We start from the raw sequence: 57,671 nt of genomic DNA, 5'->3' as shown, positions 1-57,671 counted from the left end.
CTCCGTCGATCACCTCAAATGTGCCGCGCTCGACATGATAGGGGTGGGCGGGCGCCTCAGCCATCGAGAGGACGGGTGCGAAACAGGCGTCGCCATGCTCCATCAGCGCGCACCATTCGGCGCGGGTACGGGTCTTGAACATCTGCCCCAGCTTTTGCTTGAGCGGCCCCCAGGCGGCCGGTTCCATCTGCGCGTCGAACGCAGGATCGCTGTCGAGGCCGGTCAAGCGGCGCAATTCGGCATAGAATTGCGGCTCGATCGATCCCAGCGCGATATATTCCCCGTCCGCGCATTCGTAGGTCTCGTAGAAATGTGCGCCCGAATCGAGGATGTTGGTGCCGCGCTCGTCGCGCCACCCCCCCTGAGCGCGCACGCCCCAGATCATCGACATCAGCAGCGCCGCGCCGTCGGTCATCGCGCAATCGATCACCTGGCCCCGGCCGCTCGATCGCGCCGCGAGGATTGCCGAGACCATTCCGAAGGCCAGCATCATGCCGCCACCGCCGAAATCGCCGACCAGGTTGATTGGAGGGGTCGGCTTCCCGCCGGCGCGGCCAAGCGGGTGGAGCGCTCCGGCGAGCGCGATATAGTTGATGTCGTGGCCCGCGGCCTGCGCATAGCGGCCGGCCTGGCCCCATCCGGTCATGCGGCCGTAGATCAGCGCGGGATTGTCGCCCAGCAGCACCTCCGGGCCGAGGCCCAGCCGCTCCATCACGCCGGGGCGGAAGCCCTCGATCAGACCATCGGCTGTCCGCACCAGATCGCGCACCGCCGCGATCCCTTCCGGCTGCTTCATGTCGACGACGATCGATTTGCGGGACCGCGCAAGCGGGTCCATCGCGGTATGCCGCCCCAGCTTGAGCCTGGAACCACCGGGCCGCTCGATCCGGATGACCTCGGCGCCATGGTCCGCGAGCATCATCCCGCAGAACGGCCCTGGCCCCAGACCCTCGATCTCGACGATGCGGACGCCCTCCAGCGGACCCGGCATCAGCGGGTGGCTCCCGGAACGGCCGCGCGCCGGCGCATTGCCACGATCGTCTGCAGGATTGCCTGGGCCACGCTCAACATCCTCACCTGTTTATGCTGTTGGCTATGTGGGCTTGGGGATGCCGGATCAACTCGGCGCTGGACGGCGCCAGCGGACCCGGACAGCAGTCCTGGCATCCGCGACCGCGATATAAGCAACTGATAAAAAGAAAGAATATCGCTCGACCCCGGAGGATGAGCGTGCCCGCTATTCATAGAGGGAATGGCGGCGCTGACGAATGCATTCGACCTTCCGGGGCGGACGGCCCTTTTTTGGGGCGGAAGCGGCGCCGGTGAGCGCCGTGCGTACCGTGGAGGGGAGTGTGATGGCGGCCGCAGCGCCAACCGTCGAAAGGCCGCCGGCAGGTTCGCGCCATCTCGTCGAGCCGGACCTGCTCGCCTTCATCGACCAGGCGCCGCCGCTCAGCCTGACAACGGAAACGCTGCCGATGCTCCGGCAGGGCTTCGGCACCCGCCTCGGGCTGGAGGAGGATCCCCTCGCGGTCGAGGCCGTCGAGGTTATCCGCCGCACCGTTCCGGGGCGCGGAGGCGATCCCGGCGTCGGCGTGGTGCTGCATCTCCCGCGTGCGCCGGGCGCGCCCCGTGGTGCCATCCTGCACATGCACGGCGGGGGCTATGTCACCGGAAATCCCGACGCCCTGATCCCGGCGCACCGCCGGCTGGCGGCTACGCTTGGTTGCGTGATCGCCTCGGTCGACTATCGGCTCGCGCCCGAGACGCGCTTTCCCGGCGCCGTCGAGGATTGCTACGCAGTGCTGGCCTGGCTGTACGCCAGCGCCGATGCGCTCTGCATCGATCGATCGCTGATCGGCGTGATGGGCGAGAGCGCGGGGGGCGGGCTTGCGGCCGCATTGGCGCTGCTCGCGCGGGATCGCGGCGAGTTCGGGCTTGCCTTCCAGCACCTGGTTTATCCGATGATCGACGATCGCACCGGCACGTCGGGCGAATCCAATCGCTTCGCGGGGGAGTTCGTCTGGACGGCGCGGAGCAACCGTTTCGGCTGGAAATGCCTGCTGGGCGCGGAGCCGGGCGGTCCGGGCGTCTCGCCCTATGCGGCGGCGGCGCGCGCGGAGGATTTGAGCGGCTTGCCCCCCGCCTTCATCAACACCGGCGCGCTCGATCTCTTCGTCGATGAGGACATCGCCTACGCGCATCGCCTGGTCCGTTCCGGCGTGCCCACCGAGCTGCATGTCTACCCGGGAGCCTATCACGGCTTCCATTTCGTGGCGGAAGCCGGGGCGACACGGCGCGCTTACGCCGACAGCCACGATGCGTTGCGCCGCGCCCTCAGCGGAAATCGGCCAGCATGAACTTCGACTATTCGCACGAGCAGAAGTTCCTCAAGGACGAGGCGCGCAAATTCCTAGAGGAGCGCTGCCCGGTCACGGCCGTCCGCGGCGTCCTCGATGACGGCGGCAAGCCGTTCGATCGCGGGCTTTGGCAGGCGGTGGCCGGCATGGGCTGGACCGGCGCCGTCATTCCGGAGAAGTGGGGCGGCACCGGCCTCGGCCATATCGAACTCTGCGCGATCGCGGAGGAACTGGGCCGGGCGCTGGCGCCGATCCCGTTCGCGTCCACCGTCTATGTGTTCGCCGAGGCGATCCTCGCGTTCGGCAGCGACGCGCAGCGCGAAGCCCTGCTGCCGGGGATCGCTAGCGGCGCGGTGATCGGGTGCCTTGCCACGAGCGAGCGCGAGGGCGCGCTCTCCATCGAAGGAATGGCCGCGAACGTGGTTGGCGGGCGGCTGAGCGGCGCCAAGGTGCCGGTCACGGACGGCGATGTCGCGACCCACGCCATCGTCGCCGCGTGCGACGAGGCGGGTCCCGGACTGTTCATCGTCGACCTGGCGGGTGAGGGGATCGCGCGCGAGGCGATCGCGACGCTCGATCCCACCCGAAGCGTGGCGCGCATCACCTTCGCTGGCTCGCCCTGCGAGCGGCTGGGCGCGGCCGGGGAAGGGGCGGCGCTGCTCTCCGCGATCCTCGATCGGGCGGCGGTGCTGTTCGCGTTCGAGCAGGTCGGCGGGGCCGGCCGATGCCTCGAATACGCCAAGGCCTATGCCATGGAGCGTTACGCTTTCGGACGTGTGATCGGCAGCTATCAGGCGATCAAGCACAAGCTGGCCGATATCTACGTCAGGAACGAGCTCGCCCGATCGAGCGCCTATTACGGAGCCTGGGCGCTGAATTCGGGCGCGGCGGAACTGCCCGAAGCAGCGGCCGCCGCGCGCATCGCAGGCACCCAGGCCTATGACTTCGCCGCCCGGGAGAATCTGCAGACCCATGGCGGCATGGGCTTCACCTGGGAAGCGGATTGCCACCTCCATCTGCGCCGTGCCCGGCAACTCGGCCTCGCGCTGGGCGGGCTGCCCCTGTGGCGCGAACGGCTGATCCGCACGCTCGAAAGCCGCAACGCGCTCTGAACCGGGAAGAAGCGATGGATTTCAACGATACTCCTGAGGAAGCGGAATACCGGGCGCGCGTGCGGGCATGGCTCAATGCCAACGCGCCCGCGGCCCGGGGTGTCGCGCATGGCCATGAGGACAGCGAATCGATCGCTGCCGACAAGGCCTGGCAGGCCCGCAAGGCCGAGGCTGGCTATGCCTGCATCACCTGGCCCAGAGAGTGGGGCGGGGCGGGCGGCACGACGGCGCAAAGCGTCATCTTCAACGAAGAGGAGAGCAGGCTGGGCCTTGGCTCCGCCGTGTTCGGGATCGGGCTGGGCATGTGCCTGCCGACGATCCTGGCGGTGGGCAGCGAAGCCGACAAGGCGCGCTTCGTCGCGCCGGCGATGCGCGGCGAGCAAGTGTGGTGCCAGCTCTTTTCCGAGCCGTCGGCCGGGTCCGACGTAGCAGCCAGCCGCACCCGCGCAGTGCCCGCCGACGATGGTTCGGGCGACTGGATCATCAACGGCCAGAAGGTCTGGACCTCCGGCGCCCACTTCTCGGACTTCGGCCTGTTGCTGGTGCGTACGGATCCGGACGTGCCCAAGCACAAGGGCCTGACGATGTTCTGGATCGACATGAAGGCGCCGGGCATCGAGGTCCGGCAGATTCACCAGGCGGATGGCGGCAGCGGCTTCAACGAAGTCTGGTTTACCGACGTCCGGGTCGCGGACAGCCAGCGGATCGGCGAAATCGGCAAGGGCTGGAACGTCGCGCTGGTCACGCTGATGAACGAGCGCCTCTCGGTCGGCGGCGAGGCCGGGCCGGGCTGGCGGGCGCTGATGGAGCTGGCTGCCAGCCTTCCGGGCGTGGAGGGCCATGGATCGGCGCTGCAGGACGGCGGGTTCCGGGAAAAGCTCGCCGACTGGTACGTCGCGTCCGAGGGGCTCCGGCTCACCCGGCTCCGCAGCCTGACCGCGCTCAGCAGGGGCGAGACGCCGGGATCGGAGGCATCGATCGGCAAGATCATATCCGCGCGCCACAGTCAGGAACTGGCCTATGAGGCGCTCGACCGGCTCGACCAGTATGGCATCGTCGCGAACGGCGATGTGGCGTCGCTGGCCGGCGGGTTCCAGCGCAACTTCTTCTGGGGCGCGGCGATGCGGATCGCCGGGGGCACCGATGAGATCCTCAAGAACATCATCGCCGAGCGTGTGCTTGGCCTGCCGCTCGACATCCGCGTCGATCGCGACGTGGCGTTCCGCGACATTCCGAGGGGCGCATGACAAGGAAACTCGCATCATGACCGATCCCGTGCTGTTCGATCGCCGGGGCGCGGTCGGCTATATCACGCTGAACCGGCCGGACGCGGGCAACGCCATCGACGTGGCTCTCGCCCGGGGGCTGCTGGACGCGGTGATCGCGGCGGAGGCGGATCCGGCGGTCCGCTGCGTCGTCCTTCGCGGCGGCGGGCGGATGTTCTGCGCGGGAGGTGATGTCAAGAGCCTGCACGCGGCCGGCGACGCCATCCCGGGATTGCTGCGTGAGATCCTCGCCGCGCTGCATCCGGCGATCGCCCGCCTCGCGACGATGGCGAAGCCGGTCGTCACCGCGATCCACGGGCCTGCGGCGGGCGCGGGGGTGGGGCTGGCTGCGGTCGGCGACATCGCGCTCGCCGAGCCCGGCGCGCACTTCACCATGGCCTATTCGCGGATCGGCCTGACGCCGGACGGCGGCACGACCTGGCTGCTGCCTCGCCTCATCGGCCTGCGGCGAGCGCAGGAACTCGCGATCGCCAACCGGCGGGTCTCCGCCAGTGAGGCGGCGGACATCGGGCTCATTACGCGGGTGACGGAGAGCGGAATGCTCGCAAGCGAGGTCGAGGCCGTGGCCGAAGGCCTTGCCCGGGCGGCAATCGGCGCCCTCGGCATGACGAAGCGCCTCTTGCTCGCGGGCGCGGGCGCGTCGCTGGAAGCGCAACTCGATGCGGAATGCGATCACATCGCGCGCCAGGCGGAGAGCGCCGAGCGGCGCGAGGGACTTGCCGCATTCGCTGATCGCCGCGAACCGGATTTCGAGGCGATAGGGGAGTGAGCGCCGGACAACGTCCCGCCGCCGCCGGCGCGGCCAACGCGCCGGCTTATGTCCTCGCGCTCCTCACGATGGTGAGTTTCTTCAATTATCTCGATCGTATGGTGATTGCGATCCTGCTGGAGCCGATCAAGCTGGAGCTCGGCCTGTCGGACTCCCAGTTGGGCCTGATCGTCGGCTTCGCCTTCGCGATGCTCTACGCGACGATGGGCCTGCCGCTCGCGCGCCTTGCCGACCGCCACTCGCGCATCACGCTGCTGACGGTCTGCCTCGCGGCGTGGAGCGCCATGACCGCGCTGACCGGGCTCGCCCGAAACTTCACCGAACTGTTCATGGCCCGGATGGCGGTGGGTATCGGCGAAGCGGGTTGCGGCCCCGCAGCCCATTCGATCCTGGGCGATCTGTATTCGCGCGAGCGCCGCCCGCTGGCGATCAGCATCTTTCAGGCAGGTGGCGTGCTCGGGCAGAGCGCCGGGCTGGCGCTCGCGGGTATCGTCGCGCACCTCTGGGGCTGGCGCGCCGCACTGGTGACGGTGGGCGTGCTGGGCATTCCGCTCGCGCTGCTGATCGCCTTCACCGTGCGCGAACCGGCTCGCGGTGCCGGTCATGCCCAGGCGTCGCCCGAATCAATGCTGGCGACGCTCCGGGCGCTGTTCGCCCGGCCGCCGTTGCGGCATCTCATCCTTGGCGTCTCGATCGCGGCGTTTGGCAGCTATGGCATGCTCCAATGGATGCCCGCATTCTACATCCGGCTCCACGGCCTGAGCCTTGCCGAAGTGGGCGGGTATGTCGGCGCGATGAAGGGAGGCGCGAGTGTGCTGGGCACCGTTTTCGGCGGGCTCGTGCTGACGCGCCTGGGGCCGCGCGACGTGCGTTGGGAATTATGGTGGCCGATGGCGATGTTTTCCATCAGCCCGCTATTCTATCTGGTGTCGTTCATCGCCGCCGACTGGCATGTGGCGCTCGGGCTCCAGATGATCGGCGCCTTCATCGCCGCGACCGCCGGCGGCGTCGCGCTCTCCGCGCTCCAGACCTATGCCGAGCCGCACCGGCGCGCGACGGCGCTGGCCATCCTGATGCTGATCTCGTCGCTGCTGGGCCTTGGCCTGGGTCCGGTGGTGGTTGGCGGGCTCAGCGATCTGCTTGCGCCGAGCTTTGGCCCGCAAAGCCTGCGGTACGCGCTGATGGGGGCGGCATGCATGCCGCTGTGGGGCGCGTTCCATTTCTGGCGCGCCTCGCGATCGGCGAAGCGCTGGAGCCTGGCTTGACGGGCAAGAAGCGGCTCAGCCATGCCTGCCCGGCATCTCTCTCCTCGCTTAGGAATTTCCGCTGCGGATTTGCGGTCTCTACCTAGGCTCTAAGGCCGCGCCGAAAGCGCATGCGAGCGACGGCTGGATTGGGAGGGTGCGTCGGCGGCAACGCCGGCCCTGTTGAAAGGGAATTCCATGAAAAATCTACACGCCGGCGTCGCGTCCATCGCTTTGCTTTGGTCGGGCCAGGCCTTTGCGCAGACCACGCCGGCCGCACAGGTCGCTCCGGCCGCGGAGCCCGGGCAGGATGCGGGCGGGTCGAAGCAGGACGAGGTGGCGCCGACCGACGAGAACGACATCGTCGTGACCGCGCAGCGCCGCTCTGAGCGCCTGGTCGATGTGCCGATCTCGATCACCACGGTTTCGAGCGAGAATATCGAACTGGCGGGGCAGGACAGCCTGATGAGCCTCAACAAGCTCGTCCCCGGACTCTACATGTCCAAGCCCGTCTATTTCCTGTCGCCCACGGTGCGCGGCGTCGGTTCGACCCTCTCGGTCAGCAACGAGTCGGCCGTGGCGGTCTATATCGACGGCGTCTACCAGCCGGCCCAGTCGTCCAACGTCTTCGACCTGGCGAGCATCTCCGGCGTCGAGGTGGTCAAGGGGCCGCAGGGCACGCTGTTCGGGCGCAACGCCACCGGCGGCGCCATCCTCGTGAAGACGCTCGATCCGTCCTTCCATACCGAAGGCAAGCTGAACCTCTCCTATGGGCGGTTCAACGAGGTTCGCGCGAACGGCTATGTCAACCTTCCGATCAGCGATACCGTGGCGGTCAACGCCGCGGTCAGCTACAAATATTCCGAGGGCAGTATCCGCGACGTCCGCACCGGAGTAATCGTCAACGAGGCGAGCAGCTTCGCGGCCCGGGGCAAGCTGCTGTTCAAGCCCGTCGACAATCTGGAAGTGATCCTCACCGCGGCGCACACCGAATATAGCGATCCGACCGCGTCGAACTATCTCTCCAAGGACGGCAAGAATTCGCTGTCGGCGATTCCGGGGGCGGGGCCTCTGGCGACCCGGCGCTTCCAGCTCTCGCACGACACCCGCGACGTGCTGAAGATCAACGCGGACGAATATTCGTCGCACATCAATTTGGACACCGGTGGTGGCGTGCTTTCGTCGATCACTGCGCTCAAGCTTGATACGCTGGTGACGACCAACGATGCTGACAACACCTATCTGCCCGCCTTCCGTATCGACTTCACTTTCAAGCAGCGGACCTTCTCGCAGGAGGTGAACTTCACCTCCCCGGCCGGCGATAATTTCAGCTACGTGGTCGGCGCCTTCTATTACCACAACAAGCGTTTCTATCCCGAATTCAAGTATAACAACGTTCAATTCCTCCTTCAGGACAACCGGAACGAATCGCTGGCGGGCTATGCCGACGGCACCTACAAGATCGGCGATCTCGCGATCATCGCGGGCCTCCGCTACACGACCGAAAAGCGTACGATCTCCAACGCGCTGCTGCCGCATCCGCTAACGCCGGCGATTGCGCAGGGCTCGGTTCACCGCGAAGCACGCGAGGATTCCTGGTCGCCGCGCTTCGGTCTGCGCTACGCGCTCGGCGAGCGTTCGAACATCTATGCGACCTTCACCCGCGGCAACAAGAGCGGCTCCTTCAACGGCACCTCGCTGACGAGCCCGGGCGTGACCCCGGAATCGATCGACGCATTCGAGGTCGGATACAAGGCCTCCGGGCCGCGCTTCACATTCAACACCGCAGCCTATCTCTACAATTACACCGATATCCAGGCTTCCACGCTGACGATCACCAACGGCGTCGCGCTGAGCAACACGGTCAACGCGGCCAAGGCGCGGATCTACGGCCTCGAACTCGACGGCACCTACGAATTCAGCGATGCGTTCAACATCCACGCATCGTTCGGCTACACCCATGGCGAATATACGTCGTTCCCGAACGCGCCGGGCTATGTTCCGTCGGGCGCCGGATACGCGACGGTCCCGATGGATGCGAGCGGCAATGTCATGGTCCGCCAGCCGAAATTCCAGGCAAGCGCGCAGGCGAATTACACGGTGCCGATCGGGGACAGCAAGCTGACCTTCACCTTGTCGCCGTCATACAACAGCCGGGTCTATTTCGATTTCGCCAACCAGTTGAGCCAGGGACCCGTCTTCCTGCTCGATGGATCGATCGATCTCGACCTTTCGAGCGGGATGAAGGTCTCCGTCTACGGGCGGAACCTGACGGACCGGGTCTATTATCGCTCGCTGGGCTATTCGACCTCGACGATTTCCGCGAGCTACGACGATCCGATCACCTACGGGATCAAGCTCTCCTACGCATTCTGATGACGCGAAGGCGGCCGGCGCGATAGCCGGATGGCCAAAAGGCGGGGAACGAGGTTCGCGCTTGCTTGTCATGCGCGGACCTCGAACCGTTGGGGCGCTTTGCGCAATCGAATCTGCGGGGGGGGGCGGGATGGCGTTTCGGGGCAAGGTCGCATGGGTGACGGGGGCGTCGTCGGGAATAGGCGAAGCCCTGGCGTATGCGCTCTCGGCGCGCGGAGCCGCCGTCATTCTTTCCGGGCGGCACCGGGGCAGGCTCGAATCGGCCGCCGCCCGGCTTGGCGGACCCGCCTTCGTGCTGCCGTTCGAGGCGACCGGGTTCGACGCGCTGCCCGCGATTGCCGAGCGCGCGATCGGTTGGCGCGAAGGCGTCGACTTGCTGCTCAACAACGCGGGGATTACGCAACGGAGCCTTGCGCTCGATACCGGGTTCGACGTCTATCGGCGGCTGATGGAAGTCGACTATTTCGCGCCCGTGCGGCTGACCCAACTGGTGCTGCCGCACATGGTGGAGCGGCGATCCGGGCATCTATCCGTGGTGAGTTCGATGGCGGGCAAGGTCGGCGGTCCGCTGCGAACCGGATATGCAGCCGCAAAACATGCCTGTGTCGGCTATTTCGACGCGCTCCGCTCCGAGATCGAAGTGACCTATGGAATCGGCGTCAGCGTGATCCTGCCGGGGCATGTCGCGACGGCGGTCGCGCGAAACGCGCTGACCGGCGATGGCGGCCGCAACGAGCGGGCCGATGCCATGATCGATCAGGGCATGACGCCGGAGCGCGCGGCGCAGATCATTCTCGACGGCATCGCGGCGGGGAAGCGCGAGATCGCGGTAGGGAACGAGGCCGAGCTGGAAATGCTCAGGCTCCGCGCGACGGAGCCGGACCTGCTGTTCGCGAACATGGCGGCCTATGGCGCCAGCCTGTCCGCAGCGCGCAGCGGCGGCTAGGGTCTGTCCGCCTTCGGCGGAATCGGCAGCGGGCTGGGGCCGCCTGAACAGAACAGACTCTGGCCCCGCATCGCCCCGCGCAATTCCCGGATGGCATGGCTTGGCCGGCGATCGCTGTAGTTGACCGGAACGCGGCGTGTAGCATCGCCGCAGGAGGGCAGATGAAGCTCGAGCTGTTTTTCGATTGTTCGAGCCCCTGGGCATATCTCGGGTTCGAGGAGGCGCAGCCTCTGGCGGAGGAGCTGGGCCTCGACCTGGTGTTCCGGCCCGTGCTGGTGGGCGGCGTGTTCAACGCGGTGAACACCAGCGTCTATCATGTGCGCGAGAAAGTCCCGGCAAAAGCCGCCTGGGTGGGCAAGGACCTGCGCGACTGGGCGCGGCTGACCGGACATGAGATCCACTTCCCGCCGGCGGTCTTTCCGGTCAACAGCGCCAAGGCCATGCGCGCCTGCCTTCTGCTGGAGGAACGGGGCGCGCTGATCGCCTTCGCGCGCGCGGCGTTCGAAGCCTATTGGTCCAGGGGCGCGGATATCTCGCAGGAACGGGTGCTCGAAGGGATCTGCCGTTCGGTGGGGATCGATGCGGATTCCGTCGTGCCACGGCTTGGCGACACCGATCTCAAGGACAGGTTGCGCGCTAATACGGACGAACTCATCGCTCGGGGCGGCTTCGGCGTGCCCACCTTTTTCCTGAAGCGGAGCGACATGTATTTCGGCGTCGACCGCCTCCCGATGGTGCGCGAAGCCGTGCGGCGCGCTCGCGCGGGGTAAGCCGCCGGCTGGTGGTCCTATCTGCCGCCGGGGTTTTGCGGCGACTGGCTTAGGGAGGAGATCCAGTCGCGCGTACCCTGGGTCGCCGCGGCGAGATCCACCGGCTCATCGGAAGGGAGCCGCTCGCGGCATGCCTTGATGAACGCGCGAACCGCCGGCCGCGGACTCCAGCGCAGCCGCGTCGCGCAACACAGCGGCGACCGGGGAAGCGATTCGAGAAACGGCACACAGGCGAAGCGGCGCTTGAAGATGCTGGTCTGCGTGTAATGTACGGACACCACGCTGATCGCGTCCGTGTTGAGCACCAGCCGTTCGACAATCGGGAAATAGTCGACGGTATGCATGCGATCGTGCGCATCGACGCCGGATTCCTCATAGATCTGTCGCCAGAAGAAATCGTAGGGCGACGAGCCCGATGGCGCGATCAGGTCGTATTTCGAGATGTCCGCCTTGGTCACTTCGCGGCAGTCGAGCAGCGGATGTCCCTGGCGCACAAAGAAGGTGGTGCGCATCGGCGGCATCGGTTCGCGTCGAAAATCCGGCTGTTCGAGAAAAGCCGCTTCATAGCCCAGGGCAATATCGATCGCGCCCGCGCGGAGCTGCTGGACAATGCGGTCGAAACTTCCACCAGAGATATCCAGCCGGACGCTCGGGTGGCGGGCGACCAGCGTTGCCAGCGGTTCCACGAGCAGCCATTCCAGCGACGCGGGGCACACGCCGATCCGGAGCACGCCGGCATAGGGATCCGATCCGGCGGAAGTGCCGCGCATCAGATCCTGTGCTTCGTCGAGAAGGCGGGAAGCGCGTTCGACGAAGGTGCGCCCCTCTTCGGTCAGGAGAACGCCACGGGCGGTCCGGTTGAAAATCGAGTAGCCGAGTTCCCGTTCCAGGTCCGCGACGCTCTTGGTGATCGCCGACTGGGTGACGCCGACGCGATCGGCGGCTGCGGTGAACGAACCATAGCGGGCGGTGGAAACGACATAGACGAGGCGCCGATCGATCATCCGCCTATTCCTATTGCGACGGGCCGCCGCTGGCCAGCGGCGCCGTGCGGACCCGCGCGTTTCGGATGCCGGAACGATTGGAGCGAGCGATCATGACGCGGCGGAGATCCGCTCCTCCCGCAACTGCGATCGGCGGACCTTCCCGGCATCGTCGCGCAGATTCTGTTCGGTGAATTCGAAAGTCCGGGGAATCTTGTACCGCACCAGCTTCTCCGCGAGGAAGGCGCGCAGCGCATCCGCGTCGATTCGGCCGCGCGCGTCCGCGGCAAGCTGGACGATGGCGTGCGCCCGATTGACCAGATCCGGATCCGGCAGCCCGATCACGATCGAGGACTGGACCGCGGGATGTTCGTCCAGCGCCGCTTCGACCTCGGCGGGAAAGATGTTGGCGCCGCCGGACACGATCATGTCGGTCCGCCGGTCGGCGATGTAGAGATAGCCGTCCTCGTCGACATGGCCCAGGTCGCCATAGGTCTGCCAGCCGCCGAGCGCGCCCTTGGCTTCCGCGCCGATATATTCATAGGTCGAGTTCGGCCCGCCATCCGGCAGGAAATAAATCTCGCCTACGGTGCCGGCGGGGCATTCCTTGCCCTGTTCGTCCAGGATGCGCATCTGCGCGCCGGGCTGGACCCGGCCGACGGAGCCTTTGTGGGTGAGCCACTCGCGCCCGGTGATCAGGGTGCCGCCGAACAGTTCGCTGCCGCCATAGACTTCCATGATCTTGTCCGGCCCCAGCCAGTCGATCCAGGCCTGTTTGAGCCATTGCGGGCAGACCGACGCCATGTGGAACACGACGCGCAGGCTGGACATATCGAAGGATTCGCGCTGCTCCGCGGGAAGGCGCCAGATCCGGTTCATCATCGTCGGTACGAAGTTGACCCAGTTCACCTTGTACCGTTCGATCAGTTCCAGCGCCTGCAAGGGATCGAAGCGTCCCATCTCGACGACATGGTTTCCAGAGAACAGGCAGCGGAAGGACCCGACGAACGGCGCATTATGATATAGCGGCCCCGGGTTTAGCATGGTTTCCCCGGACAGCAGCCCCATCGAGGCATCGGGATCGAACGCGCCGGCCTGCTTGTCGACGATCAGCTTGGGCCGCCCGGTCGATCCGCCGCTGGTGTGCATCTTCCAGCGCGGCGCGATCTTGAGCGGCAGCGGATCTGCGGAGACATCCTCGCCGGGAGGGGTGCCGGTGACCAGGAAATTCCAGCCCTCGATCCGCACATGCGCGTCGCCGATGATCAGCCTTGGTCCCGCGATCTCCACGATCGCGCGCAATTCGGCGGCGGGCAGCTTCGGTGACACGATATTGGGCGTGGCGCCCAGCTTCCAGATCGCGAAGGCGGCCTCGTAGAATTCGAAGCCGTTCGGAATCGCCAGCGTGACCACATCGCCCTCGCCGACGCCGAGCGCCGCGAGCTGGCGCGCCTTGCGATTGGAGCGGGCATCGAGTTCGGCGAAGCTGAGGGTTACGCCGTTGAAGCTTACCGCCGGGCGGCTCGGACCGTTGCTGGCATGATAGGCGAGAAGCGCGCCGATCGGCATCGGCCCGGGCTTCGTGCGCGCAACGTCCAAACCTTCACTGTCCAACTCCACGCTCCTCTCCCGGAATGGGCATTCTACGAGGCGACTTCCGCCGCTCCGCCAGCCCGGATCGGCGAACCTTACAGGCGCCGGGAAGCCCCGTGACCGGATAAAGGCGCACCCCTTATTCCTGCAAGGAATGCCTCCGGCGTTTGTGCAGAAATAATCCGCATCTGGCCGGCAATCGAGCGGGCCGGGCAATTCCGGCATGGCGCATCCGGCATGGCGCAGCGGGCCACTCATGCCTCTCGGGCATTTCTAACGCCGCATAGGAATTTCCGCCCCCGCCACCCGGCCTCTACTAGCTGCTCCGGGCCGTCCGCTGCGATGTCGGCCATGAGAGGGGCGTGCGCTGATACATCGACCGGCAGGCATGGCGCCCGGTGCATCGCCCCGGAGCGGAGATTCGTCCGACGCGCGGCTGGGCCGCACTCCCGATCCACGCCGATGGGACTGGCCGGCCGCTACGGCCGCAGGCGGCGAACTTCCGAAATGACCGACGAAGAAGGTGAATGATGAAGGATTACTCCACGATCAGCGTCGAGCAGGAAGGCGCAGTCGATTGGCTGACGCTCAACCGGCCGGACCGGCTGAATGCGCTCGACGCGACGATGGTGTGCGAGTTGTGGGATTATTTTCAGGGCCTGCAATCCGATTATTCGCGCCGGATCGTCGTCCTGCGCGGCGCCGGCAAGGCCTTCTGCGCCGGGCTCGACCTGGTCTGGTTCAACACAGCGAAGGAAAAGATGCCGCGCGGCGCCACCGACAAGGGGCCAGGGCCGTCGCTGAGCGACATCGTCCTCAGCATGCGGTCCTGCCCACAGGTGATCATTTCGCTGGTCCACGGCGCGGCATGCGGGGGCGGGTTCAACTTCGCGCTGGCTTCCGACATCCGTATCGCCGGGCGCAGCGCGCGGATGAATGTGGCGTTCGTGAAGCTGGGCCTTTCCGGATGCGAACTGGGCACGAGCTATTTCCTGCCCCGCACGGTCGGCGCTTCGGTCGCGGCGGAGCTGATGATGACGGGCCGCTTCATCCACGCCGATCGTGCGCTGGCGACCGGGCTGGTGTCGGAGGTCGTTGATGACGATCAGCTCGAAGCAACCGCCCGAGCGCTGATCGGCGATCTGCTGGCGGCGTCACCGACCGGACTGCGCAAGACCAAGGAAACGATGGCGCGCGCGAGCGGGATGGACGACCTGGCAGCAGTGATCGCGCTCGAAGAGCACACGCAGACGATGTGCATGCAGGCGAGCGATTTCACGCAGACCGTCGCGGCCTTCGGCGAGGTCAAAGCCGAGCGGGTGTAGGGTTTCGCGCCGCGGTGAATTCACCTGGGCCTTCTAGAGCGTTTTTCGATCGATCTGCATCATAGCCACATGCGGCGAAGTAATTGGCGCACTCCTGCGGGGAGTAGAGGTCGAGGATGCGGCCGATGGCGTTCCACAGGCCATGGATGGTGCGCACGGCCGCCTTTCGCAGATGCGCCTCGAGCTTGGAGAAGGCCTGCTCGATCGGGTTGAAGCCGGGGCTGTAGGGCGGGAGGAAGAGGAGCATGGCGCCCGCTTTCGATGGCTGCGCGAACGGCTGGCGCCTTGTGGCTCGACAGATTGTCCATGACGACCACATCGCCGCGACCGAGTTCGGGCACCAGGACGCGGGTTACATAGGTGAGGAATGCGTCGGCGTTCATCGGGCCGTCGAGCACCCAGGGTGCGACCAAGCCGGTGCGGCGCAGGCCGGCGACGAAGGTGGTGGTCTTCCAGTGGCCGAAGGGGATGCCGGCACGCGGCCGCTCGCCGCGCGGACAGCGGCCATGGCCCCGCGCGCGGCTCAACCGCGCAACGTTGCGGAGGTCGCTTGCTATTTCCAAAGCGCGTCGCGCGCGCGCCGCTCGGCCGCGGGGTCGAGCGGATCGCCTGCCATCATGTCCTGCGCAGCCGCCATCAGCGCGGGGTCAGCCGATCCGGCCTGGCGATAGGCGGTGGCCTGGCCGGCGCTATCCGCGGCCCGGGTGTGGCGGAGCTCCCAGCGCTTGCCCTCGCGGCAGGCGATTCCGTCGACGGCGGGGGAGCTGAACACCCGGCAATAGGCCTTGTCGGTGCCCTGGAAGCTGACGAGCACCCGGGTGGCCCCTTCGTCGGAGGCGAGCTGGCGGTCGAGCGCGGTGGCGAGCGCACCCGACGCGACCAGGCGGTTATCGGCGATTGCGACAGGCCCGCCAGGGCGCCCGAACTGTCCGACCATGATACCGAGCACGAGGCTGGCCGCCATCGCTCCCGCGGTCCACCAGACGCGCCGGCGATTGCCCGGCCGGAGGGGCACCACCTTCGGCTTGAGCATCGCGGTGAGGCGATCGGGCACGGGCTCGGCGGCGACCGGCGCGAACATATTGCTCAGCTGTGCGCGCAGCGCACGGTGCGACGCGACCGCCAGTGCCAGAGCAGGCACTTCCGCCATGCGCTGCTCGAACCGCCTTGCCGCAATCTCGTCGAGTTCGCCATCGGCATAGGCCATCGCCAGTTCGTCGTCGGTCATGCCGCCTCTCCCAGCCGCGCCATCAGCGCCTGCCGCCCGCGCACCAGCCGCGAGGTGAGCGTACCGATGGGCACATCGAGAACCTCCGCCGCTTCCTTGTAGGCCAGCCCCTCCACCAGCACGAGCGCCACTGCCTCGCGCTGCTCATCGGGCAGGGCGTTCATCGCCGCGTGAATCTCGCGGGCACCGACCTGAACCTCGATCCGCGAGCTCTCGTCCGCGATGCCCGCGCCCGCGGCCTCGGGCAGGAAGGTCTCGGCGGCGCGGGTGCGCGACCGGACCGTATCGATCCACGTGTTGCGCATGATCCGGTACATCCAGCTATCCATCCTCGTGCCGGGCTGCCACTGGGCGCGGGCCTTGAGCGCCTTTTCCAGCGCCGCCTGCGCCAGATCCTCCGCATCGGCGGCGTCATGCGACAGCGACCGCGCGAATCGGCGCAGACGCGGCAGCATCGCCAGCAGTTGATCCTCGAAGGCGTCCAAGCCCAAAATCTTCCTCTTGCGGATGAAACGGATGGGATTGGCCGTTTCATCCGCATGGTGCCATATTATTCCGCGATGCGAACCCTGGCTCTGCTCTTCATGCTCGGCCTGATCGCCGCCCCGCCGACGGCAGGGCAGGTCGTGCCCCCGCTGCCCCCGCTGCCAGGGGTGGAGGCCCCGCTGGCGCCGGTGCGCCCGCTGGTCGATGGCGTGCTGGAGACGCCGTCCAGGGTCGCCCGCAAGCTCGCAGACTTGCGGATCGACCGGCTGAAGGCGCTGGTACGCGCCAATCGCGATGCGATCGTCCTCGATCCCGACGGCAATCCGGCGCGGGCAGGCGAGATCATCGTCGCCGATCCTAATCCGGCGCTGATCGACCGCGCGATTGCCGGCGGATTTCGGCTGATCGAGCAGGAGATCGCGCTGGGCGTCGGCTTCGCGCGCTTCGCGGTGCCGCATGGAGTGTCGCTACGCGCCGCGATCCGGACGCTGCGAAAGCTTGGCGCCCGCGACGTACTGGCGGATCAACTGTATTTCCAGGGCGGCCAGTCCGGCCTGGCCATGGTGCCGCTGCCGATGGCGTTCCCGGCTGCGGCAAGCGCGACAGTGGGCATGATCGATGGCGGCGTGCTGGGCAATGGGGTGGAGCAGCGGGGCTTCGCGGCCGGCGCCCCGCGCGCGAGCGATCACGGCACTGCGGTCGCCTCGCTGATTGCGGGCTCGGGTCCCATTCGCGGCGGCGCGCCGAGAGCGCGGGTGCTGGCGGCCGATGTATATGGCAGCGATCCCGCGGGCGGCAGTGCGACTGCGATCGCCAAGGCGCTCGCCTGGCTGGTGGGGCGGGGCGTGCCGGTCGTGACGATCAGCCTGGTCGGACCCGCCAACCCGTTGCTGGGCCGTGTGATCGCCGCGGCACAGGATCGCGGGGTGATCATCGTCGCGGCGGTAGGCAATGACGGACCGGCGGCGCCCTATGCCTATCCGGCCTCCTATCCGCTCGTGATCGCCGTCACTGGAGTGGATGCGAGCAATCGCATCCTGATCGAGGCCGGCCGCGCGCTGCACCTCGACTATGCCGCGCCTGGCGCCGACATGGCGGCCGCGAATGCGCGGGGCGGGACATCGTCGGTCCGTGGCACCTCGTTTGCCGCCCCGCTGGTCGCCGCGCGCATCGCCAGCTTCTATCCGCGGCCCGATCCCCGTCAGCGGGGCGTGGCGCTGGCGCGGGTCGATGGTGAGGCACAGCGGCTTGGCAGACGCTATGGCCGCGGGTTGGTATGCGGGGGGTGCCGCACCTCGGCACGATAAAATCCATCGCGCGATGGATTAAACCGGCGGACCCGCCCGTTATCTCCTTGAAGATGGCTTCAAAGGAGAAGGCTCATGACCCGATTCATGCTTGGTACCGCAGTAGCTGCGCTGATCGCTGCCAGCCCGGCATCAGCGCAGATCCTGAGCGGCGGCGGCGGTTCTCTCGGCGGAACAATCGGCGGATCGATCGATCGCGTGCCGATCGACACGGTCACCCGGACCCGCACCGGCATCCGCGCCGACCGCGAGATCCGGTCGCGCCGTCCCGATCGCCGCGTCACCGGCCGGGTTACCGCGAATGCGGCGACCGACAGCGCGGCGCGCATCGGCGAGCGCCGGATCGTCACGCGGAGCTCGGCGGATGCCGGGCTGACGCTGGAGCAGCGGATGCTGCGCACGCGCGGTGCCGTCGGCGCAATGCGGCGGGGCATGCGCCGGGCCGAATCGACCTCGGCCGGGGTCTCGGTCTTCGTGCCGCGGGTGGCGGTGGTTGCCCCCGCTACGCCCCGCGTCGTGGTGGCTTCCTATCCGTCCTACAGCAGCGCCTATTATTACGGGCCGGATGCGGTGTTCGTCAGCTCGGGCCATGTCGACCGCTATATGGACGGCCAGTATCAGGAAATCCTGGTCAGCCTCGAGGGTAGCGGCGCGACGGTGCATCGCCGCGGCGAGGATCTGGTGGTCACGGTTCCCGCCGACGTGACGTTCGCGTTCGATCGTTCGGATATCCGCGGGCAATTCCATGCCCGGCTGGCTGCCTTCGCGCGAGCGTTGAACGCCTATCCGGGCAGCGACATCCAGGTGATCGGCCACACCGATTCGATGGGTTCGGAGACGTACAACATCGCGCTGTCGGAGCGGCGCGGCCGCAGCGTCGCCGATTTCCTCGTCGCGCAAGGCGTGGACCCGGCGCGGCTGGTGGTCGAGGCGATGGGTGAATCACAGCCGATCGCGACCAACGCGACCGTGCAGGGCCGCGCGGCCAATCGCCGCGTCGAATTCGTCATCCATCCGCGCGCGGGCTGATGGGAGTGCAAGGCGCCGGGGCCAACGCTTTGGCGCCTTGCGAGGGAGGGGAGGATCGATGGACGCGATCTACTTTGCCGCGCGAGCCGCACGGCACGAAGCGATGGTCAGCCGGACTTCCCATCCGGCGGCGCGCCTGGCGCACATGAAGCTGGCCGCGGCGTATCGCGCGAAGGCTGAAGCCGAAAGGTGCGGGGATCGGCGCCATCCCCGGCGCGCTCGATCGCGTCCGCATGCGTCTCATTGCCATCGGCCAGGCCGATGATGAGGCACGGCGGCAACGCCCCGGCTTCGACCTTCCACATGATTTGCGACAGCCGTTGCGCCATGCGGTCCTGCGATGCTGGCGCTTCCATTACGATCGGGCCTGTATCGACGCCTTCGCATTGTGTGATCGGCACGAAGAAGGGCAACGTGATCCGCGACCTGATCGAACGCCGGGGGCCGTGCCGAACATTCCGTCCAGGGCAATCTACCGCATCGCCGCCATCACCCGGTGGTTATGAGGCCCAACCTACCGCGGCGGCTCCACGCCACCGCGATGGGTCCGCCGCCGCAGCCAGCCGTGCCCGAAGCGGCACAGCAGCGCGCTGAGCATCAGCGCGAGCAAGTCACCGCTCGCGCGCGCATTATGGCGCGGCCTGTTCCAGCGGCGGGACGCGCCACTTGCGCGCCTGCAACTCCGGCTTGGGCAGATAGGCGCGCAGCGCCAGCCGCATCGGGCCTTTCGGCGCGGGCAGCCAGTTCGGGGCCAGCCGCCCTTCGGGCCGCTCATGCTGGATCGGGACGATCAGGCTGCCGTCGGGCTCGTACACCAGCCCGGGCGTCCGGTCGCCGATCGAATAGCGGTTGAGCGGGTTCTCCACCAGGAAGTAGCGGCCGTCGGGCTGCGGATCGTACATCGTCAGCGACCAGAAGGCCCTGGCCGGCACGCCGCCGGGCGGCACGCGCCAGCGATAGGGGGTCGCGCCGGTAAGCTGCTGGCCGGCACCGTCGAAGTTGGCGTGGAAGTACATCGCCTCCTTCTCGCTCAGCGCGGCGATGCCGCCGAGCGCGACCAGCGCGCGCAGCCGGTCGTTGCTGCCGAAATCGCCTACGCCGCGCGCCTGATAGGTCCAGCCGCCGACAACGAGATCGCGGAACAGGAAGCCTTCGCGCAGCTCCTGATAGCCCTTGGGAAAGAACGCCGCCCAGCGCGCGAGCAGCTCCGGCGAGGGCTTGTCCGCGCCGATGCCCTGCGAGCGGAAGCGTGCGGCGCGCGCCGTCTGGCCGAGCCCGCCGGGGGAACGGCGCAGCACCTCGTTCACCACCGCCAGGAAATTCGCGGGATCGGGAATGCCGGTGGTCGCGCGCGCCGTATAGCCGCGCGGTTCGCGCGGGGCGCCGGGCACGCTGACCCGCACCTGTTCCAGCAGCGCCGCCGCCGCGGGCAGGTCGCCAGGCCCTTCGACCAGGATGCGGCCGAGCATCCACACGTCGTTGGTGGACGAGCGCAGGACGCGCACCCCGGACGGCGCCCGCCCGCGCCATTGCGGCCCGGCGATCCAGAAGCGGCCGCCCCGCCCCTTGGTCGCGCGGGTGCCGACATAGGCGAAATTGTCGGTGAAGGCGTCCATGAAGGCGATCGAGAAATAGCGATCGGGGATCGTCGGCACGGAAACCTCCACCGGCCCGCCCGACAGCTCCAGGAACGACGAGGCATAGACGGTGTCGTTGTTCGGCGCGGTCACGTTGCGCGATTCCGGGCCGGAAAGCTGCGCCCGGCGCGTCACCGTGTTCAGCCCGCTGGCGCGGCCCATCCCCTGTCCCAGCGTCTGTTCGACACGCGCGAATTCGTAGAGCGGGAAGCCGTAGAAGAAGGCCGCCCGGATCGCCGCCTCATCGGCGTCGAGGCCCGGCGAAGGCTCTGGCACGCGCGGGCTGGCGAACGCGCCGCGCGCGGCGAACGCCCCCGCCAGCGGCAGCGCGGCCGCCGCCATCAGCAGCTCGCGCCGCGCCATTTTGTCGATGCCTTCGATCATTGCGTCTCTCCCAAGCAACCGGTTCGCCTATCGGCGTGGCGCCGCGCCCAGCGCGCGCGGCAGCAGCGTGCGTTCGAGCACGTCGTAAATCGGCTTGTCGAAGCCCGTTCGCGGGGCGGTGACCGCCGCGAAATCGAGCAGCGTATCGCTGGCCGGGGCATAGGCCGGCCACGCCGGCGCCCCGGGACAGACCGGCACGCCGGTCTTGGCGAAGCTGACCCAGCAGCCGTGGATCGTCGCGGCCATCCGGCGGTCGTCCTCGGTCAGCGCCTGCGCGATCGCCGGCATCGCGGACCAGCTATCGAACACGAACGGAATCTCGCCGCCGTGGCGCGCGCCGCTGCGCTGGCCGCGAAGCAGCTCGGCAACGTAATCGAAGCGATAGAGCCAGCTCGGCGCGCCGCCCGCGCTCCTGCCCGCGATCCAGCGTGCGGGCGCGGAAAAGGCGCCGTCCGCGAACAGCCGGCGGGCGAGCGCCTCGTCGGTCGCCCCGCGCGCGCCATAGGCCGCCCGCAGCGCCGCCAGCCCGGCCCCGGGGACCGACCCGAGCATCGTCGAAGGCGCCATCTGAAAGGATTCCATCAGCGATCCCTCGTCGCTGTTGAAGCCGATGATGAGCGGCACATCGACGACGTCGCCCGCCGCGAACGCCTGCGCGGTGCTCTGCTTCAGCAAACGCCCGTCGATCACCGGGCCAAACCCGACACCGGCCTTGAACCCGGCAAAGGCCTCGGGCGGCAGCGCGCGCAGCTCCGCCAGGCTCGCGCCGGGCCTTACCCCGGCGGATTCGAGCGCGGCGGCCCCGTTGCGCTCGGCCTCGGCCAGATCGGGCGTCGCGTTCCATCCGCCGCCGGATTCGACGATCGCCTTGTGGAACAGCCCCCGCGCCTCCGGCAGCGTCAGCAGGCTGAGCGTCGCCACCCCGCCCGCGGATTCGCCGAACAGCGTGACATTGCCCGGATCGCCCCCGAAGGCGGCGATATTGGCCTGTACCCAGCGGAGCGCGGCGAGCTGGTCCATCGTGCCATAGTTGGCGAGCGGCGCATCGGCCGCCGCCTCCGCGGTGAGCGCGGGATGCGCGAGATAGCCGAGCAGGCCCAGGCGATAGTTGAAGGTGACCAGGATCACCCCGTCGCGGGCAAAGGCGCTGCCGTCATAGAAGGGGGCGGAGCCCGATCCGATGCGGTGCGCGCCGCCATGGATCCACACCATCACCGGCAGCGGCCCGGCATGGCGGGCGGGCGCCCAGATGTTGAGCGTCAGGCAATCCTCGCTCGTCGCGCCGCGCACCGCGTTCGCCTCACGCGCGCCCGCGCCGGGGATCACGCCCTGGGGGCAGGAGGGGCCGAAGGCGGTGGCATCGCGCACGCCCTGCCATGGCGCGGCGGGCTGTGGCGGCTTCCAGCGCAGCGCCCCGGACGGCGGCGCGGCATAGGGGATGCCGCGATAGACGCCGACATCGCCCTCGATCGTGCCGCGGACCTGGCCCTGCGCCGTCCTGGGCAGCTCCGGCCGCGCCTGATTGTGCGCGCAGGCGGGCAGCAGCAGCCCCGCCAGCGTCAGCAGCGAGATCGTCATCAGCCTGCGCATCTTCACGCTCTCCCGGTCCGGGCCTGGCTGGGGCGGTCAGCCGACAAGGCGGTCGACCCCTTCCCAGAACGGCTTGCGCAGCTCGCGCCGCAGGATCTTGCCCGCCGCGTTGCGCGGGATGGCGTCGACGAAGCGGATCTGGCGCGGGCATTTATAGCCCGCGATCCGCTCGCGGCAGTGCGCGAGGACCGCGTCGGCATCCTGTACCGAGCCCGCCGGCACGACCAGCGCCAGCACGGCTTCGCCCCAGCGCGCGTCGGGAATGCCGATCACCGCGACCTCGGCGACGCCGACGTGCGACTGGATCGCGTTCTCGACCTCGACGGGATAGATGTTCTCGCCGCCCGACACGATCATGTCCTTCACCCGATCGCGGATGAACAGGAAGCCCTCGTCGTCCAGATAGCCGGCATCGCCGGTATTGAGCCAGCCGTCGCGGATCGTCTCGGCCGTCGCGGCGGGATCGGAGGCATAGCCCATCATCACCAGCGGGCCGCCGACCTGGATCTCGCCGGTCACGCCCGCGGGCACCGGATTTCCGTCCGCATCGACCACCCTGAGCCCCACGCCCTCCACGGCGCGCCCGCACGAGGCCAGCTTGCCGCGGCCAGGCGCGTGATCCTCGGGCGTCATCAGCGTGATCGGGCCGGTTGTCTCGGTCAGGCCATAGCATTGGGCGAACTCGCAGCCGATCCGCTCCTGCGCCTCGCGCAGCACGGATTCGGCGATCGGCGATCCGCCATAGACGATCACCCGCAGCGGGCCGAGATCGGCGCCGTCCATCGCCGGGCTGGCCAGGCAGGCCTGGATCATCGCCGGGGCGAGCGTGGTGTAGGTGACGCGCTCGCGCGCCAGGGTCTCGACCGCCTGGCCCGGATCGAAGCCGCTGGCCAGAACGAGCCGCGCGCCGGACTGGATGCAGCGCAGGACCGGGCCGATGCCGGTGATGTGGAACATCGGCGCGGGCGCATAGAGCACGTCGCCGGTATCCAGATCGAGCGGCGCCAGGCTGAAGATCGCCAGCGACGCGAGCACGTTGGCGTTGGTGAGCTGAACGCCCTTGGGCAGCCCGGTGGTGCCGCTGGTGTACATCTGCAGCACCACGTCCCCGGGTGTGCCGGACGATGGGTGGGCGCGGTTGTCCTGGCGGTCGCGCCAGCGGCGGTAATCGGCCGGGCCGGTGCCGTCGATCGCCTGGACGGGCACGTCCCGGCCGCCGAGCGCCGCCTGGGCGGTGGCCAGGAACTCGGTATCGGCGAACACCCGGCTCGCGCCCGAATGCTCCAGGATATAGGCCATCTCAACCGGGGTCAGGCGCCAGTTGATCGTCAGCGGCGTCTGTCCTGCCCGGATCGCGCCCAGCAGCAGCTCGACCTGCTCGCCCGAATTGCGGCCGATCAGCGCGACGCGATCCCGGGGGCCTCCCTCCGCGGCCAGGCCGTTGGCGACCCGGGTGACGCGCCGGTCGAGCTCGGCGAAGTCGATCGCGCCGGCCAGCGGGCCGATCGCGGGCGCGTGCGGATGCGCCTTCGCCGTTCGCGTGAGCAAAGCGTCCACGGTCTGCGGGGCGGCCGGGTCACTCCCGAAGAGGCCGAGCAGCGAGCGTACCAGGGTCAAAGTCCATTCCTGTTCCGGCGGGCCGCCGCGCGCGGTACCCGCCAAAAAGATGCCGGGGCGACAGAGCCGCCCCGGCAGGGGGTGGGAGAGGGGAAGCTCCCCTCGGAACCTGCATGCGGCCGCGCCGGGGAGCGGCGGCGGCGCATCAGTTGCGGACGTGCTTGCTGAAGAAATCCCACAGCACGTCCGTCGCGCTGAGCTGATCGTAGCGGTAGCGCTCCAGCATGGGCGCGCCCCCGCCGCTGCCCGGCCAGGTGTGGTTGGCGGAGGCGAGGCTGTAGAAGGTCACGTCCGCGCCCTTGCATCCCGTGGAGCGCTCGATCGTCACGTCGCCGGAGGTGCTGGCGGCGGCGGGCGTTTCGCACCCGTTGGCCCGCCGCCAGAAATCGACCGCATAGCGCACCGGCTGGAACGGCTTGCTCTGCGATTTGGCGACGAAGCCCAGCGTGCTCTGCCCGCCCGGATAGGGGACGACCTCGTCCTTCATGCCGTGGATGATCAGCATCGGGACGGGGCCGGCGGGAGCGGGCTCGCCGCCGAACATCGCCCCCGCCACCACGCCGGCACCGGCAAGCCGCGGGCCGAGCGCGATGGCGATGCGGTGCGTCATCATCCCGCCGTTCGACATGCCGGCCACATAGACGCGGCGCGGATCGATCCCGTTGGACTGTTTCACCGCGTCGATCAGCGCGGCGACGAACTCCACGTCCTTGCTGCCGCTCTCCATCGCATGGCCGCAACAGCCGCCCGCGTTCCACGTGCCCATGTTGGCGGCACGCCCGACGCCGTTGGGGAAGGCGACGACGATCCCCGCCTGCGCCGCCTTGGCCGACCAGCGCTCCACCATGGCGGCCGCGTTGCCGCCGCCGCCGTGCAGCACGATCAGCAGCGGCGCGCCGGGGCGGCCCCTGGCGCCGTCCAGCAACAGATATTCGCGCGCCGTTCCCGCCACGTTGATCGTGTGGCTGGTGGTTCCGGCGGGCGTCCCCTGGTCCGCGCGCTGGGCACGCAGGGCGCGAAGCCGCTGGAACGCCTGGGCGTCGGCCTCGACCGTGCCGAGCAGGCAGAGGCCGATGACTCCGGAAATCGCGATACGGGAAAATGGATGTTTCATGCGAGACCTCACCAATCGAAGGAAATGCTTCCTCCCCAGGTCCGCGGCGTATTGTAGTAATTATTGCCGCCGACCGTGACCACGCGATAGATGTCGTTCGTCAGGTTCTTGACGTACCCCAGCAGGCGCCAGTTCTTGCCCTGGATGCCGGCCGAAAGATCGACGTTCGAATAGGAATCGCTGGCGCGGGCCAGCGATGCGTCGTCGAATCCGCCGCCCGCGGTCTGGAAACTGGCGGTGAACAGGCCGTCGATGCCGCCGCCCAGCGGATGAGTGAAGCCGCCGTTCAGCGTGATCATATAGTCGCGCGCGCGCGGCGTATCCTTGCCGGACAGATCGAGCACCGCGCCCTGGAACAGGATCGAGGCGCCGTCCTTCCACTTGCCGTGCGACGCGGACGCATTCATCGACGCGGTGAAGCGCCCCTGGCCGAGCGGGACCATCGCCGACAGCTCCAGCTCGGCGCCGTAGATGCGGTTGTCGCCCACATTCTCCAGCGTGAAGGCGGGATTGGTGGTGGACAGCGTGGTCGTCTGCTGCACGTCGCGCGTCTCGCCGTAATAGGCGGCGAGCTGGCCGCGGAACACCGCGCCGCCGCTGCGGAACATCGCCTTCACGCCCAGCTCGCCCTGGGCGATGTCCTCGGGGTTATAGGCCACGCGATCGAAGAAGCCGGGGACGGGGGTCTGGTTGAACCCGCCGGGCCGGTAGCCGGTGGCGACGCGGCCATAGAGGGTCACCGCATCGCTGACCTCATAGTTGATCGAGACCGTCGGCAGGAAGCGCGTCCAGTCCCGGTCGAACAGGGTCAGCGGGACAGCGTCGTTGGTCGTTGCGTCCAGATCGAAGCGCTGGAAGCGGAATTTCTTCGAATCCGCCTGGAAACGCGCCTCCGCCGTGATGTTGATCCGGCTGGTCAGGTCATAGCCGATCAGGCCGAACGCCGAATAGGAGAACAGGTCCTCGCGCGCATTGTCGAGCCGGAGCTGGCGGCGCACCGTGGTGGTGGCGGCGGGCGATCCGATGACCGTGCCATGCCGGTTCGAATAGATGTTGCTTTCATAGGTTTGGAAGTCGGCGCCGATCAGCCAGCTCAGCGCGCCGTTGCCGGTCGATCCCCAGTGAACCTCCGCGCCATAGCGCTCGAAATCCTCGCCCTGATCGTCGATCAACTGGATGTTGGCGTTGCGGATGCCCGAATAGTGATCGAAGTCGGCGCCGGCGCGATCGCCCTGGCGGCCCTTGTAGTTGGCCAGCACCACCAGCTCGGAATCGCCGAAATCATGGGTGAAGTCGAACAATAGCTGGGTCTGGGCGATATCCACCCGGTCGGTCGTGTCCAGGCCGGTGCGCACGAACGGATCGGGATCCAGCGCGACATTCTGCCCCAGCGAGCTGAAGCCGGGCGCCGAGGAATCGGAATATTCGACGGTCAGGTTGACGGTGTTGTCGGTGTCGATGCCGAAGCCCAGCGTGCCGCGCACGCCCCAGCTCTTCTCGGTATCCAGATATTTGCCGGTGACCTGGTCGATGTAGAAGCCCTGCTTCTGATCGTTGTAGAAGCCGCCGAAACGCAGCGCGACCGTGTTCGCGATCGGCAGGTTCAGCGTGGCCGATCCCTGGAGCTGCTCCACCGAATCATAGCCCGCCTTGGCGCGCACCTCGAGCTGGTTGACCGGCTTGCGGCTGATGACGTTGACCGCGCCGCCCACCGCGCTGCGCCCGTAAAGCGCGCCTTGCGGGCCGCGATACACCTCGACGCGCTCGACGTCGTAGAAGTCGATGTCGCCATAGCTGCGGCCGCCGAAGCCGCCGCCCGCGACATAGATGCCGTCGCGATAGATGCCGGTGGTCGATTCCGAAAAGCCCAGCCGCCCGCCGCCCTGGCCGCGCAGCGCGATATCGTTGAGATATTGCGGGCCGGAGCTGATCAGCAGCGCGCCGGGCGTCTGCCGCGTGTAATCGGCGACGTCGCGCACGCTCAGCCGCTCCAGGTCGTCGTCGGAGAGGACGCTCACCGAAGCGGGAACATCCTCGATCGATTCCGCGCGCCGCCGTGCCTGGACGACGATCTCGTCGCCGGGATCGGCCTGGGTGGAGGCTTCCGCGTCATAGGCGTCCGAACCATCGGCCTGGGCGTGCGCCGGTGCCGCGGCCGCGCAGGCGGCGGCCATCGCGGCGATCGCCACGCTGCCGCGCAGGGCCGGATTCATCCGGGAAATACAGCGATTTGCCATTCGTCTTTCCTCCCCTGTCCAGTACGGCCGGGGCCGCCTCGACTCTTGATGTCACTTGTGAGTAACATGATGTTACGAGCGAGTAAACAGGTGGGAGGTCCGGCGGTGCGCGAGGCGGCAAGTCCATGCCGGATTTGCCAAATCGTCCGGACTGGGCGAGCGTCGGAACATGGAAAAGACCTATTCGGAGATGATCGACGCACACCGCGTCCAGCGCCGGGAGCAGCTTCTGCGCGCGGCCGCTGAGGTGCTGGAACAGCGCGGGATACGCCAGGCGACGATGGATCATGTCGCGGCCCAGGCCGGCGTGTCGAAGGTGATCCTCTATCGCTACTTCAAGTCGAAGGACGCGCTGGTTCATGCGGTGCTCGACGAGGTGGTCCAGGCGATCCTGACCGCCGATCGCGAGGAGGCCGCGTGGTGGACCGATCGCGTCCGGCGCACGTTGCCGGTCGCGCGGGCGCATGCCGCCGCGATGAAGCTGCTCGTCCGCCACGCGGCGCACGATCCCATCTTCGGATCGCATCTTGAGCGGCTGACGGCCGAGCTGGTCCAGGCGGTGATCGACCGCGAGACCGATATCCTTGGCCCGGAAGAGAATGCCCCGGGGCCGACGATCCTGATGGCGCAGGCGGTGACCACCTTCATGCTCGACAGCTATGTGCGCTGGATCGATCAGGGTGATTGCGGCCGCGACGGCCAGTTCCTCGACTGGATCACCGCGTCGGTGCGCTCGATCGTCTACCACTGGCGCGGGCTGAAGCCCTGATATTTCGCTCCGGGGCGGCCCGCGCGGCCGCCCGTCGCGTCAGTAGCCGATCATCACCGCCTTGGTCTCGGTGAAGGCGCGCACGCCCTCCTGGCCGTTTTCGCGGCCGATGCCCGATTGCTTGAAACCGCCGAAGGGCAGGGCGAACTCCATCCCCGCGCCGTTGACCTTCACCGATCCGGCGCGCAGCCGCTTCGCCATCCCGTGCGCGCGGCCCAGGTCGCGCGTCCAGACATAGGCGGACAGGCCATAGGCGCTGTCGTTGGCCATGGCCGCCGCGGTGTCCAGATCCTCCTCCGCCAGCCGCATCACGCTCAGCACCGGGCCGAAGATCTCCTCTCGCACGATCGCCATGCCGGGATCGGCGCCCGCGAAGATGGTCGGCTGGACGAAATAGCCCGCGCCATCGGGCGTGCCGCCGCCGGCCGCCAGCACGGCGCCCGCGCGCCGCCCGGCCTCGACATAGCCCAGCACGCGCTCGCGCTGCGCCGCGGAGATCAGCGGCCCCATCGCCACGCCCTCCTGCCAGCCGGGGCCGACGTTCAGCTTCGCCGCGAAATCGGCCAGCGCCTGGACGAAGCGATCGTGGATCGCATCGGCGACGAACAGCCGCGAGCCCGCCGCGCACACCTGGCCCGCGTTGCCGAAGATTCCCATCGCCACGCCGGGCACCGCGCGTTCCAGATCGGCGTCGGCATAGACCAGCACCGCGGACTTGCCGCCCAGCTCCAGCGAGACGCGCTTCAGGTCCGGGATGCTGGCGCCCAGGATCGCCTTGCCGGTGGCGGTCGATCCGGTGAAGGAGAGCTTGTCGATCCCGGGATGCGCGGCCAGCGCGGCACCCGCCGCCGTTCCCAGCCCGGTGACGATGTTGACGCTGCCCGCCGGGAAGCCCGCCTCCGCGATCAGCTCGCCGAGCCGCAGCCCGCTCATCGGCGCCAGCTCGGCGGGCTTGAGCACCACGGTGCATCCCGCCGCCAGCGCGGCCGAGACCTTGGCGCAGGTGATCGCGAAGGGCGCGTTCCACGGCACGATCAGCCCGGCCACGCCCAGCGGCTCATGGCTGGTATAGCCGTGCCAGTTGCCGGGCACCGACACCGGCACCGTCTCGCCGCACGGCCGCCGCACCCATCCGGCGTTGTAGCGGATCGCGCTCACCGCACCCATCACGGCGCCGCGCGCGTGGGGAAAGGGCATGCCGTTGTCGAGCGTCTCGATCGCGGCGATGGCGTCGGCATCGGCCTCGATCAGGTCGGCGAGGCGCAGCAGCAGTTGCTCGCGCCGCGCGGCGGGCATGGCGCGCCAGCCGGGATGATCGAAGGCCGCGCGCGCGGCCGCCACCGCCGCGTCGATCTCCCGCGCGGAGCCCGCGGCGATCACGCCGATCTGCTGCTCGTCCGCAGGGTTGATCACGGCGATGGGGTCGCCGTCCTGCGCCACCCATTCGCCGCCGATGAAGTGCCGGCCGAACCCGGCGATGCGCCGCCGCGCGGTTTCGAACGGCGATTGGGTTCCGCCTGCGTCAGCCATTGTGCGCTCCATGGGTCTTCAGGATCAGGTCCGATGCCTTTTCGCCGATCATCACGGCGGCGGCGTTGGTATTGGCGCCCACCAGCAGCGGCATCACCGATGCGTCGGCGACGCGCAGCCCTTCGATGCCATGGACGCGAAGCTGCGGATCGACCACCGCCTCCGGCCCCGTGCCCATCGCGCAGGTGCCCACCGGATGGTGGACGACGCCGGCCAGATCGGCCTTCATCGCGTCCAGCGCCGCGTCGTCCTGCTTGTCGGCGCCGGGCAGGATCTCGCGCGTGACATGATTGGCGACCGGCCCGCCCGCGAAGATGCGGCGCGATATCGCCAGACCCTTCTTCAGCGTCGCCCAGTCGTTCGGATGCTGGAGCAGGTTCAGCTCGATGCGCGGCGCGCTGTGCGGATCGGCGTCGCGCAGCGTCAGGGCGCCGCGGCTTTCGGGCCGCAGCAGGCAGATCGAGTTGTAGAAGCAATCCTGCTTCGGCTTGCTGAAGCCCGGGAACCAGATGTTGGCGTCCACGCGCACCGGGCTGACCATGATCTGAAGGTCGGGCCGGTCCAGCCCGTCCTGCGAGCGCGCCAGGATGCACGCGGCGGCGATCTGGTTGGCGAAGGTGCCCGAGCTGAACAGATACCAGCGCAGGAACGAAAGCGCCGCGCGATCGAAGCGCAGCTCGCGCGCGAAGCTGTGCGGCAGCACCGCGTCATATTGATGCGCGAGGCGGACATGCTCCTGCAGGTTGCGGCCGACCCCGGGCAGCGCATGGACCACGGGGATGCCGTGGCGGCTCAGCTCCGCCCCGTCGCCCACGCCCGACAGCAGCAGCAGGTGCGGCGAGCCATAGGCGCCGCCGCTCAGGATCACCTCGCGCCGCGCGTTCGCCTGGCGGCGCTGGCCGTAAACCTCATATTCCACCCCGGTCGCGCGGCGGCCGTCGAACAGGACGCGGCGGGCCTGGGCACGGGTGGCGATCGTCAGGTTGTGCCGCTTGCGCCGGATATCCTCCAGATAGGCGCGCGCCGATCCGCATCGCCGCCCGCCGCGGATCGCGATCTGCACATCGGCGCAGCCTTCGTTCGATTCGCCGTCGTAATCGGGGTTGTAGGGATAGCCGCACAGCGCGGCGGAGGCGCGCAGCTCCGCCGCCATCAGCCGGGCGGTGTCCACCGGCTTCACCGTGATCGGCCCGCCCTTGCCGCGCCATTTGTTGCCGCCGCTCCAGTGATCCTCGGACCGCTGGAAATAGGGCAGCACGTCGGCATAGCTCCAGCCTTCGCAGCCAAGCGCCGCCCAATCGTCGAAATCGGCGGGGTGGCCGCGGAAATGGACCATGCCGTTGATCGAAGAGGACCCGCCCAGCATCCGCCCGCGCGGCAGGGGAAACACCTTGCCGCCCGCCGCCGCCTCCGGCTCCGACGCGAAGTTCCAGGTGAAGTCCGGGTTGCGCAGCGCATGGAGGAAGCCCAGCGGCATCTGCACATAGGGGTGGTCCGCCTCGCCGCCCGCCTCGATCAGCAGCACGCGGATGGCGGGATCGGCCGATAGCCGGTTGGCGATCACCGAACCCGCCGATCCGGCGCCGACGATCACATAGTCATAATTGGCCGCGTTCACGCTGAACCTTTCCGTCGAAGAACCGCCCGCACGTCAGACGAGCCACAGGAATACGCTGGCGGTGCCGGCGGGGGGCGGGCGGCGGCGCACCATGGCGATCAGCGCCGCCTGGGCCTCCGCGCCGCGATCGGCCAGGGGCGCCGCGCCGCCGCCGTTCCACGCCGCGGCGAAGCGCATCGGCCGCCCCGCCTCGCGCGCCAGATCGCGCATCAGCATCATGTCGGTATAGCTGGTGAGCCCCATCACCGGCCCGCCGGAGCGCAGCCAGCCGGCGCCCTGCGCCAGCACATGGGCGACGATCTCGCCGCCCGGATCGCTCACCGCATGGCCGCCCCGCCGGGCCGCCGATGCCAGCGCGGCCACGCCGGGCAGGCGCCGGTCGGCGACGATGCGGATCGCGTCCTGCGCAGATGCGGCGCCCGGAACCCCGGCGCCGGCCAGCCCGGCCAGCGGCAGCGCGGACAGCGCCTTCAGCAGCGTGCGGCGATCGGCGCTCACCGGGCGCGGCCCTTGTCGGCCAGCCAGGCGGCGATCTTGTCGAGCTCCTCGTCGGTCACCTCCACGCGCGAGAAGGGCGGCATGTTGACCAGCCCCTTGCGCGCGACGGTCTTCACATAGTCGGCGTCCAGATCGGTGCGCTTGTGCAGCTCGGCCTTGTCGGGCTCCATGCGGCGGCCCAGCATGATCGTGCCGGTGTTGCGGCCGGCGTGACAGAAGGCGCATTCGCGGCCGTACAGCCGCTCGCCCTCGCTCGACGATCCCGCGCCGAAGCGCACGACCTGCGATTGCGGCATGCGGCCGTCCTTGGCGGCGGGCGCATCGCCGCCCTTGCCCGAACAGGCGGCGGCGAGCAGCCCGAGCGCGGCGGCGAAGACGATGCGGCCCGTCATGCGGGCGGTGGCGGCAGGGTTGCGGGACGCGGTCATCGGCTCGCTCCTCACGCGCGGACGCCGATGCCGTTGCGGCCCGGCGCGATGATGTTGTTGGGGTCCAGGCACGCCTTCACCTTGTCGTTCAGGCGGCGCAGCGCGTGATCGTTGAAATCGAAGGTGTCGGCGATCAGCCCCATGTACGAGATGTGGCCGCGATACTCGCCGAAGCCCTGCGCCGCGGCCTCGGCGACGAGGTGGCGGTAGAGCTTGTCCACCCGGTCCACCATCGCCGGATCGTCGCGGTTGTACAGGATCAGGCTGACGTTGTTCACATGGCGCCGGCCGATCGTGAAGCTGGCGTAGTAATCCTGCCCGACCTTTTCGTAATAGGCTTTGATCTTGCGGGCATAGTCCAGGATCAGCTTGCCGTCGGACGGCATCACCGGCGCGAAGCTCAGGTGCCCGCCGCGCCCGCCGTACCAGTTGACGCTCTGCAGCCCCAGGGTGGAGGGGATGCCGCGCGCTGACTTGTCGGGCGGATCGCCCTGCTCCCAGGTCTCGAACTTCAGCTCCTTGCCGATGCGCTTCTCGAATATGCCGCGGATCAGCTCGATCTGGGCCTTCACCGTGGCGGCGTGGCCGAACAGGTTGATCTTGGCGTTCCACCAGCCGATGCCCAGCTTCTGGATCATCTTCTCGCACGCCGAATCGGGAATGGCGCCGGGGCCGTCATACCAGTCGGCGCGCTGCGACTGGGTGGATGCGGCGCGCACCGGGCTGCCGAAGACGATGTTGTGCTGGATCACGTCGCGGCGGCGCAGGTCGGCCAGCGCGTCGATCGCCCATTCGGCGTCGTCGAATTTGGGGAAGGCCAGCTCGACCTTCGCCGTCATCTCCGGCTCGGGCTGGAGCCACAGGCCGGCCTGGGTGACCACGCCCAGGTTGGACTGGAAGAACATCTGGTCCCAGCCGGGGCCATAGCCGTATTTGTAATGCTGCCAGCCCGCGCCCTTGGCCATCGCGCCCATGCCGGTGCGGATCAGGTCGCCGTCGGGCAGCACCGCCTCGATCCCGCAAATCTGTTCGCAATGGTCGCCATAGGGGGTGTAGCCGATGCCGCGATCCAGCGCGTTGCCCAGCACGCTGCCCCAGCTATTGCCGGGCGTGGACATCCACAGCGGCAGCTTGTTGTCGGCCAGGTGGTTGTAGAGATCGAAGAAGCTGACGCCGGGCTCGATCACGCAATAGGCCTGCTTGGCGTCGACCTCGACCACCTTGTTCATGCGGCTGAGGTCCAGGATCACGTTGCCGCGCTCCATCGGCGATGCGCCGCCATAGCCCAGGTTCTTGCCGCGGCTTACCGGCCACAGCGGCACCTTGTGCTCGTTGGCCAGGCGCACGATCGCGCGCACCTCGTCGGTGGAGGCGGGCGCCGCGATCGCCGAGCAATCGTGGTTCAGCCCGTCGCCCAGCGCATAGGGGTCGATATAGGTCTGGCGGTCTTCTTCACCGTCGAGCACCCATTGCTTGCCGATCGCGCCGCGAAAGGCGTCCAGCGCCTTCGCGAAGCCGTCCGGGCTCAGCTTTCCGGGGAGCGGTGCGCTCATCTGTCTCTCCTGGTCGGATGATGTCGGGGGGCGGGCGCGCGCATCAGGCAAGGCCCTTCTGGACGAAGCGCAGGCCCAGCAGCGTGATGAACAGCCGCATCACGAAGCGGAAATGGTCTTCGGAGATCACCGGCACCATCCGCTTGCCCAGATAGGTGCCGGCCAGGCCGGTGACGGTCGCCACCAGTATCTCCGGCCACCATGCGGCATAGGAAAATCCGGTGGCGGCATAGCCCAGCGTCCGGATCGTCTCGAGCAGGATGATGCAGGTGGCGAAAGTGCCCACGATCGCGGTGCGCGCCAGGCTGGACCGCAGCAGCACCGGCTGGAGGATCGCGCCCAGCCCGAACAGCGTGCTTACCACCGCATGCGCGATGCCGACGCCGAAATAGGATGCGCCCGCGCGGCCGCGCCAGCGGATCGCGGGCGCCCAGGCCAGCACGAACAGCAGCAGCCCCAGCAGCACCGCCAGCACCCGTTCCGGCGTGCGCGCGAACAGCCACAGCCCCGCGCCGACGCCCACCAGCGTGCCCGCGGTGAAATTGCGCACGATCGTCCAGTCGATCTCCGCCCAGAAGGCGTGGGTACGCGAAACCAGCGATCCGAACGACAGCACCGATTGCATCGCGATGGCGGTGGGCAGCGGCATGATCCAGGTCAGCGCCCCGAACAGCACATAGCCCCCGCCCACCGAGAAGCAGGCGCTGATCGCCGACGCGGCCAGGCTGGCCGCGCCCAGGATCAGCAGGTTCTGCCCGTCATGCATCGGCGCGCTTTTCGGTGTAGCCGGCCCAGTAGCGCGGCTGGAAACGCAGCCCCAGCAGCGCGCAGACCACCGCCGTGATCGCCACCGCGATGAACGGGATGGTGAAGCCGCCGGTCACGTCCACGCCGACGCCGATCACCCAGATGCCGGCCGACGCGCCCAGATGGAAGGCGGCGTTGAGGAACGCGATCACCTGCGCGATCGGGCGGATGCCATAGATGTGCCGCGCCAGCACCGGCGCCTGCACCACCACGCCGCCGTGCGAAACGCCGCGCACCACCGTGAACATCAGGAAGGTGACGAAGCCCGATACCGGGAAGGCGAGCAGCACCGCGATGCCGCACAGCGCCCAGCATGCCGCCACGCCCTTGGTCGAGAAACGATCGAACACCCAGCCGAACAGGATCTTGCCCAGCCCGGAGATCACGATGACGATGGTGAAGCCCAGCGCCGCCATATAGGCGCCCAGGTTCGCCTGGCGCGCGACGAACATCGGCACATATTCGTTCACGCCGTTGCTGATCGCGCCCGAAAGCGCGGCTGCCAGCACCAGCATGATGAAGGGCCGCGTGCGCACGATCTGGGAGAATTCGGGGCTATCGCCGCCCGCGGCCGCCGCCTTCGCGTGCTTGCCGCCCTTGGGGCCGGGATCCAGCTCCTCGGCGGTATAGCCATAGGCCTCGGGCGTTTCGCGGAACAGGAAGATCGCGGCGGTGGTGACGAACAGCAGCACCACCACGCCCGCCGCCGCCGATGTCGCGTGCCAGCCGAAATGCTGCACGCCCCAGGTGGTGGCGAAAGGCACGATCGTGCCCGCCACCGCGCCGCCCAGCATCGCCACGCCGGTGATCCGGCCCAGGCTGGCCGAATGCCATTTGGCCAGCGTCACCTGGACGCAGATCAGCGCCAGGATCGAGGCAAAGCCCGAAAAGGCGGCGAGCAGATAATAGATCGGCAGGTTCGACACGAAGTAGAGCAGCATCGTCGCCACGCCGACCACCACGACCGACTGGACGAACACCCGCTTCAGCCCCAGCCGCACGATCAGGCTGCCCGCGAACAGCCCGCCGATCGCCGACACCGCCGATTTGATCGCCATGAAGCTGGTCGTCTGGGTGACCGACCATCCCATGTCCTTGGAGATGGTGTCGTACATCACCGGCATCATCATCGAGACGCCGGCCAGCGCCACGCCCCACACCAGGAATCCGGTGAAGATGTTCATCCACGTATAGGCGCGCATCGTCGCGATCGTGGGGCGATCGTGCTCAGTCATCTTCCAATCCTCTCCCGGTCCCTGGGGTGACCGCCGCTCGTCCGCGGCGCGCGCCTGTCGTCACCCGCAAGCGGGCGAGCTGGTATTCGTTCTCTTGAATAGAATGGTGTTCTTTTATTTGAGGCTCCAACCGCTGTCAATCGCGGCGCGACGGGCCGGGGCGCGGGCCTGAGGGCCGGCCGGGCGGCGGGCCGGGGGGCGGGAGGGCGCGCGCGCATTCAGGCGCGCCCCGCGCGGGCCACGCCCGGCCAGATGCCGTGGTTGCCGGGCGAAAGGATGCCGGCGGGATCCAGCGCGTCCTTGATCCGTCCCAGCGTGCGGCGCATCGCATGATCGTTGAAGCCGAAGGTGCCGGCCACGCCGTCCACCAGCGCGACATGCGCGCGATAGGGCGCGCAGCCCCATCCGGCCGCCTGCGCATACATCTCGCGCACCGCGTCGCGCGCCGCCTGCACCCGTTCCGCGTCGGCGGCGTCGAACACCACCATGCAGGCGCTCACCATGCTGCGCGCGTTGAGCAGCAGCCCCACCGGCGCGACCAGCCCGTATTTCGCCAGCGTGCCGCGCACCATCGCGTCCAGCCGCTGCGCCGCCTCTCCGGTGGCGGGCAGCACGGGCGAGAAGTCCATATGCCCCATCGTCTCGCCGAACGCGGCCTTCAGCCGTTCGAGCAGCACCTGGTTGGGGATGCCGGCGGCGATCAGATCGCGCGGCTCCACCGTCTCCGGCCCCGCGTCGCCCGGGTAGCTTCGCAGCTCCAGCTCGGCGCCGGGGATCGCCGCCACCGCGCGTTCGAGCAGCGACCGGCGGGCCGCCACCATCTCCGCATGGCCATACAGGCCGATGCGTGCGTTCCACCGGCCGGGGCGCAGCACCTTGCGCAGCCCGGCCATGGTGAAGCCGCCCGCGGCGGAGTCTTCGTCCGCCGCCGGATCGGGCGTGCCGACGATCATCGGGATGCCCTGAAGCACGCCCGACTGGACCAGCGATCGCAGCGTATCGACCAGCGGCACGATGTCGCCCTCGCCGCGGCACAGGATGGTGCCGGTCTCGATCCGCTCGGGCCGCGGCACCAGCCACAGCCCGGCCTGGGTCACGATGCCCATGTTCGATTGCTTGAACAGATCGTCGAGCGCCGGGCCGAAGCCGCGGCGGTGGCAGCTCCACAACGGGCTGTTCGCGATCGCGCCCTGGCCGGTGCGCAGCAGCGTGCCGTCGGCCAGCACCACCTCAAGCCCGCACAGCGCCGAGGCGTGGTCGCCGAGCAGGTTGTAGCCATAGCCGTGCTCCAGCGCGTTGCCGATGATGCTGCCCCAGCCCAGATCGGGCACCGACATCATCAGCGGCGCGTCCGCCTCGCGCAGCGCGGCATAGAGCTGGTGGAAGGTGACGCCCGGCTCGATCCGCGCGAAGCCCTGGCGTGCGTCGATCTCCAGGATGCGGTTCATGCGGCGCAGGTTGAGCACCACCGTGCCGTCCACCACCGGTGCCGATCCGCCATAGCCGAAGTTGCGGCCCATGGATGAGGTCCACAGCGGGATTCCCAGCACGCCCGCCAGCCGCACCGCGGCCTGCACCTGCTCCACTGATTCGGGCTGGATCACCAGCCCCGGCCGGTGCGCGCGTGCGTCGGGCCCTTCGAACGGATCGTGGAATTCGGCGAACAGCGCGCCTTCGCGCCGCACCGCGTCCGTGCCCAGCAGCGCTGCGAATCGGCGCTCGGCGCGATCCAGCGCCTCCGCCGATATCCCGTCCGCCCTTGCGCCTTCGCTCTCCACGATCCCGCTCCTCTCGTCCCCGCCGCGGGAGGGCAGCCCCTCCCTTTGTTCTCTCTAATAGAACATCGTTATATTTTGACTTGCATCAACCTGCAACCGTGAATACACGTGTTTTCAGTTAGGAGAAGATGTCATGGCTGTTCGCAACGGCAATCAGTACAAGGCCGGGCTCGATGACGAGCGCGCCGTGTGGCTGGGGGAAGGCAAGGTTCATGTGGCGAGCGATCCGCTGCTCGCCGGGTCGGTCGACGGGATGGCCGGCTATTTCGACTGGCAGATCGCGCACGCCGACGAATGCCTGATCGACGATCCCGAAAAGTCCGGCGAGAAGATGAACGTCAGCCTCATGCTCCCCAAGAGCAAGGAGGACCTGAAGATCCGCCACCGCGGGCTCGAGCGGCTGTCGCGCTATTCGAACGGCATGCTGGGCCGCACGCCCGATTATGTGAACGTCGTCCTTTCCGGCCACACCGCGCGCCGCGACATCTGGGAACGCGGCAAGCCCGAGGGCTATGAGCGGCTGGCGAAGTTCCACCGCGAGGTGATCGACGGCGATCTTTCGATGACGCACACGATCGTCCACGCCAATATCGACAAGGCCGCCCCGCCGCTGGCCGGCATGAACACCGATCTCACGCTGCGCGTCGTCGGCCGGAACGAGAACGGCGTGGTCGTGCGCGGCGGCAAGGTGCTTGCCACGCTGGGGCCGCTGGCGGACGAGATCTACGTCTATTCCTCCGCGCCGATCCCCTCGGGCGCGGAGGAATATGCGCTGATCTTCTCGATTCCCGTGAAGACCAAGGGCGTGATCCAGATCTGCCGCGATCATTACGGCGTCAACGCCAGCGTCGCCGACGCGCCCTTCTCCTCGCGCTTCGACGAGCAGGACAGCTTCGTGATCTTCGACGATGTCGAGGTGCCCTATGAGCGGCTGTTCTGCGACGGCGACCTGAACGTCTACAACATCCTCAACCAGGGCGTGTCGCCGGGCAACACGCTGCAGCAGACCGCGATCCGCGCGATGGTGAAGCTCGAATTCGCCTACGACCTGTGTTCGAGCATCGCGAAGGTGACCAACAGCCTGAACGCGCCCGACGTCGCGGTGCAGCTTGGCGAGATCCACTCCTATCTGTCGCTCACCCGCTCGGCGATCATCGCGGCGGAGGAACAGGCGCATGACTGGGGCGGCGGCGCCTTCTTCCCGCATCGCGATCTTTCGGTGCTGCGCTGCGTGATGCCGGGCTGGATGACGCGGGTGAACCAGATCGTCCGCGCGATCGGATCGCACAACCTGCTGTGCACCCCCTCGCTCGCGCTTTTCGAAAATCCGGAGATCGGCGATCTGCTGCGCAAATATCTGCCCGGATCGAACGGTATGGCGGCGGAGGATCGCGCGCGGATCATGCGCATGGCCTGGGATTTCGCCGGATCGGCGCTGGGCAGCCGCATCGAATTGTACGAGATGTTCTACCTCACCAGCCAGACGCGCGCGCGCATCGGCGATCACATGATCGCCCAGCGCGACTATGAATGGGGCCAGGTGCGCGAGTTCATGCAGAAGTCCGGCATCCTGCCGGGCTGAGGCAGGCGGAGGCGGCATTCATGGCGACATATCCGGCCGCGGCCGGCGAGGAACTGGTGCAGGATTTCCGCGGCGCGATGCGGCGGCTGGCGAGCGGCGTCGCGCTCGTCACCACCGCCGATGCCGCGGGCGGGCGCTATGGCATCGCGATGACGGCGGTGATGTCGCTCAGCATGGAGCCGCCGTCGCTACTGCTGGCGGTAAACGCGGGTGCGTCGCTGTGCGGCCCGCTGATGGCGCGCGGGCGCTTCGGCGTGTCGATCCTGGCGCGCGAGGACGCGGAGACCTGCCGCGCCTTCGTCGCCGCGCCGGCTGCCAGCCGGTTCGACGCGGGCACCTGGGTCACCCACGAAAGCGGCATCCCGCTGCTGGGCACGGCGCTCGCACGGATCGTCTGCACGCTCGACAAGGCGGAGCCGTTCGCAAGCCACATGGTCATTCGCGGCATCGTCGAGTACGCCGCCGTCCATCCGTCGAGCGACGCGCTCGTGTTCCTCGACGGCCGCTATGGAGGGATGTCCGCGGATGGATGAGGCGAAGCCGGCGCGGGGCGGGGACCAGTCGAGCCGCGAGCGTTTCCTGTCCGCCGCCGACGACCTGTTCATCGCGTATGGCTATGACGGCTGCACGATCCGCGCGATCGCGGCGCAGGCGGGCACCAGCCTCGCCTCGCTCAGCCGCAACTGGAGCAGCAAGCGCCACCTGTTCGAAGAGGTGTTCCAGCGCCACTTCGATCCGATCCACAGCGCCCAGCAGCGCAATTTCGACGCGCTGGAGGCTTCGGGCGATCTGACGGTGCAGCGCATCCTGACCGCCTTCTTCGATTCCGCGATCAGCCGCGGCGGCAGCGCGGGCGAGAACCGCAGGAGCTACCGCGTCTATTGCTGCGCGCTCGCCGATCCCTCGACGGAGGCGCGCGAGATCACCCGCCCGCTGGTCACCCCGGTTCGCGGCCGCCTGATCGGGCTGATGCGCCGCGCGCTGCCGGACATGGACGATCAGCGCTTCTTCCTGGCGATGAACGTGGTCCTCGGCGCCTATGTCTACCCCCAGACGCATGGCGAGCGGCTGGCCGGGATCATGGAGCTGGACATCAGCGGCGTCGATTGGCGCGCGGCGGTGGAGACGCTGGCCGGTTTCGTCAGCGACGGGCTGTCGTCGCACGCCCGCTGATCCCGGCGCTACTTTGCAGCACCATTCAGCTTTGCTATATAGCATAGCAAAATGAGGAGACGAGCCATGGCAACCCTGACCACCAATGCCCCCGGAGCCACCTTCGAACGGCTGAACCCGCTGACCGGCGAAGTAGCGTCCCGTGCGGAAGCGATGCAGGCGGGCGACATGGCCGCGATCGCGGCGCGCGCGGGCGCGGCATTCCCGGCATGGGCGGCGATGGGGCCGAACGCGCGCCGCGCGGTGCTGGCCAAGGCCGCGGCGGCGCTTGAGGCGCGGGCGGACGCCTTCGTCGACGCGATGAAGGGTGAGATCGGCGCGACCGAGGGCTGGGCGCGGTTCAACCTGATGCTGGCCGCCGGGATGGTGCGCGAGGCGGCGGCGCTGACCACCCAGATCAGCGGCGAAGTGATCCCCAGCGACAAGCCCGGCTGTATCGCGATGGCGGTGCGCGAGCCGGTGGGCGTGATCCTGGGCATCGCGCCGTGGAACGCGCCGATCATCCTGGGCGTGCGCGCGATCGCGGTGCCGCTGGCGTGCGGCAACAGCGTGATCCTGAAGGCGAGCGAGACCTGCCCGCGCACCCATGCGCTGATCATCGAGGCGTTCGCCGAGGCCGGCTTCCCCGAAGGCGTGGTGAATGTGGTGACCAACGCGCCGCAGGATGCCGGCGCGGTGGTGGGCGCGCTGATCGACGCGCCGGAGGTGCGCCGCATCAACTTCACCGGATCGACCGCGGTGGGCCGGATCATCGCCCAGCGCGCCGCCGGTCACCTCAAGCCCTGCCTGCTGGAGCTGGGCGGCAAGGCACCGCTGATCGTGCTGGAGGACGCCGATCTGGACGAAGCGGTGAAGGCCGCGGCGTTCGGCGCGTTCATGAACCAGGGCCAGATCTGCATGTCGACCGAACGGATCATCGTGGTCGATGCGGTGGCCGATGCCTTCGCCGCGAAGTTCCGCGACAAGGTGGCGACGATGGCGGTGGGCGATCCGCGCCAGGGCAACACCCCGCTGGGCGCGGTGGTGGACCTGAAGACGGTGGCGCATTGCCAGTCGCTGATCGCCGACGCGCTCGCCGCGGGCGCGGTGCAGCTCACGGGCGGCCCGGCGGACGGCGTGCTGATGCCCGCGCATGTGATCGACAAGGTGACGCCGGACATGAAGCTGTTCCGCGACGAAAGCTTCGGCCCCGTTGTCGGCGTGATCCGCGCGCGGGACGAGGCGCACGCGATCGAGCTGGCCAACGACACCGAATATGGCCTGTCGGCGTCGGTCTTCACCCGCGATACCGCGCGCGGGCTGGGCGTCGCGCGCCGGATCAAATCGGGTATCTGCCACGTCAACGGACCGACCGTGCATGACGAGGCGCAGATGCCGTTCGGCGGTGTGAAGGCGTCCGGCTATGGCCGTTTCGGCGGCAGGGCGGGGATCGACAGCTTCACCGAGCTGCGCTGGATCACGATCGAGACCCAGCCGGGCCATTATCCGATCTGAGGAATGGAAAAGGCCCCGGCGATCGCGCCGGGGCCTTTCGCTGCCCGCATCGCGCGGGAAGGGGGGGGCGCCACGGCGCTCCCCCTTTGCGTTTCAGGCGGCTTCGAGCGGGCGGATCGCGTCGGCGTCGGCCCAGTTGCCGTGCAGGCCGAAGCGCAGCCGCACCGGGATGTTGATCGTCGCGATCGGCCCCTTGGCGATCTCGGTCGCCTCGAAGATCAGCAGGTCGCTGCCGCGTTCCTCCAGCCGGTTGCACACCATCACGATCCAGCCGTCGCCTTCCGCCGCATCGGGCGCGCGCGGGACAAAGCAGGGCTCCTGGATGCTGGAAACGGGGCCGCACCACCATTTCTGCTCCGTGCCGGTCTCCAGATCGACCAGGCCCAGCGTGTTCATCACCCAGCCGCCGGCGCTGCCGCCCTTCATCTCCACCGGCTGCGAGGGATCGATCACGACCATCCAGCCATAGCGGTATTTCCTGCCCGCATAGCGATCGTCGAGCCGCGGGAACTCGCCGATCATGTCCGAAAGCCGGGTGGAGCGATATTCCTCCTCATTCTGGTTCAGGTCGACGGTCCAGCGCGTCAGGAAGGTCTGGCCCGCCACCGGATCGAACGGCTTGTCGTTGATGTCGGGGAAGAACGGCATCATGCTGTTGGCGGCCACGGGCAGGTCCAGGTGGATCGTCGATCCTTCCTGCCAGGCGTTCATCACATGCGCGGTGAAGCAGTTGCCGCCCTTGAACCAGCGGATGTCCTCGGCCGTGGTCCCCGGCTTGCGCGGCATGACGGCCAGATAGGTGGGCAGGCTGGTGTCGAAGCCGAAATGCGGCTTGCCCGCCGCCAGCCGCTCCCAACTGCTCGTCATCGGCATGACGGAGAACAGCGCATAATCCGCGGTGATCGCGAAGTCGTGCATCATGCAGTAATAGGGCGTTTCGAACCACACGTCGTAGAGCAGCTCGCCCTCGGGGCTGATCTCGTAATAGGTCATGTCGCGGGTCAGCACGCCCTTTGAGGCATAGCCGAAGCCGCAGAGGTTGCCGGTCACCGGATCGGTCTTGGGGTGGGCGGTGAAGGTCTCGCCCGTCATCCGGCCCTCGAAATCGGTGTAGCCGCGCGTTTCCAGCGTCACCGCGTCCATCACCAGTGGCGGCGAATCCTCCTTCAGCGCATAGAGCCGGCCGCCGTGGATATAGGCGTTGGTGTTGGCGGTGCCGCGGATCTTGCCCTTCACCTCCTCATCGTCGGTCAGCGGGTTGCGATAGGCGCCGAACACCGCGCGCCCGGCGGCATTCTCCAGCTTCCACTTGTCGGTCTTGGCCCAGCGCTGGACGAAATCGACCTTGCCGTCCTTGAAACGGAACATCGAGATCATGCCGTCGCCGTTGAAGGCGATGTCGTCGCCCAGCTTGGGCGGGAACTGATGCTCGGGCTGCACGCGATAGAAGGCGCCGTTCATCTCCGGCGGGATCGTGCCGTGTACGTTCAGGTCCCCGACCTGCGCCTCGACGCGCGAGGGCGTGTTGAAGCCGGTGAAGGCGGGGGTCTCGGGGAATGTCGTCATTTCGGACTCTCCTAATCGCGCGATTCGCAACCGCCGCCTACGGCCAGCTTATCTTACGCAGCCTTAAAAATAGAACGCTATTCTAAAATGAGTCGCATCCCCTGTCCAGTGCCGCCGTCCCAGGCCGGGCCGCAGGCCTCAAGATTGACACAAGGCAAAACATCCGATAAAAAGAACATCGTTCTGTTCAATAGAACATCAAAAAAAGGCGCCTGCCCGGGGGGTGGCGCCGAACCCGTTCAGGGAGTGGAGGGGATACGTATGACCAAGCATTTCCGTACCTTCGGCCTCCTCGCCGGAGCCGCGATCGGCGCGCTGATGCCGATCCAGGCCTATGCGCAGGATGCGGAAGACTCGAACAATTCCGACGGCGAAATCGTCGTCACCGCGCAGTTCCGCCAGGAAAGCGCCCAGAAGACCGCGATCTCGATCGACGTCCTCTCCGCCGACAAGCTGGACAAGGCCGGCGTGTCGCAGGCGACCGATATCGCGCGGCTCTCGCCCGGCGTTCAGATCAGCCAGGGCGGCACGGCGCTGCAGATCTACATCCGCGGCGCGGGCGATTTCTCGACCACCGGCTACAGCAACTCGGCGGTGGCGCAGAGCTATGACGGCGTCTTCGCCGCGCGCACCCAGTGGGTGGCGGGCACCTTCTACGACCTCGAGCGCATCGAGGTGCTGAAGGGTCCGCAGGGCACGCTCTATGGCCGCAACGCCACCGGCGGCGCGCTCAACATCATCCCGGTCCAGCCGCGCCTCGGCACGTTCGAAGGCTATGTCAGCGCCGGTTTCCAGAACTATGACGGGTTCAACGCCGAAGGCGCGATCAACATTCCGATCGGCGACAATTCGGCGGTGCGCGCATCGTTCCAGGGCGTTTCGCGCGATGGCTACATCAGCGACGGCACCGACGACGACAAGCACCACTCGTTCCGCCTGCAGTTCAAGACGCAGCCGGTTGACGCGGTGACGCTGCGCGTCGGCCTGAACTATCAGAAGGTCGGCGGCCGCGGCCCCGGCAAGGTGGTGTACGAGCCGACCGCGCCGAACGCGCCGGGCATCACCACGCCCGTTCCGATCATTCCCGACGATCGCTGGACCTCGATCAACGACTCGCTCAACGCGCTGATCGCCAAGACCACGGCTCCCCCGGGCATCTACACGCTCGACACGAGCAAGGTGTACCAGAACATGGAGAGCTGGGGCATCAACGCCCATCTCGACTGGGATCTCGGCCCGGCGACGCTGACCGTGATCCCGGCCTATCAGCGGGTGAGCATCGACTCGCTGGCGATGCCGGCGCTCTATTTCAACACGGTCAACGCCTTCACCGGCGAACCCTCGACCTCCGACGCGCAGACCGTCGAGGTGCGCCTGGGCAATGCCAACGACGCGCTGAAATGGGTCGTGGGCGGCTATTTCTTCAACGAGGACCAGGACAGCTTCAACGCCGTCCGCCTGGGCTTCGTGTCCGACACCGCGTTCGTGGCGAAGCTCAACACCCGCTCCTATGCGGCGTTCGGCGAGCTGACCTATTCGCTGACCGATGCGTTCCGCGTGACCGGCGGCCTGCGCTACACCAACGAGACCAAGACGGTCGACGCGCACCGCTATACGTTCAAGGGCAGCTCGGGCTGCACCGCGGGCGGCACCGGCCCGGGGCAGAGCTGTGAGCTGCTCACCTCCGGAGGCACCAATGTGAAGGGCCGTTACGAGGCGAACCGCGTCAACTTCAAGGCGGGCGTCGAGTTCGACGCGGGCGCGAGCAGCCTGATGTACGCAAGCGTCGTCACCGGCTTCAAGTCGGGCGGCCAGTCCAACGCCGATCTCGATCCCTATCGCCCGGAAGAGGTGACCGCCTATACGATCGGCACCAAGAACCGCCTGTTCGACCGGCTCGTCCAGTTCAACGCCGAGCTGTTCTACATGGACTATCGCGACCGGCAGGAGAATTTCTCCGCGCTCGATCGCGGCGGCGCGCAGGTCTCGTCGCTGTTCAACGCCGGCAAGGCCACGGCCAAGGGCGGCACCGTCGATCTGACGATCTTCCCGACCAGCAACGATCAGCTCCGCTTCGCCGTCGAATATACCGACAGCGAGTATAAGGAGTTCACCTACCGCAACTATCGCGCCGGCGATCCCTCGCCGCGCACGGCCTGCCCGGTTGCGGCGATCCCCGGCGGCACGGCGCAGACCGGCTTCTGGACGATCAACTGCAACGGCTTCCAGCTTCCGCGCACGCCCAAATGGTCGGGCAACGTCAGCTACAACCACAGCTTCGATCTGGCCGACGGCGGCACGATCGATTTCTCGCCGGAGATGTCGTTCGCCTCGTCGCGCTGGCTGAGCGCGGAGTTCGTGGAGAACGCGCGGGCGCCGGGCTATGCCATGTTCAACGCCAGCCTGACCTATCGCGCGCCCGAGGACCGTTATTCGGTGCAGCTCTTCATGCGCAATATCGGCAACGAGGCGGTGTACACCGGCACGCAGCAATATCCGTTCATCAACAACTACAACGGCCAGGATATCGCGCCGCCGCGTACCTATGGCGCGCGCTTCCGCGCCAAGTTCTAACCTCTCCCTCGAATGGGCAGCCGGCTTTGCGGCCGGCTGCCCTTTTTCTTTGCGCGGCGCCGTCCGGCGGCCTGCGGCGGGCTCCGGCGCGCCCTTTTCGACGCCCGGATTCCGCGGCCGTCCGCCCGGCAGAAAGCATTCGGATTGCGCGCATCGGCCATTGATTTCCGGCCGCAATCCATTAAATAGAACATTATTCTGTTCTACAGAACTTCAGGTGTGGCATGCGACTCGCTCGATTTGATGGCGGAAGGCTGGGGGTGGTGACGGACGGCGGCATCGCCGACATCACCGCGCTGTGCGGCTGCGATCCGCAGGAATGGCCCGCGATGGGCATGGTGCGGCTGATCCGCGACTTTCCGGATCTGCGTGGGCGGATAGAGGCGGCGCTGCCCGCCCTGCCGCTGACGCCGCTGGATCAGGTGCGGCTGGAAACGCCGGTGCCCTGGCCGAACAAGGTGATCGCCTATCCGGTCAATTATCACGCGCACGGCCGCGAGATGCAGGCCCAGTATCGCGCCACCAACCAGGGCTTCTTCCTGAAGCCGAATTCGTCGCTTTCCGGCCCCGCCGATCCGGTGGTGCTGCCCGCGGTGCCGGGCCGCGAGGTGCATCACGAAAGCGAGCTGGCGATCATCATCGGCAAGGAATGCCGCGGGGTTTCGCGCGACGACTGGCGCGACGTGGTGTTCGGCTATGCCTGCCTGCTCGACATGGTGGTGCGCGGGCGCGAGGAGCGCGTGTTCCGCAAGGCCTATGACAGCTTCTGCCCGGTCGGGCCCTGGATCGTCACCGCGGACGCGGTTCCCGATCCCGCCCAGCTCGACATGAAGCTGTGGGTCAACGGCGACCTGCGCCAATCGGCCAACACCCGCGATCTGGTGCTCGACATCCCCGGCATGGTCGCCACCGCTTCGGCGGTGATGACGCTCTATCCGGGCGACATCATCGCCACCGGCACGCCGGAGGGCGTGGGGCCGGTGGTGGACGGCGATCGCATCCGCATCGTGATCGATCACGTCGGCGAGATGAACGTCGATGTGGTGCAGGGCGAACTGGGCATGACGGAGGTGTTCGCCGAATCCTACGTGCCCCAGATCGTGAAGCAGCACTGAGATGGCGGGCGCCCGCGAATCCGGCCTTGAGGCGCTGTACCGCGATTTCGCGGGCCTCAACATGGAAGGGGGGTGGCACCGCCGCTTCCCCGCCCTGTGGCCGGCGCCGCGGCGCAACTTCCTGCCGCATCGCTGGCGCTATGCCGAGGTCAAGCCGATCCTCGATCGCGCGGGCGAGCTGATCGACACCACCCAGGCCGAACGCCGCAACCTGACGATGTTCAACCCGGTCGAGGGCAATATCTACTCGACCGTGCGGACGATCGTCGCCGCCTATCAGATGATCAAGCCGGGCGAGACCGCGCGCGCGCATCGCCACACGCCCAATGCGTTGCGGCTGATCCTGGAAGGGCGCGGCACCTCTACCGTGGTCGACGGGCAGGAGGTGGAGATGCGCCCCGGCGACGTGCTGCTGACGCCGAGCTGGGCCTGGCATTCGCACGCCAACCATGGCGACGCCGAATGCTATTGGATGGACTTCCTCGATGTGCCGCTGGTGCATCTGCTGGAGCCGATGTTCTACGAACCGCACCCGGACGGGGTGGAGCCCGATCCGCGCTGGTGCGACGCCGCGCCGATCGCCTTCCGCTGGGAGGATACGGCCGCGAAGCTGGATGCCGCCGCGGATGCGGGCGGTTCGGCCAGCGTCGCGCTCGGCCCGGCGGAGCTGGACACGATCGCGCTGCACATGATCCGGATCGGCGCCGGCCAGGCGACCGCGCCGGTGCGCACCACCGCCAACGCCGTGTTCGCGGTCGTGCGGGGCAGCGGCACGGCGGAGATCGACGGCGCCACGCTCGACTGGGCGTTCGGCGACACCATCGCCGTTCCCGCCTGGCGCCCGCACCGCTTCTTCAGCGGCGAGGGCGCGGTGCTGCTGCGCGTGTCCGACGAACCGGTGATGCGCAAGCTCGGCTGGCTGCGGAGCGAGCCCGCATGATCTTCCCGAAACTCCCCCTTCCTCATTCGAACTGGAGCCGAGCGTGAGCAAGTCGCCCAAGATCCTGATCGCCGGCGGCGGCATCGGCGGCATGGCGGCCGCCCTGTCGCTGCTGCGCCGTGGCTATGACGTCGAGGTATATGAACAGGCGCCCGAGCTGGGCGAGGTCGGCGCGGGGGTTCAGATCAGCCCCAACGGTTCGCGCGCGCTGGACGCGCTGGGCGTGTTCGACGCGCTGCGCCAGGCATCGTGCGAGCCGCGGCGCAAGGAATTCCGCCTGTGGAGCACCGGCCGTTCGTGGCAGATGTTCGATCTGGGCAAGATGGCCGTGGAGAAATACGGCTATCCCTATCTCACCGTCTATCGCCCGGACCTGCTGGGAACGCTCGCCGATGCGGTGCGCGCGCTGAAGCCGGACGCGGTGCATCTCGGCGCGCATGTCGAGGATGTCGAGCTGACGGACGATTCCGCCACGCTGGTGCTCGGCGGCGGGCGCCGCGTCACGGGCGACGTGCTGGTGGGTGCCGATGGCGTGAAGTCCACGGTGCGCAAGGCGCTGTTCGGCGATGACGAGGCGAACTTCACCGGCATGATCGCCTGGCGCGCGGTGATCCCGATGGAGCGGCTGCCCGAACATATGCGCCAGATGGTCGGCTGGACCTGGATCGGCCCGGGCGGGCACATGGTCAATTATCCGCTGCGCGGCGGCCAGCTCATGAACATGATCGGCACGATCGAGCGCGACGACTGGCAGGTCGAATCCTGGTACGCGCAGGGCTCGATCGAGGAATGCGCCAATGATTTCAAGGGCTGGCACGAGGACGTCCAGACCCTGATCCACGCCGCGCCCACCGTGATGAAATGGGCGTTCATGGAACGCACGCCGCGCCAGCAATGGACCACGGGCCGCGCGACGCTGCTCGGCGACGCCTGCCATGCCACGCTGCCGTTCCTGGCGCAGGGCGCGGTGATGTCGATCGAGGACGGCGTGGTGCTGGGCCGCTGCATCGACAAATACGACGACGTGCAGGAGGCGCTGCGCGCCTATGAGGGCGCGCGCGTCGAGCGGACCAGCAAGATGGTCCGCGGCGCCAAGGACAACACCGGCCGCTTCCATGAGGCCGCGCTCGCCACCGAGGAAGGCGCGATCCGCTATATGGAGAGCGAGTGGAGCCGCGATCCGATCACGGAGCGCTACGACTGGCTCTACCGCTACGATGTCGAGACCGCGGAAATCTGAGCATGGCCGGGGAAGCGAGCGCGGACGCGGCGGCTCCGGCCCCCGCCGGGGCCTATGCCGATCTGCTGGAGGGCGTCCGCGTCCTTGATCTGACGAACGTGCTGTCCGGCCCCTACGCCACCTATCAGATGGCGATGCTGGGGGCCGAGGTGATCAAGGTCGAAAACCCCAGGGGCGGCGATCTGGCGCGCAGCCTGGGCGCGGCGCCGGAGCTCAACGCCGCGCTGATGGGCACCTCGTTCCTCGCCCAGAACGCGGGCAAGAAATCGGTTACGCTCGATCTCAAGAGCGAACGCGGCAAGGCGCTGTTCGCCCGGCTGATCGAGAGCGCCGACGTGCTGGTGGAGAATTACCGGCCGCGCGTGATGGAGCGGCTGGGCTTCGGCTGGGATCGCGTGCGCGCGATCAACCCGGCGATGGTCTATTGCGCGATCTCGGGCTTCGGCCAGAACGGGCCGCTCAGCGCCAACCCGGCCTATGACCAGATCGTCCAGGGCTATTCGGGCGTGATGAGCGTCACCGGCGACGCGCGATCGGCGCCGCTGCGGGTGGGCTATCCCCTGTGCGATACGCTGGGCGGCATGGGCGCGGCCTTCGCGATCGCCAGCGCGCTGTTCCGCCGCGAACGGACCGGCAAGGGCGCGTGGATCGATCTGTCGATGCTCGATTCCACCGTCTCGGCGATGGGCTGGGCGGTGTCCAACTATCTGATCGCGGGCGTCGAGGCGCAGCCGATCGGCAATCAGAACGCCACCGCCGCGCCCTCCGGAGCCTTCCGCACCGCCGATGGCCCGCTCAACATCGCCGCCAACAAGCAGGAACAGTTCGAGGCGCTGTGCGATATCGCCGGCCGCCCCGATCTGAAGGCCGATCCGCGCTTCGCCCGCCGCGAGGCGCGCAAGGCGAACCGCGAGGCGCTGAACGCGATCCTGGAGGAAGCGCTCGCCGCGCGCCCGGCGGAGGAATGGGAAGCGCTGCTCAATGCCGCCGGCATCCCCGCGGGGCGCATCCTCAGCGTGCCGCAGGTACTCGCCCACCCCCAGCTCGCCGCGCGCGGGCTGGTGCAGGAACTGCCGCTGGGCGAGGCGGGGCTGGACAGCGTCCGCGTGGTGCGCGCGGGCTATCGCCTCGACGATGGCCAGCCCGGCGCGCGCTGCGCCCCGCCCGTGCTGGGGGCGGACAATGCCGCCATCTATGGCGCGCTGGGCGTCGACGCGGCGGAGCTGGCCGATCTGGAGGCGGGGGGCGTGATCTGATGCCCCGCGCGGCCGAAGCGCGGCGGCCGGGATCAGCCCGCCGTCAGCGCCGCGAAATGGCCGGGCCGGTCGCCCAGCCGGATCGACAGGCGCACGCTGGCGTCCATCAGCAGCGGACGGATCTTCGCGACATAGTCGGCCGTGAAGCGCACGATCGGGCCGGAAAGCGTGATCACGCCGATCAGCGCATGGTTGTTGCGGAAGATCGGCGCCGCCAGCGCGGCCATCTCCGGCTCCACGCTGCCGAAGCTCTCGGTCACGAAGGTGGCGGGTTCCAGCGGTGCGGCCGGATCGGCCTCGAACCGGCGGAAGATTGTGGAGGCGGCGCCGTTGTTCAGCGGCTGCCGGTCGCCCAGGCGGATGTTGTAGTCGCGGATCGTGTGCCGCCCGTCGATGCGGAACAGGCAGATCTGCTGATCGCCGTCGCGGATGAAGAAGGTCGCGCCCTCGTTGGTCGCGCTCACCAGTTCCTCCAGCGTCGGCTCCACGAACTCGCGCAGGTCGAAACTGTCCTGGAAGATGCTCGCCAGCCCCAGCAGCCCGGGGCCGAGCTGGTAGCTGCCGTCCGCGCGCTGCCAGATGAAGCCGTATTTCTCCAGCGATCCCATCAGCCGCAGGATCGTGCTCTTGTACAGCCCCGTGCTGCGCGAGATCTCGGCCAGCGTCAGCACCGGCTTGTCGCGATGGAATGCGTGCAGGATGTCGAACGCGCGATCGACCGCCGCGACACCGCCCTTGCTCGTCATGCTTCTCTTCCGCCCCTGTTCCGGTCCGTTTCGTTCCACGAAGTAGAACGATGTTTCATTCTGTCAACGGTGCTTTCGGCCGGATCGCGCCTGCATATCGCCCGAAAGGCCGCACCATGAGCATGTTGCCGAAGCGTGTCCATATCAAGGAAGAAGGCCCGCGCGAGGGCTTTCAGATCGAAAAGGCACCGATCCCTACCGCGCAGAAGATCCGGCTGGTCGATGCGCTGGCCGATACCGGGCTCGGCCATATCCAGGTGACCTCGTTCGTCCATCCGCAGAAGGTGCCGGGCATGGCCGATGCGGAGGCGGTGGTGGCGGGCATCACGCCGCGCGCAGGCGTCCATTATTCGGGCCTGTGGCTCAACCAGCGCGGGCTGGAGCGCGCGATCGCCACCGGGCGGCTGGACCTAGAGGGCAAGCTGACGCTCTATGCCTCCGACGCCTTCCTGAAGCGCAACCAGAACCGCACCCCCGATCAGCAGCTTGCCGCCCAGCCCGAACTGATCGCCATGTATCAGGCGCATGGCATCCCGGTGCGCACCGGCTTCGTCACCGCCGCCTTCGGCTGCAATTTCGAAGGCGACGTGCCGGTTGAGCGCGTCGTGCGGCTGGTGGGCGAGATGCGCGCGATCGCGCGGGCCGGGGGCGAGGAACTGAGCCTGATCGGGCTGGGCGACACCATGGCCTGGGCGACGCCCGATCGCATCCGCCGCGTGGTTGGCGCGGTTCAGGACGCCAACCCCGATGTCGCGCTCTCGCTCCACCTCCACGATACGCGGGGCATGGGCATCGCCAACGCCTTCGCCGGGCTGGAGATGGGCGTTGCGCATTTCGATGCGGCGGTGGCGGGGCTGGGCGGCTGCCCCTTCGCCGCGCATGCCGGCGCGGCGGGCAACATCTGCACCGAGGATTTCGTGCTGCTGTGCGCCGAGATGGGGATCGAGACGGGCGTGGACCTGGAGCGGCTGATCGAATGCGCGATCCTGGCCGAGGAGATCGTCGGCCATCCGCTGCCGGGCAAGGTGAAGTCGGGCGGCAGCCTGGCCGCGCTGCGCGCCCGGCGCGGCTGACGCGCGGTGGAGACGCCCTGGTCGCGGCTCGGCGATGCGGCGCGCGAGCGGCTGGCGCCGCTGCCGCGCGCGCTGGCGATCCTGCTGGAGAACATCCTGGCGCATGAGGGCGATCCCGCGCCCTTCGCCGCGCTGTTCGAGGATTGGCTGGCAAAGGGCGCGAGCAGCGCGGAAATCCCCTTCCGACCCTCGCGCATCCTGCTTCAGGATACCGCGGGTGTGGCCGTGCTCGCCGATCTCGCGGCGCTGCGCGATCATCATGCCGATGCCGGCGGCGCGCCGGAGGCGGTGGACGCGCTGCTCCCCGTCGATCTTGTCATCGATCATTCGGTGCGCGTCGATCACAGCGGCACGCCGGAGGCGCTGGAGGCCAATCTGGCGCTGGAATATGCCCGCAACGGCGAACGCTATGCCTTCTTCAAATGGGCGGAGCGCGCCTTCCCCCGGCTGCGCGTGGTGCCGCCCGGCAACGGCATCTGCCACCAGATCAACCTGGAGGAGCTGTCCGAAATCGCCGTGCCCGTGCCCGGCCATCCGGGCTGGACCGGCGCGGAAACGGTGATCGGCACGGACAGCCACACCACCATGGTCAACGCGCTCGGCATCCTGGGCTGGGGCGTCGGCGGGCTGGAGGCGGAGATGGCCGCGCTGGGCGAGCCGCTGTCCTGCCCGCTGCCGTGCGTCACCGGGGTGCGGCTGACCGGCGCGCGGCCGGCCGGGCTCACCGCCACCGATATCGCGCTGCACATCGCCGCCCGGCTGCGCGCGGCGGGGGTGGTGGATCATATCGTCGAGTTCGAAGGCGACGCGCTCGACGCGCTGACGCTGCCCGATCGTGCGGCGATCGCCAACATGTGCCCCGAATATGGCGCCACCGCCGCGCTGTTCCCGGTGGACGATGCGACGCTCGCCTATCTCGCCGCGATGGGGCGGGGGGCGGATGCGATCGCGCGCTACCGCGGCTATGCGCATGCGGCCGGGCTGTGGCGCGATGCCGGGCCGCCGCGCCGCTACAGCCGCGTGATCGCAATCGCGCTGGACGCGCTGGAACCCGTGATGGCCGGCCCCAGCCGCCCGCAGCAGGTCCGCCGCCTTTCCGAAGTGCCCGCCAGCGTCGAGGGCGCGGGGGAGGGGCAGCCGGCCCCGCTCGATCGCGCCCGTGCGTGCGACGGCGCGGTGGCGATCGCCGCGATCACCAGTTGCACCAACACCGCCAATCCCGGGCTGATGATCGCCGCCGGCCTGCTCGCGCGCAACGCGGTGGCGCGCGGGCTGGCGGTGCCGCCCTGGGTCAAGACCTCGCTCGCCCCCGGATCGCGGCGGATCGCCCGGCTGCTCGACGAGGCGGGGCTCCAGCCCGGGCTGGACCGGCTGGGCTTCCATCTGGTCGGCTTCGGCTGCACCACCTGCGTCGGCAATTCGGGCGAGTTGAAGCCGGGGCTGGAGGGCGTGGGGCTGCTCACCGCGATCCTCTCGGGCAACCGCAATTTCGAGAATCGCATCCATCCCGCGGTGCGCGCCAACTATCTCGCATCGCCGCCGATGGTGGTGGCGGGCGCGCTGGCGGGGAACCTGCGGATCGATCTGGGCCGCGATCCGGTCGGCTTCGATCGCGACGGGGCGGCGGTGATGCTCGCCGATATCTGGCCCGGGGATGCCGAGATCGCGGCGCTGCTGGAAAAGGCTGGCATGGGCGCCGCGGGCAAGGCTGCGGATGCCGCCTGGGACGCGCTGGAAAGCCCGCCGGGGCTGCGTTTCCCCTGGGATCCGGCCTCCAGCTTCATCCGCCGCCCGCCCTTCTTCGCGATGGCGCCCGCGCGTCCGGGGGAGGGGCTGCGCGATGCCCGCGTGCTGCTCGCGCTCGGCGATGCGGTGACCACCGATCATATCTCGCCGATCGGCCGCATCGCCGCGGACAGCCCCGCCGGGCGCCACCTGATCGCGCTGGGCGAGGCGCCCGCGCGGCTGGGCAGCTATGGCGATCGCCGCGCGAACCATGAGGTTATGTGGCGCGGCACCTTCGACAATGCCCGGCTGGACAATGCGCTGGCGGGTGGGCGCGGCAACCGGGCGGTGGCGCCCGGCGGCGCGATCCTCTCCGTATTCGATGCCGCCGCCGCCTGGGCGGAGCAGGGGGTTCCGCTCGTGATCTTCGCGGGCGATGCCTATGGCACCGGTTCCGCGCGCGACTGGGCGGCGAAGGGCACGGCGCTGCTCGGCGTGCGCGCGGTGATCGCGCGGAGCTTCGAGCGGATCCATCGCGACAATCTGATCGCGATGGGCGTGGTCCCGGTGGCGCTGGAGGAGGCGCTGCCCGCGGGCGCGCTCACGCCGGAGACGCGGGTGGACGTGCTGGGCCTCGAATCGCTCGGCCGGGGCGATGCGGCGCTCTCGGTGGTGCTGCGCGACCCCGGCGGCGGGGAGACCGTGCTGGCCGCGCGCGCCGCCATCGCCACCGCCAGCCAGCGCGATCGGCTGCTTTCCGGCGGACATTTCGCGCGGATGCGCACGCGCGGGGCCGGGGGATAGCGGCCGGACGCATCCGCATTCGTTGCGCTTGGCATGTGCTTCCGGAATTTCTAGGAGTTATGCCATGATCAAGGGCCAGGCTTCCGATCCCGCAGCAACCACCGCCACGCCCCGCCAGACCCGCATCCGCAAGCCGGCCGGCACCGGGCCTATCGCGCGCGCCAAGCGCCAGCCGCGGCCCAAGTCGCTGCGGCTCCACGGCGCGGTGGCGCGGACGCTGGGCGTGCGCATCGTCTCCGGCGAGTTCGCACCGGGCGACCTGCTGGAAGGCGAGATCGCGGCGAGCGAGAAGTTCGACGTCTCCCGCACCGCCTATCGCGAGGCGATCCGCATCCTCGCGGCCAAGGGGCTGGTGCATTCGCGCCCCAAGATCGGCACGCAGGTCAGCCCGCGCAGCGGCTGGCACCTGCTCGATCCGGACGTGCTCAACTGGATGTTCGCCAACGAGCCGGACCCGGACCTGATCGAGCAACTGTTCGAGCTGCGCCGGATCGTGGAGCCCGATGCCGCGCGGCTGGCGGCGATGCGGCGCACGCCGGAGCAGCTCGCGCGCATGGCGGCCGGGATCGCCGGGGTGGAGCGCCACGGCTTCGGCACGGAGGAGGGGCGCCACGCCGACCAGGAGTTTCACGCCGCGCTGCTGGAGGCGAGCGGGAATGATTTCGTGATCTCGCTCACCACCGGGGTCTCCACCGCGATTTCGCTCACCACCGAATTCAAGCAGCATCGCCTGCCCTCCCCGCGCGATGCGCTGCCCGAGCATGTCGCCGTGTTCGAGGCGATCGCCGCGAGCGATGCCCAGGGCGCGCACGACGCGATGGCCCGGCTGGTGGACCGCGGGCTGACCGATACGATGGAGGCGCGCGCGGAGCAGCGCGCACGGCGGGGTGCCCGTTCCTGACCGCAATCGCCATTCGGCGCTTGAAGCTGGATGCCCGCGCCCCTAAATGCGCGCCAAGGCATCAATGTTACCGCTAACTTTTTGATGATGACCGGGAGGATCGACCCATGGCGCTGACTGGCGAACTCTTCATTGCATCGAAGCGCGTGGCGCGGGGCGAAGGCGGCTTCCGCGCGGTCTCTCCCGCCACGGGCCAGGAGATCGAGCCCGCGTTCAGCATCGCGACGCTGGAGGATGTCGAGGCAGCCTGCGCCGCGGCCGAGGCCGTCTTCCCGGCCTATTCGAACCTCCCGCGTGAGGATCGCGCGAAGTTCCTCGAAGCCGCCGCCGACGAGATCGAGGCGCTGGGCGATGCGCTGATCGAGCGCGCCATGGCCGAGACCGGACTGCCCCAGGCCCGGCTGCTGGGCGAGCGCGGGCGCACCGCGGGCCAGCTCCGCCTGTTCGCGAAGGAGCTGCGGCTCGGCGAATATCTGCGCGCGCGCGTCGATCACGCCAATGAGGAGCGCGCGCCGCGCAAGCCCGACCTGCGCCTGCGCATGGTGCCCGTCGGCCCGGTGGTGGTGTTCGGCGCGTCCAACTTCCCGCTCGCCTTCTCCACCGCGGGCGGTGACACCGCCTCGGCGCTGGCGGCGGGCTGTCCGGTGATCGTGAAGGGCCATTCGGCGCATCCGGGCACCGCCGAGTTGGTGGCCGGCGCCGTTACGCGCGCGGCGGAGAAGACCGGCATGCCCGCGGGCGTGTTCAGCCTGATCAACGGCCCCGGCAATTCGGTGGGCCAGGCGCTGGTCACCGATCCGCGCGTCAAGGCGGTGGGCTTCACCGGGTCGCGCGCGGGCGGCACCCAGCTCATGCAGCTCGCCGCCAATCGCCCGGTGCCGATCCCGGTCTATGCCGAGATGAGCAGCATCAACCCCGTGTTCCTGCTGCCGGAGGCGCTGGAGGCACGCGCCGAGGCGCTCGGCCCCGCCTTCGTCGGATCGCTGACGATGGGTGCGGGACAATTCTGCACCAATCCCGGGCTGGTGCTGGGCATCGACGGCCCCGCGCTCGATCGCTTCCTCACCACCGCGGCAGACGCGCTGGGCGTGGCGCCCGCGCAGACGATGCTGACCCCCGGCATCCACCGCGCCTATGAAAGCGGCGTGGCGCGCATGGCCTCTTCGCCCGCGCTCAGCCAGCTTGCCCAGGGCCAGGAGCCGGGCGGCCCCACCTGCGGCCAGGCGGCGCTGTTCAGCATCGCGGCGAAGGACTTCATCGCCGATCCCGCGCACCACAGCGAAGAGGTGTTCGGCGCCGCCAGCCTGGTGATCCGCTGCGCCGATGTGGAGGAGATGCTGGCGGTGATCCCGCAGCTCGAAGGCCAGCTCACCGCCACGATGCACCTCGACGAGGGCGATTATCCGCTCGCCGCGCGGCTGGTGCCGGTGCTGGAGCGCAAGGTGGGCCGTATCATCGCCAACGGCTGGCCGACCGGCGTGGAGGTGACCGACGCGATGGTCCATGGCGGCCCCTTCCCCTCCACGGCGGACGGGCGCAGCACCTCGGTAGGCACGCTCGCGATCGACCGTTTCCTGCGGCCGGTGAGCTATCAGGACCTGCCCGCCGCGCTGCTGCCGGGCGAGCTGACCGACGCGGGCGCGGGCATCCCCCGCCGCGTGGACGGCACGCCCCAGGTCTAGGTTGAATCGACATTCAGCACCAGAAGCTGAGGGCGGCCAAGCATAGGCTGGCGAGGTAGTTTTGGGGGATGCGGTCGTATCGGGTTGCGATGCGCCGGAGTTGTTTGAGCTTGCCGATGGTCCGCTCGATTTGGTTTCGCAGCTTGTATTTGATCGGATCGAATGCGCGTTGGCGAGGCATGCAAGTGCGC

Annotated in this window: 46 protein-coding genes and 1 pseudogene (1 of these 47 running past the window's edge); 25 read left to right on the top strand and 22 right to left on the bottom strand. The window is 68.4% G+C overall.

Annotation, left to right across the window (positions count from 1 at the left end; translation table 11 throughout):
* Positions 1-991 carry the 5' portion of a CaiB/BaiF CoA transferase family protein gene (locus OM513_RS00240; RefSeq protein WP_264942141.1) on the bottom strand. 158 nt of this gene lie to the left of the window's left edge, so the window shows 991 of its 1,149 coding nt (coding positions 1-991); it begins with the start codon at positions 989-991; its stop codon lies off the left edge, out of view.
* Between the two features lie 277 nt (positions 992-1,268).
* On the opposite strand from OM513_RS00240, the gene OM513_RS00235 reads away from it, so the two are divergent.
* From OM513_RS00235 to OM513_RS00200, 8 genes are all read left to right on the top strand, one after another.
* The gene (locus OM513_RS00235) at positions 1,269-2,360 is read left to right on the top strand and encodes an alpha/beta hydrolase (RefSeq protein WP_264942140.1); all 1,092 of its coding nucleotides are present in this window, start codon (positions 1,269-1,271) and stop codon (positions 2,358-2,360) included.
* A complete protein-coding gene (locus OM513_RS00230) occupies positions 2,357-3,472 on the top strand; it encodes an acyl-CoA dehydrogenase family protein (RefSeq protein ID WP_264942139.1) in 1,116 nt (371 codons plus the stop codon). The genes OM513_RS00235 and OM513_RS00230 overlap by 4 nt, the downstream gene beginning before the upstream one ends.
* Before the next feature lie 14 nt (positions 3,473-3,486).
* A complete protein-coding gene (locus OM513_RS00225; RefSeq protein ID WP_264942138.1) occupies positions 3,487-4,719 on the top strand; it encodes an acyl-CoA dehydrogenase family protein in 1,233 nt (410 codons plus the stop codon).
* 16 nt (positions 4,720-4,735) lie between these two features.
* The gene (locus OM513_RS00220) at positions 4,736-5,527 is read left to right on the top strand and encodes an enoyl-CoA hydratase/isomerase family protein (protein WP_264942137.1); all 792 of its coding nucleotides are present in this window, start codon (positions 4,736-4,738) and stop codon (positions 5,525-5,527) included.
* The gene (locus tag OM513_RS00215) at positions 5,524-6,792 is read left to right on the top strand and encodes a spinster family MFS transporter (RefSeq protein ID WP_264942136.1); all 1,269 of its coding nucleotides are present in this window, start codon (positions 5,524-5,526) and stop codon (positions 6,790-6,792) included. The genes OM513_RS00220 and OM513_RS00215 overlap by 4 nt, the downstream gene beginning before the upstream one ends.
* Before the next feature lie 177 nt (positions 6,793-6,969).
* Entirely contained in the window at positions 6,970-9,147 is a 2,178-nt protein-coding gene (locus tag OM513_RS00210; RefSeq protein WP_264942135.1) for a TonB-dependent receptor, read from the top strand.
* 70 nt (positions 9,148-9,217) lie between these two features.
* Complete coding sequence (locus OM513_RS00205; protein WP_264943001.1) at positions 9,218-10,093, top strand: SDR family NAD(P)-dependent oxidoreductase; 876 nt, start codon at positions 9,218-9,220, stop codon at positions 10,091-10,093.
* A 161-nt stretch (positions 10,094-10,254) separates the two neighbouring features.
* On the top strand, positions 10,255-10,863 hold the full coding sequence (locus OM513_RS00200) for a 2-hydroxychromene-2-carboxylate isomerase (protein WP_264942134.1): 609 nt from the start codon (positions 10,255-10,257) through the stop codon (positions 10,861-10,863).
* Between the two features lie 17 nt (positions 10,864-10,880).
* Here OM513_RS00200 and OM513_RS00195 read toward each other — a convergent pair whose 3' ends face one another.
* Positions 10,881-11,867 carry a LysR family transcriptional regulator gene (locus tag OM513_RS00195; RefSeq protein WP_264942133.1) on the bottom strand — a complete coding sequence of 329 codons (987 nt, stop codon included), beginning with the start codon at positions 11,865-11,867 and terminating at the stop codon, positions 10,881-10,883.
* Between the two features lie 90 nt (positions 11,868-11,957).
* The gene (locus OM513_RS00190; protein ID WP_264942132.1) at positions 11,958-13,415 is read right to left on the bottom strand and encodes an AMP-binding protein; all 1,458 of its coding nucleotides are present in this window, start codon (positions 13,413-13,415) and stop codon (positions 11,958-11,960) included.
* A gap of 554 nt (positions 13,416-13,969) precedes the next feature.
* Between OM513_RS00190 and OM513_RS00185 the strand changes: the two genes are divergently transcribed.
* Positions 13,970-14,764, top strand: coding sequence for an enoyl-CoA hydratase/isomerase family protein (locus OM513_RS00185; RefSeq protein ID WP_264942131.1), 795 nt, complete (start codon positions 13,970-13,972; stop codon positions 14,762-14,764).
* Here the strand turns inward: OM513_RS00185 and OM513_RS00180 are convergent.
* From OM513_RS00180 to OM513_RS00170, 3 genes and pseudogenes are all read right to left on the bottom strand, one after another.
* Positions 14,745-15,291, bottom strand: a pseudogene (locus OM513_RS00180) (IS630 family transposase). The gene OM513_RS00185 and the pseudogene OM513_RS00180 sit on opposite strands and share 20 nt — an antisense overlap.
* Before the next feature lie 26 nt (positions 15,292-15,317).
* The gene (locus tag OM513_RS00175; protein ID WP_264942130.1) at positions 15,318-15,992 is read right to left on the bottom strand and encodes an anti-sigma factor; all 675 of its coding nucleotides are present in this window, start codon (positions 15,990-15,992) and stop codon (positions 15,318-15,320) included.
* A complete protein-coding gene (locus OM513_RS00170) occupies positions 15,989-16,447 on the bottom strand; it encodes an RNA polymerase sigma factor (RefSeq protein WP_264943000.1) in 459 nt (152 codons plus the stop codon). Before OM513_RS00170 ends, OM513_RS00175 begins: the two co-directional genes overlap by 4 nt.
* Positions 16,448-16,552: 105 nt before the next feature.
* On the opposite strand from OM513_RS00170, the gene OM513_RS00165 reads away from it, so the two are divergent.
* Both OM513_RS00165 and OM513_RS00160 read left to right on the top strand, forming a co-directional pair.
* Positions 16,553-17,785 carry a S8 family serine peptidase gene (locus OM513_RS00165; RefSeq protein WP_264942129.1) on the top strand — a complete coding sequence of 411 codons (1,233 nt, stop codon included), beginning with the start codon at positions 16,553-16,555 and terminating at the stop codon, positions 17,783-17,785.
* Between the two features lie 75 nt (positions 17,786-17,860).
* The gene (locus OM513_RS00160; protein WP_264942128.1) at positions 17,861-18,814 is read left to right on the top strand and encodes an OmpA family protein; all 954 of its coding nucleotides are present in this window, start codon (positions 17,861-17,863) and stop codon (positions 18,812-18,814) included.
* Positions 18,815-18,921: 107 nt separating this feature from the next.
* Here OM513_RS00160 and OM513_RS00155 read toward each other — a convergent pair whose 3' ends face one another.
* The 6 genes from OM513_RS00155 to OM513_RS00130 form a co-directional block, all read right to left on the bottom strand.
* On the bottom strand, positions 18,922-19,227 hold the full coding sequence (locus tag OM513_RS00155) for a hypothetical protein (protein WP_264942127.1): 306 nt from the start codon (positions 19,225-19,227) through the stop codon (positions 18,922-18,924).
* A 216-nt stretch (positions 19,228-19,443) separates the two neighbouring features.
* Complete coding sequence (locus OM513_RS00150; protein WP_264942126.1) at positions 19,444-20,835, bottom strand: DUF1254 domain-containing protein; 1,392 nt, start codon at positions 20,833-20,835, stop codon at positions 19,444-19,446.
* A gap of 27 nt (positions 20,836-20,862) precedes the next feature.
* Entirely contained in the window at positions 20,863-22,425 is a 1,563-nt protein-coding gene (locus OM513_RS00145; RefSeq protein WP_264942125.1) for a carboxylesterase/lipase family protein, read from the bottom strand.
* 36 nt (positions 22,426-22,461) lie between these two features.
* Positions 22,462-24,042, bottom strand: a complete 1,581-nt coding sequence (locus OM513_RS00140; RefSeq protein WP_264942124.1) for a long-chain-fatty-acid--CoA ligase — start codon at positions 24,040-24,042, stop codon at positions 22,462-22,464.
* Between the two features lie 145 nt (positions 24,043-24,187).
* Positions 24,188-25,156, bottom strand: a complete 969-nt coding sequence (locus OM513_RS00135; protein ID WP_264942123.1) for an alpha/beta hydrolase family esterase — start codon at positions 25,154-25,156, stop codon at positions 24,188-24,190.
* Between the two features lie 8 nt (positions 25,157-25,164).
* A complete protein-coding gene (locus OM513_RS00130) occupies positions 25,165-27,369 on the bottom strand; it encodes a TonB-dependent receptor (protein WP_264942122.1) in 2,205 nt (734 codons plus the stop codon).
* A 193-nt stretch (positions 27,370-27,562) separates the two neighbouring features.
* On the opposite strand from OM513_RS00130, the gene OM513_RS00125 reads away from it, so the two are divergent.
* Positions 27,563-28,162, top strand: coding sequence for a TetR/AcrR family transcriptional regulator (locus OM513_RS00125; RefSeq protein WP_264942121.1), 600 nt, complete (start codon positions 27,563-27,565; stop codon positions 28,160-28,162).
* 39 nt (positions 28,163-28,201) lie between these two features.
* On the opposite strand, the gene OM513_RS00120 is transcribed toward OM513_RS00125, so the two are convergent.
* The 8 genes from OM513_RS00120 to OM513_RS00085 form a co-directional block, all read right to left on the bottom strand.
* A complete protein-coding gene (locus OM513_RS00120) occupies positions 28,202-29,692 on the bottom strand; it encodes an aldehyde dehydrogenase family protein (protein WP_264942120.1) in 1,491 nt (496 codons plus the stop codon).
* Positions 29,685-31,310, bottom strand: coding sequence for a GMC family oxidoreductase (locus tag OM513_RS00115; RefSeq protein WP_264942119.1), 1,626 nt, complete (start codon positions 31,308-31,310; stop codon positions 29,685-29,687). The genes OM513_RS00120 and OM513_RS00115 overlap by 8 nt, the downstream gene beginning before the upstream one ends.
* A gap of 33 nt (positions 31,311-31,343) precedes the next feature.
* Positions 31,344-31,808, bottom strand: a complete 465-nt coding sequence (locus tag OM513_RS00110) for a hypothetical protein (RefSeq protein WP_264942118.1) — start codon at positions 31,806-31,808, stop codon at positions 31,344-31,346.
* Positions 31,805-32,236 carry a c-type cytochrome gene (locus tag OM513_RS00105; protein ID WP_264942117.1) on the bottom strand — a complete coding sequence of 144 codons (432 nt, stop codon included), beginning with the start codon at positions 32,234-32,236 and terminating at the stop codon, positions 31,805-31,807. Before OM513_RS00105 ends, OM513_RS00110 begins: the two co-directional genes overlap by 4 nt.
* A gap of 11 nt (positions 32,237-32,247) precedes the next feature.
* A complete protein-coding gene (locus OM513_RS00100; protein ID WP_264942116.1) occupies positions 32,248-33,789 on the bottom strand; it encodes an FAD-binding oxidoreductase in 1,542 nt (513 codons plus the stop codon).
* 43 nt (positions 33,790-33,832) lie between these two features.
* Complete coding sequence (locus tag OM513_RS00095; protein WP_264942115.1) at positions 33,833-34,555, bottom strand: sulfite exporter TauE/SafE family protein; 723 nt, start codon at positions 34,553-34,555, stop codon at positions 33,833-33,835.
* The gene (locus tag OM513_RS00090) at positions 34,548-35,831 is read right to left on the bottom strand and encodes an MFS transporter (RefSeq protein WP_264942114.1); all 1,284 of its coding nucleotides are present in this window, start codon (positions 35,829-35,831) and stop codon (positions 34,548-34,550) included. The genes OM513_RS00095 and OM513_RS00090 overlap by 8 nt, the downstream gene beginning before the upstream one ends.
* A gap of 218 nt (positions 35,832-36,049) precedes the next feature.
* Complete coding sequence (locus OM513_RS00085; RefSeq protein ID WP_264942113.1) at positions 36,050-37,609, bottom strand: FAD-binding oxidoreductase; 1,560 nt, start codon at positions 37,607-37,609, stop codon at positions 36,050-36,052.
* 133 nt (positions 37,610-37,742) lie between these two features.
* Here OM513_RS00085 and OM513_RS00080 point away from each other — a divergent pair, with 133 nt between their 5' ends.
* From OM513_RS00080 to OM513_RS00065, 4 genes are all read left to right on the top strand, one after another.
* On the top strand, positions 37,743-39,191 hold the full coding sequence (locus tag OM513_RS00080) for a 4-hydroxyphenylacetate 3-hydroxylase N-terminal domain-containing protein (RefSeq protein WP_264942112.1): 1,449 nt from the start codon (positions 37,743-37,745) through the stop codon (positions 39,189-39,191).
* Positions 39,192-39,211: 20 nt separating this feature from the next.
* Positions 39,212-39,724 (top strand): flavin reductase family protein, encoded by a 513-nt coding sequence (locus tag OM513_RS00075; RefSeq protein WP_264942111.1) that lies wholly within the window; start codon positions 39,212-39,214, stop codon positions 39,722-39,724.
* Positions 39,717-40,364: a TetR/AcrR family transcriptional regulator gene (locus OM513_RS00070; protein ID WP_264942110.1), complete on the top strand. Its 648-nt coding sequence runs from the start codon at positions 39,717-39,719 to the stop codon at positions 40,362-40,364. The genes OM513_RS00075 and OM513_RS00070 overlap by 8 nt, the downstream gene beginning before the upstream one ends.
* Before the next feature lie 66 nt (positions 40,365-40,430).
* Positions 40,431-41,858: an aldehyde dehydrogenase gene (locus OM513_RS00065; RefSeq protein WP_264942109.1), complete on the top strand. Its 1,428-nt coding sequence runs from the start codon at positions 40,431-40,433 to the stop codon at positions 41,856-41,858.
* Between the two features lie 93 nt (positions 41,859-41,951).
* Here OM513_RS00065 and OM513_RS00060 read toward each other — a convergent pair whose 3' ends face one another.
* Positions 41,952-43,424 (bottom strand): carotenoid oxygenase family protein, encoded by a 1,473-nt coding sequence (locus tag OM513_RS00060; protein WP_264942108.1) that lies wholly within the window; start codon positions 43,422-43,424, stop codon positions 41,952-41,954.
* A gap of 261 nt (positions 43,425-43,685) precedes the next feature.
* On the opposite strand from OM513_RS00060, the gene OM513_RS00055 reads away from it, so the two are divergent.
* The 5 genes from OM513_RS00055 to OM513_RS00035 all read left to right on the top strand — a co-directional run bounded on the left by OM513_RS00055 (position 43,686) and on the right by OM513_RS00035 (position 50,549).
* A complete protein-coding gene (locus OM513_RS00055) occupies positions 43,686-45,998 on the top strand; it encodes a TonB-dependent receptor (protein ID WP_264942107.1) in 2,313 nt (770 codons plus the stop codon).
* Positions 45,999-46,222: 224 nt separating this feature from the next.
* A complete protein-coding gene (locus OM513_RS00050; RefSeq protein ID WP_264942106.1) occupies positions 46,223-47,113 on the top strand; it encodes a fumarylacetoacetate hydrolase family protein in 891 nt (296 codons plus the stop codon).
* Position 47,114: 1 nt separating this feature from the next.
* Positions 47,115-48,053, top strand: coding sequence for a cupin domain-containing protein (locus OM513_RS00045; RefSeq protein ID WP_264942105.1), 939 nt, complete (start codon positions 47,115-47,117; stop codon positions 48,051-48,053).
* 43 nt (positions 48,054-48,096) lie between these two features.
* Positions 48,097-49,293: an FAD-dependent monooxygenase gene (locus tag OM513_RS00040; protein WP_264942104.1), complete on the top strand. Its 1,197-nt coding sequence runs from the start codon at positions 48,097-48,099 to the stop codon at positions 49,291-49,293.
* Between the two features lie 2 nt (positions 49,294-49,295).
* On the top strand, positions 49,296-50,549 hold the full coding sequence (locus OM513_RS00035) for a CaiB/BaiF CoA transferase family protein (RefSeq protein ID WP_264942103.1): 1,254 nt from the start codon (positions 49,296-49,298) through the stop codon (positions 50,547-50,549).
* Positions 50,550-50,581: 32 nt separating this feature from the next.
* On the opposite strand, the gene OM513_RS00030 is transcribed toward OM513_RS00035, so the two are convergent.
* Positions 50,582-51,295 carry an IclR family transcriptional regulator gene (locus OM513_RS00030; protein WP_264942102.1) on the bottom strand — a complete coding sequence of 238 codons (714 nt, stop codon included), beginning with the start codon at positions 51,293-51,295 and terminating at the stop codon, positions 50,582-50,584.
* Between the two features lie 116 nt (positions 51,296-51,411).
* Here OM513_RS00030 and OM513_RS00025 point away from each other — a divergent pair, with 116 nt between their 5' ends.
* The 4 genes from OM513_RS00025 to OM513_RS00010 all read left to right on the top strand — a co-directional run bounded on the left by OM513_RS00025 (position 51,412) and on the right by OM513_RS00010 (position 57,480).
* Entirely contained in the window at positions 51,412-52,368 is a 957-nt protein-coding gene (locus tag OM513_RS00025; RefSeq protein ID WP_264942101.1) for a hydroxymethylglutaryl-CoA lyase, read from the top strand.
* Positions 52,369-52,374: 6 nt separating this feature from the next.
* Positions 52,375-54,897 (top strand): aconitate hydratase AcnA, encoded by a 2,523-nt coding sequence (acnA, locus tag OM513_RS00020; RefSeq protein ID WP_264942100.1) that lies wholly within the window; start codon positions 52,375-52,377, stop codon positions 54,895-54,897.
* A gap of 64 nt (positions 54,898-54,961) precedes the next feature.
* Entirely contained in the window at positions 54,962-55,798 is an 837-nt protein-coding gene (locus OM513_RS00015; protein WP_264942099.1) for a FadR/GntR family transcriptional regulator, read from the top strand.
* A gap of 107 nt (positions 55,799-55,905) precedes the next feature.
* Positions 55,906-57,480: an aldehyde dehydrogenase (NADP(+)) gene (locus OM513_RS00010; RefSeq protein WP_264942098.1), complete on the top strand. Its 1,575-nt coding sequence runs from the start codon at positions 55,906-55,908 to the stop codon at positions 57,478-57,480.
* Positions 57,481-57,671 lie beyond the last annotated feature (191 nt).

This window comes from Sphingomonas canadensis, from assembly GCF_026013525.1.
Lineage (GTDB): Bacteria > Pseudomonadota > Alphaproteobacteria > Sphingomonadales > Sphingomonadaceae > Sphingomonas > Sphingomonas canadensis.
Note: the sequence above shows the minus strand (reverse complement) of the source record. Positions and strands in the feature narration are given on the sequence as shown.

Coding starts and splice junctions, on each gene's coding strand:
- OM513_RS00235 (WP_264942140.1), top strand. CDS start 1,269: ATGCATTCGACCTTCCGGGGCGGACGGCCCTTTTTTGGGGCGGAAGCG.
- OM513_RS00230 (WP_264942139.1), top strand. CDS start 2,357: ATGAACTTCGACTATTCGCACGAGCAGAAGTTCCTCAAGGACGAGGCG.
- OM513_RS00225 (WP_264942138.1), top strand. CDS start 3,487: ATGGATTTCAACGATACTCCTGAGGAAGCGGAATACCGGGCGCGCGTG.
- OM513_RS00220 (WP_264942137.1), top strand. CDS start 4,736: ATGACCGATCCCGTGCTGTTCGATCGCCGGGGCGCGGTCGGCTATATC.
- OM513_RS00210 (WP_264942135.1), top strand. CDS start 6,970: ATGAAAAATCTACACGCCGGCGTCGCGTCCATCGCTTTGCTTTGGTCG.
- OM513_RS00205 (WP_264943001.1), top strand. CDS start 9,218: ATGCGCGGACCTCGAACCGTTGGGGCGCTTTGCGCAATCGAATCTGCG.
- OM513_RS00200 (WP_264942134.1), top strand. CDS start 10,255: ATGAAGCTCGAGCTGTTTTTCGATTGTTCGAGCCCCTGGGCATATCTC.
- OM513_RS00195 (WP_264942133.1), bottom strand. CDS start 11,867: ATGATCGATCGGCGCCTCGTCTATGTCGTTTCCACCGCCCGCTATGGT.
- OM513_RS00190 (WP_264942132.1), bottom strand. CDS start 13,415: ATGCCGATCGGCGCGCTTCTCGCCTATCATGCCAGCAACGGTCCGAGC.
- OM513_RS00185 (WP_264942131.1), top strand. CDS start 13,970: ATGAAGGATTACTCCACGATCAGCGTCGAGCAGGAAGGCGCAGTCGAT.
- OM513_RS00175 (WP_264942130.1), bottom strand. CDS start 15,992: ATGACCGACGACGAACTGGCGATGGCCTATGCCGATGGCGAACTCGAC.
- OM513_RS00170 (WP_264943000.1), bottom strand. CDS start 16,447: ATGCTGCCGCGTCTGCGCCGATTCGCGCGGTCGCTGTCGCATGACGCC.
- OM513_RS00165 (WP_264942129.1), top strand. CDS start 16,553: ATGCGAACCCTGGCTCTGCTCTTCATGCTCGGCCTGATCGCCGCCCCG.
- OM513_RS00160 (WP_264942128.1), top strand. CDS start 17,861: ATGACCCGATTCATGCTTGGTACCGCAGTAGCTGCGCTGATCGCTGCC.
- OM513_RS00150 (WP_264942126.1), bottom strand. CDS start 20,835: ATGATCGAAGGCATCGACAAAATGGCGCGGCGCGAGCTGCTGATGGCG.
- OM513_RS00145 (WP_264942125.1), bottom strand. CDS start 22,425: ATGCGCAGGCTGATGACGATCTCGCTGCTGACGCTGGCGGGGCTGCTG.
- OM513_RS00135 (WP_264942123.1), bottom strand. CDS start 25,156: ATGAAACATCCATTTTCCCGTATCGCGATTTCCGGAGTCATCGGCCTC.
- OM513_RS00130 (WP_264942122.1), bottom strand. CDS start 27,369: ATGAATCCGGCCCTGCGCGGCAGCGTGGCGATCGCCGCGATGGCCGCC.
- OM513_RS00125 (WP_264942121.1), top strand. CDS start 27,563: ATGGAAAAGACCTATTCGGAGATGATCGACGCACACCGCGTCCAGCGC.
- OM513_RS00120 (WP_264942120.1), bottom strand. CDS start 29,692: ATGGCTGACGCAGGCGGAACCCAATCGCCGTTCGAAACCGCGCGGCGG.
- OM513_RS00105 (WP_264942117.1), bottom strand. CDS start 32,236: ATGACCGCGTCCCGCAACCCTGCCGCCACCGCCCGCATGACGGGCCGC.
- OM513_RS00100 (WP_264942116.1), bottom strand. CDS start 33,789: ATGAGCGCACCGCTCCCCGGAAAGCTGAGCCCGGACGGCTTCGCGAAG.
- OM513_RS00095 (WP_264942115.1), bottom strand. CDS start 34,555: ATGCATGACGGGCAGAACCTGCTGATCCTGGGCGCGGCCAGCCTGGCC.
- OM513_RS00090 (WP_264942114.1), bottom strand. CDS start 35,831: ATGACTGAGCACGATCGCCCCACGATCGCGACGATGCGCGCCTATACG.
- OM513_RS00080 (WP_264942112.1), top strand. CDS start 37,743: ATGGCTGTTCGCAACGGCAATCAGTACAAGGCCGGGCTCGATGACGAG.
- OM513_RS00075 (WP_264942111.1), top strand. CDS start 39,212: ATGGCGACATATCCGGCCGCGGCCGGCGAGGAACTGGTGCAGGATTTC.
- OM513_RS00070 (WP_264942110.1), top strand. CDS start 39,717: ATGGATGAGGCGAAGCCGGCGCGGGGCGGGGACCAGTCGAGCCGCGAG.
- OM513_RS00065 (WP_264942109.1), top strand. CDS start 40,431: ATGGCAACCCTGACCACCAATGCCCCCGGAGCCACCTTCGAACGGCTG.
- OM513_RS00060 (WP_264942108.1), bottom strand. CDS start 43,424: ATGACGACATTCCCCGAGACCCCCGCCTTCACCGGCTTCAACACGCCC.
- OM513_RS00055 (WP_264942107.1), top strand. CDS start 43,686: ATGACCAAGCATTTCCGTACCTTCGGCCTCCTCGCCGGAGCCGCGATC.
- OM513_RS00050 (WP_264942106.1), top strand. CDS start 46,223: ATGCGACTCGCTCGATTTGATGGCGGAAGGCTGGGGGTGGTGACGGAC.
- OM513_RS00045 (WP_264942105.1), top strand. CDS start 47,115: ATGGCGGGCGCCCGCGAATCCGGCCTTGAGGCGCTGTACCGCGATTTC.
- OM513_RS00035 (WP_264942103.1), top strand. CDS start 49,296: ATGGCCGGGGAAGCGAGCGCGGACGCGGCGGCTCCGGCCCCCGCCGGG.
- OM513_RS00030 (WP_264942102.1), bottom strand. CDS start 51,295: ATGACGAGCAAGGGCGGTGTCGCGGCGGTCGATCGCGCGTTCGACATC.
- OM513_RS00025 (WP_264942101.1), top strand. CDS start 51,412: ATGAGCATGTTGCCGAAGCGTGTCCATATCAAGGAAGAAGGCCCGCGC.
- OM513_RS00015 (WP_264942099.1), top strand. CDS start 54,962: ATGATCAAGGGCCAGGCTTCCGATCCCGCAGCAACCACCGCCACGCCC.
- OM513_RS00010 (WP_264942098.1), top strand. CDS start 55,906: ATGGCGCTGACTGGCGAACTCTTCATTGCATCGAAGCGCGTGGCGCGG.